The organism is Suipraeoptans intestinalis (genome assembly GCF_009696485.1).
GTDB lineage: Bacteria > Bacillota > Clostridia > Lachnospirales > Lachnospiraceae > Suipraeoptans > Suipraeoptans intestinalis.
In genome coordinates, this window is sequence record NZ_VULY01000018.1 from 1689045 (window position 1) to 1746715 (window position 57671).

The following is a 57671-nucleotide window of genomic DNA, read 5'->3' on the forward strand; positions in this document are numbered from 1 at the left end:
CGATTCAGACCCATCTGGAGGACGGCCTGGCAGAAGCTTTACTGAAGGGAGAGATTCAGAGAGGGGAAGAGGTGACTGTCATGATTTCTAAAAAAGCGATAAAATTTTCAGGAATTGCTACAAAGTAACACATTTTTATTATATAATGGGAAGACAAAAACCTTAGGAGGAAAAGAAGATGGCAGCAGTGAAAGAGCTTTTGAGAGCTGAAAAGGACGGAACACTTAGTTTCGGCGACTATACACTGGACGTAAAGACAAAACTGGAAGAGTTTGAATTTGAAGGAGACATCTACAAGGTAAAGACCTTTTCCGGGATCACCAAACTGGAAAAAAACGGAATGTTTGTGTATGAGTCCGTTCCGGGGACAGCGGTAGAGGGCTTCCGCTCCACAGAGGCAGGCGCCTGGTTTCAGGTATCGGGACTGCAGGACGCCCAGCTGACGCTGGAGTTGGAGAGCGACAGCGAGTATATCGTCTATCTGAATGAGGTCAATGCAGGGGTCATGAAAACGAATGTCAGCGGCAAGCTCAGTGTCAGTGCAGAGCTGGAAGAGAATCAGGCGGTAAACGTCAGGATCGAGAAAAAATAAGAGCCGGGCAGTGAACGTCAGGACCGGGAAGCAGCAACCGGGCAGGAAAAGCCGGGAGCAGGGACCGGGCGGTAAACGTCAGGATCAAGAAAAAATAAGAGCCGGGCAGTGAACGTCAGGACCGGGAAGCAGCAACCGGGCAGGAAAAGCCGGAAGCAGGGACCGGGCGGTAAACGTCAGGATCAAGAAAAAATAAGAGCCGGACAGTGAACGTCAGGACCGGGAAGCAGCAACCGAGCAGGAAAAGCCGGGAGCAGGGACCGGGCGGTGAATGTCAGGATCAAACAGAAAAAGAACAACAGACAGACAGGCGGAGGCAAGTGGCCCCAGAGCCTGTTGTGGAAAGAAAAGGCTGCGGGAAGCGGCCTTTTTTTGGAGGGAGTATGGCAAAGAAAAAGACGGTATATTTCTGTCAGAACTGTGGATATGAATCAACAAAATGGGTGGGGCAGTGTCCTGCCTGCAAGGAATGGAACAGCATGGTGGAAGAAGTGGTTCCGGTATCCGGGCAGGGAAGAAAAAAAGAGAGGCCGTCCACCAGAGTCATGGCGTTGACGGATATCCCAGAGGGAGAAGAAAAGCGCACACAAACGGGCTTAAGCGAGCTGGACCGGGTACTGGGAGGCGGGATCGTGCAGGGGTCCCTGGTACTGGTGGGAGGGGATCCGGGGATCGGAAAATCGACGCTGCTTCTGCAGGTATGTCAGAAGCTTTCGGCGGCAGGGAAAAAGATCCTCTATATTTCGGGAGAAGAGTCCCTGCATCAGATCCGTCTGCGGGCCAATCGGATGGGAACCTTTTCTTCCTCTTTATATCTGGCCTGTGAAACCAACCTGGAAGCTGTCCGGGAGCTGATCGAGGGCGGAAGGCCACACATGGTGGTCATCGACTCTATCCAGACCATGTACAGTGAAGAGGTAAACTCTGCTCCGGGCAGTGTTTCCCAGGTGAGGGAATCCACCAATATTTTGATGCAGCTGGCAAAAGGGCTGGATGTGTCCGTATTTATCGTGGGGCATGTAACGAAGGAAGGAACGGTGGCGGGACCGAGAGTGCTGGAACATATGGTAGATACGGTGTTGTATTTTGAAGGAGACAGACATGCCTCCTATCGGATCCTGCGGGGAGTAAAAAACCGTTTCGGCTCCACCAATGAGATCGGAGTGTTTGAGATGCGCCGGGAGGGCCTGATCCAGGTGGAAAATCCTTCCGAGTTCATGCTGAGCGGAAGGGCAGAAATGGCTTCCGGCTCCGTGGTAGTGTGTGCAATGGAGGGAACAAGACCGGTCCTTCTGGAGATACAGGCGCTGGTATGCCGGACGAATTTCGGGATGCCAAGAAGGACGGCGGCGGGACTGGATTATAACCGCGTCAATCTGCTGATGGCGGTTCTGGAAAAGAGAATGAATCTGCCGCTGTCCGGCTATGACGCCTATGTAAATATTGCGGGAGGGATCCGGCTGAATGAGCCGGCGTCCGACCTGGGGATCGTCCTGTCTGTGTTTTCCAGCTATAAGAACCTTCCGATACCGGAAAAAACGGTAGCGTTCGGAGAGGTGGGACTGGGAGGTGAGGTTCGGTCTGTGACCATGCCGGAGCAGAGAATCCAGGAAGCCAAAAAGCTGGGCTTTCAGACCTGTATCGTACCCTGGGTGGTCAAACAGTCTCTGGGAGAGACGGACGGAATCGAAGTAATCGGAGTGAAGCACATCCGGGAGGCGGTGGACGTGATCTGAGAAAACAGATCCCCTGTACAACAGGATGTGTCGGAAATTGTATGGTTTATCAATTGACAAACCAAGGAAAAATTTCTTATGATAATCATAGAAGATTACTAGAACAGCGAGGAGGATGACAGAATGAAAAAGAAATGGAGTTACAGAAAATGCATGGCTTCTGCAACCGCATTTCTGCTGGTGCTGTGTATGTGCCTGTCACCGGTGGGAGCAATAGGGACCCTTGCGGAAGAAAAGACTCCTGCTGCCGGTCAGGAGGAGACGGCGCAGGATCCGGGACAGCTTCCTGCCGGCAACACATCGACCCAAAGCGGCGCGGAAGGCGCCCAGGTACTTCCGGGAGAGTATATGGGAGCACATTCCCATATTCAGGAAGAAAACCGGGTGGGCCGGGAAGCAGCGGAGGAGACGGCAGGTACGCCTCAGGCGGCGCCGGAGATCAAAGGACAGGAAGTAGGAGAATTAAAGCTGGTATACGGCGACGCTTCCGTTCCGGACGCAGATGCTTTTGTGCTGCTGGTCTTTGGAGACGGATTTACGGCAGAAGAGCAGGACAAATTCTACACAGAAGCCAAAAAGACGGCAGACTACGTGATGGAGACCTCTCCCTTTGACGAGTTCAGGGACACCATAAAGATCTATGCGCTGGGGACGGTATCGAAGGACTCCGGGGCGAAGGGGGATCAGGCAAAGACCAAGGAAGAGGCGGATGCAGATCCAAAGGAAACGTATTTCGGCGCCAGGTACTGGTTGTATGGAATGCAGCGGCTTCTGGGAATGGAAGAAGGCAGTGAGGGCGAGAAGAAGATGAATGCCCTGCAGGCAGAGAAGCTTCCGGCAGCGGATCACAATATGCTGATCGTGAATTCCACCGTATACGGAGGAAGCGGCGGAACAATCTGTGCGGCATCCCTGGCAGACAGCGCATTGGAGATCATGGTACACGAGATGGGGCATATGATCGCCAGCCTAGCAGACGAGTATTGGGCAGGCCCGTCTTATGCCACGGAAGACCGCGTTAACATGACGCAGGAGTCGGATCCTGCAAAGGTGAAATGGTCCAGATTTGTCGGGAAAAATCATGTGGGTGTTTATGAATACACAGACGGAGGAAACGGCTGGTATCATCCGGGCAAGAACTGTAAAATGCAGTTTTTAGGGAAGCAGAATCCCTTCTGTGAGGTGTGTAAGGAGGCTCTTCGGCGCAGCATTGCGGGGAAATCCAATACCACCAACCTGTTTTTCCAGACCTATGCGGACAAGTTTTACGAGTCGGATACCGGAAAGGATATGAAGGAATACTTCATTGTCCGGAAGGGAGATAAGGAAACGACAGGGGATCAGCTGGGGGATGCGCTGACGCTGGAATATACGGACGCGTTTGGAGCGCCGGTACAGGGAATCCCGTCCAAGGCAGGTCTCTACACCGTAACAGCCGTTTTCAGCGGCAACGATACCTACGGCCCGGCTACACAGACGGGAAGCTATACCATTGAACTGGAAGACAGGATTACACTGGAAGCAGAATCCAAAGAGTATGACGGGAAGCCGGCAAAGGTGAACTACAGCGTAGATTACGACAAGGAATATACGACAGAAGTGCATTACACCGGGAAGATCCCGTACACCGACACGATCTCTCAGGATTATGACAGCGAGGAAGCGCCCACCAAGGCAGGCTCCTATACGGTGACGGTGAAGGCTTTTGACAAGGAAACAGGCAAGCCTGTCAGCGAGAAATCCAAAGCCTTTGAGATCCGCTTTAAGAAAACGGATCTGGTAAACAATGATGATGCCAATTACTGGGGGGCGGCAGTCTACTACAACAATAAAGCCATCGTGATCACGGGAGAAGGCTTCACGGCAGAAGAGCAGGGGAAATTTGAAGAACTGGCAAAGAAATATGTAGAACATATCCAAAGCCTGGAACCGTTTAAAGAGACGAAGCACTACTTCAACTTTACCACTGTGGAAGCAGAATCCAAAGAATCCGGCATAGGCGTTGCGCCTCCGCCGAAGGATACCTATTTCAGGCTGACCAGAGATGCGGAAGGCAAGGTGGTTCCCACGGAGGAATCCACGGCGGCAGCCACCTACATTGGCAAAAAAGTGGTAACATCCTACTACAAGAATGTGATCGTGATCGTAAACGATGAGAAGGTAAAACAAGGAACCGTTTCCGGTAACACCATTTACGTAGGACCGAATGAGGAGGGCATGGACTTTGCGGCAAGAGCCATCCTGAACCGTCTGACCGGAAAGCCCGGTGATTATCAGCCGGCGACCGAGGAGGAAAAGGCAGCGCAGAGACTGGCATTGCTGAATTCCATGTACGTAGACTGGTACGGAGGACATTATGCCACCATCGTCAGCCGGGCTTATGATGAGATCTTTCCGGCAAATGGAACCGCATATGATCTGGCGCCATATTTCCATGCGTATGTGGGCGACAAGGAAGTTCCGCAGGATCAGCTGAAATTTGTCATGACCTACTATGAAGATGAGGACGGAAAACCGGGACGCCAGTTAGAGTCTGCTCCTTCGGCATCAGGAACCTATCATGTCAGGGCAGAACTGCTTCCGGCAGAGGGATCGGAGTATACAGTGGTGACGGTGGACGGAACCACCTATAATATCCCGCCCAGCAGAGGCTGGACGACCTACATGATCGGAAAGGGAGATGACCCCTCCGATCCTTCCGTGGACAAGCCGGGGACAGGAAACAGTGCTTCAACCGCCGTGCCTGCCGGTAAGACGACAGGAAAGAAGGTCGGCATGGGAAAGAAGACCGGTGTGGTAAAGACGGGAGACACCAATCACTATGGAGTCTACCTGGCCCTGATGTTGTGTGCCGTGGCAGCAGGGGTTGTAGTCTTTTTTATCAAACGAAGGAAACGCTGATCAAAATCCAACAGAATAAAATCCAACAGAACAGGATATAAGACCGGCGTCTGTTTGGAAGTGTTGAAAAGCAGGGGCAGAGAGTAACATCTCTGTCCTTTTTTTTCGTGGAAAAAGGACAGGCGGAGCTGTCCGGGAGCAAACAGAAAAAAGTTTTTTTGATTTAAAGTTGATTTTAGTTTCGCCTTTTAGAATACAGACTGTAGACAAGAAAGGAAAGGGGAGAGGCAAATGGAATACCAAAAAATGTTTGAACGATATGAAATCAAGTATCTGGTAAATAAAAGGCAAAGAGAAGCCATAGAGGCAAGGATGGCGGCCGGTGGGATGAAGCCGGATCAATATGGAAGGCATACCATACGGAATATTTATTTTGATACGCCAAGCTATATCCTGATCCGGGAATCCATGGAAAAGCCGGTTTACAAGGAAAAGCTGCGAATGCGGAGCTATTGTCTGGCTTCGGAAGAGTCTCCGGTATTTCTGGAACTGAAAAAGAAATTTCAATCCATCGTATATAAAAGACGGATCTGCCTGCAGGAAAAAGAAGCCATGGATTATATGCTCCGCGGAAAGCAATTGCCGGAAGAATCCCAGGTAGGACACGAATTGGACTATTTCAAGGAGTTTTACCGGTCGCTGAGGCCAAGCATGTTCCTGACTTATGACAGAGAGGCCCATGCGTCCTTTGAAGACTCGGATCTTCGTGTGACCTTTGATCAGAATATTTTGTGGAGAACGAGGGACATGGATCTGAAAAAAACGGTGTACGGATACGAGCTTTTGCCAAGAGGATATTCGTTAATGGAGGTAAAGACGTCGGGGGCGATCCCGCTTTGGATGGTGGAGGTACTGACAGAACAACAGGTATATAAAACGTCTTTTTCAAAGTATGGACATGCATTTCAGACGTTGATGCAGATGCAGGGAAGGAGAAACAATCATGTATGAAACAATTTTTCAGGGGGTATTTGATACAGGGACGACACAGGTCATCACGCCGGTAAATTATCTGAGCTGTGTGGCAGCTTCCCTTTTCATTGGAATATTTCTGGCAGGCGTCTACACATACAGAAGCAGGTACACACAAAGCTTTGTACTGACTCTGGCGCTGATCCCGGCGGTGGTCTGCATGGTGATCATGCTGGTCAACGGAAACGTGGGAGCAGGAGTGGCGGTAGCAGGAACCTTCAGTCTGGTCCGGTTCCGTTCTGTGCCGGGGACAGCCAAAGAGATCGGGGCAATCTTCCTGGCCATGAGTACGGGGCTGGCAACCGGAATGGGATATCTGGGATATGGCGTTTTGTTTGCCGGACTGATGGGAGTGGTGTGGATCCTTTATACCAGGCTGGGACTGGGAAAACTGGGGCAGGGCAGTCTGGAAAAAACGCTTCACATTACCATCCCGGAAAATCTGGATTATACGGAAGTGTTTGAAGACACATTAAAGAAATATACAAAGCGCTATAAGCTAAATGGGGTAAGGACTACTAATATGGGCAGTCTGTTCCGGATCAGCTATGACATACGGTTAAAAGATAAAAGCAGCGAAAAAGAGTTGATTGATGCGCTGCGCTGTAGAAACGGAAATCTGGAGATCCGATTAAACCGCCCGGAGATGCTAAGTGAAGGGCTGTAGGAAGGAGGCAGAAAAGAAGTCTAAGAAAAATGAAAGCAAGAAACGTAAAAACAGAAGCCGGCAGGGAATGGAAGGAAGAAAGGAAAAGACAAGGAATTGCCGGAACGATCAGATAAACATGACGGGACCATGGAACAGAAAAAGGAGGAAGACCCATGAAAAGACAGGTATTAGCAGCAATGGCGATCATTGTAGCATTGAGTATAGGAACAGTGGGGTGCAGTAAGCTGTCGTCCGGCTTGGGCCAGGCGGCAGCGACCACACAGGAGCAGAGCAGCACGACAGAGACAGGAACGACAGACGATACCATGTTTACCGAGAGGGACCTGGATTCCACTTATGATGAAGCTTCTGCTACAAAAGTGCAGTTGTCGGATGCAGGCTCTACGGCAGAAGGAGAAGGCGTGACGGTGGAAGGGAACGTCATCCGGATCACGGAGGAAGGAACGTATCTGTTATCCGGAACCCTGTCGGATGGACAGATACAGGTGGAGGTAGAGGACACCGTAAAGGTACAGATCGTTTTGGACGGAGTATCTATTTCCAATGCTTCCAACGCGCCCATCTATATCAAGCAGGCAGATAAGGTGTTTGTCACATTGGCAGAAGGAAGTGAAAATACCTTAAAGGTAACAGGAGAATTTGTTCAGACAGATGACAATAACGTAGATGGCGCGATCTTTTCCAAGGAGGATCTGACCTTAAACGGGCAGGGAAGCCTGACTATCCAGGATGCATATGGACACGGGATCGTATCGAAGGATGATCTGGCAATTACCTCCGGCAGTTACACCATTGACAGCGCCAAGCAGGGACTTTCCGGGAAAAACAGTGTACGGATCGCAGACGGGAAGATCCGTATACAATCGGATACGGATGGGATCCATTCAGAAAATACGGAAAATACCTCGCTAGGATTTGTGTATATAGAAGGCGGAGAGATACAGATATCGGCGGCAGATGATGGAATAAAAGGAACCCAAAAAATCCAGATCGTAGGCGGAACCGTAGAAGTGACATCCAGCACAGAGGGAATGGAATCAGCGCTGATCGATATTTCCGGAGGAAAAGTAGATGTAACATCTACCGATGACGGACTTAACGCAACCGATGGAAGTACGTCTTCCCAGGGAGGATTTGGAGGTGACGCCGCGCAGGATGTGTCCATTCGTATTTCCGGCGGAGTCACAAGTGTGGATGCGTCGGGAGATGGCCTGGACTCCAACGGGGCGATCGAGGTATCCGGCGGAGAAGTCTATGTATCGGGTCCTACAAATGATGGAAATGGAGGACTGGATTATGCGGGAGAGGCTGTCGTCACAGGAGGAACTGTGGTTGTGACAGGATCCTCGGGAATGGTACAAAACTTTGGAAGCAGCTCCACCCAGGGAAGCATTCTTCTGAATGTGGGAAATCAGGAAGCAGGCTCCGCTATCACGGTAAAGGATCAAAACGGAAATGAGATAGCTTCTTTCACTGCCAAGAAGGCTTACAGCAGCGTGGTGATCAGCGCAGAAGGGCTGGAACAGGGGTCCACCTACACCGTTACCGCCGGTTCCGGTTCCACAGAAGTGACTTTGGATACGTTGATCTATGGAGAAGGCAGTCAGCAGCCCGGAGGACGAGGCGGCAATATGGGGCAGCAGCCCGGCGGAAACGGAGGACCGGGAAGTATGGGTGGACAAAGGCCGCAGGACGGACAAAGTACCAACCAGTAAAAGCAGTAGAAAGGGGGGAGAAAACACGGAAGTACAGAGCGGCAGCAATGATAGACGCAGCAAAAACGACAGCTTTTGAAGAGTAAAAAGAAGGCCGGGCACAGGAACAGCAATCCTGTACCCGGTCTCTTTTCTAATGTGGCAGGAAAGTTGACGATAGTCTGTGAAAGGGAAAAATTTTAGAAAAATGCAAGTTCTGAATGATGTTTCAGAAAAAATAAAAAGAAAAATCAAAAAAACAAAGAAAAAACAAAAAACATATCGCGCGAGTAGGAAAAATAATAGACAAATGTAGGCGTATCTGCTATGATTCCAATGGATACGTTTGCACGGAGAAGCAGAGACAGATCGATAGTGACAGAAGAGAACGGTTGAAAGAACGGAAAGTGCGGACGCATCTGAACAAAAAGCAGGTTCATTGAATAAGGAGGAGAAAACATGAGCTCAAAACACAATCGGAAAAAACGATTTCGGACGAGTGTGGCGGCAGTGTTGGCAGCAGTGCTTTGTGTAGTCGGGATGTTCCCCGGAACAATAGCATTTGCAAAAGGAGATGCCAACATAGACCTGACGCTGACAAGTAAGACGCCCGATATCAAATCCGGAGCTACGGGGGTGTATGAACTGGACGTTAAGATCGCCGGTTCACAGGAAAGTATCCAGGAGAAGTTTCAGGGAAACACAACATTAAAGGTACAGCTTCCCACGGGAGAGGCAACAGAGTTTTACGATCTGCAGACCCCGGTGGAGGATCTGGCGATCGCCGGCGTAGTACCTGAATATAGTGAAGGCGCAAGGACACTGACATATACCTTCCCCAAGCTTGAAACCGGGATTTCCGGAAAAGTCAGCATCGGGATCACGACAAAGAACGGGATCACACCCAACGGCACCAAACTGCCGGCAGTTGCAATGCTGACCAGTGAGGCAAACGTAGGACTGGCACAAAGCGAGGAAGCGATAGTCAATGTCAAGGCTGCTTACGCACAGAGCATTGGAAAAGAGTATCTGTACGTGGAGCATGACCATACGCTGAATGCGGCGCGTCCGGGAGATAACGTGGTATGGAAGATCAAGGCAGAGGTGACACTTCCGGCTACCGGCGGAATCTACATGAAGCCGGGTGCAGATATCGTCATCGAAGACAAGCTGGACTCCAGACTGTCCTATGTCAGCGCTACTTCCACCTCCTCAACGGGAGCGGCTGTCAATACGGAAACGAACGGCGACACTATCAAGTGGACCTTTAAGGCGCCGACTTTAGCGGAACAGCAGGGAAAAGAGTCTTTGTTTACGGCAGAAATGGAAGTGGTGACCAAAACGGATGGCACGATCGACAAGTACACAAAGATTCCAAACACGGCAAAATTGTCTTCTACGAGTCTGCACGAGAAGCTGGAAAATACAAACAGTAACGCAGCCAATGCAGTCGTAGCGCCGACAGGAGTACCGCTGACATCAGGAGACGGCGGTTATTTCCCGCCAGTGGTATATGGTCCGGCTGATGGAATGGGGAACGTCGGAAACACTCAAAATATGAATCCAAACCCGGCAGTGACGGATATTGAACGTTTGAGATTTCATGATCAGTATTTCGTGGGGCTGCGGACAGACGAGGTTCTTACGGATGCGAATGGAGCCACGCTGGACAGCAGCAAATGGGATATACAAAAAGTTCTTAGTGATGGATATAAGAAGATCGTGAAAGAATATACCTTTGACAGTGATAAACTGAACTTTGGTGCAGTCACCGTTTTTGTACCGAATTCTTACTATCATTCGTCCATGGGAATAGACAAGCTTCGCGAACTGCCAAAGGCAACAGTCACAGTGACCCTGAAAGACGGAAGCACGAAGAGCGCTGTGGTGGATTGGAACAAGACGGACAATAAAGTACAGGGGAATGTACAGATGAGCCGTCAGGATCTGGGACTGGCTGATACAGATAAGGTGGTCAGCTACACCGTTGCCTACGAAAATGAGGACAAGAGCCCTATTTTTGGAGGAGTGCATCTTCAAACACAGACTATTTTTACTATCGAAAAAGGGGCAGAAGCAGAAGTGTGGTGGAAGCCATCCTTTGTAGCGACCCTGGCAGATGGAACCGTGATTCGCAGGACCGGAGGAGATGAGAAGACCACGACCGGAAAGCGTACAGCAGTTATTGTGCAGAAAGAGGCGGAAGCACCTACCGTCAGAGGTACGGTTTCTTTCGTTGAAAAAGATGGGAATGTTGTAAAAACAGGAGATAACAAGGTACAGGTATGGCTGAATGATTACAGCACATCCCATGCGGCGCTGAGAAAAGATATCAGCACCACGGTATTGCTTCCTTTGGGCGTGACTGTGAAGGGAGACGGATCGGCAGTATATACCCTGATGTCCGGTCGGGCCGGAATAGTAAAGAAAGACCTGACAGGAAAGCTTGAAATCCTGGACGAGGATTACCAGGGAAGCGGACAGCAGCTGGTAAAGGCTGTCTGGGATGTAGACAGTATCCTTCCGGCAGAGCGTCTGGAGCTGTACTTTGATGTGACGATCTCAAAGAATTCACCGGATCAATTGCCTCTGATCGCATACGGAACAAGCTCGACAGATACAGAGTTGAAGACCGACGCAAGCAACGTGACGATTGAGGTAGACGCAAGCGACATCGATAAGAATGGGGACAGCACCCAGAAGCGTGCCAAGATACAGGCGGAGTATGTGAAGTATTCCAGAGACGACCTGAAGATCAAAAAGTACGTAAAAGGAAGCCTGGACAGCGATTATTCCACTTTCGGATATACGACTCCGGGAAAAGACATCAGCTACAAGCTGGAGATGACCAACACGACAGGAAAAGACATCTTTAAGATGGGCTTCATGGACGTGCTTCCGGGAACCGGCGATCTTGGGATTGTGGACGGAACCAACCGGGAAAGCGCCTTTACTCCTACCCTGAAGGGAGCAGTCAAGCTGCCGAAGGAATGGGAAGATAAGATCGACGTATATTACAGCACGGTGCAGAATCCGGAAAGGGCAGACCTGTACGGAACGGTGAGCTATCCGAAGGGGGCTTACACGCATGAGGATCCGGCAGGCGCTCAGGCTCCCGGATGGACCAAGGATACCGCAGGCTGGACGGCTGACGACTGGGCAAAGGTACGCAGCTTCAAGCTGGAGTTCAAAGACGGGATCAAATGGGTTAAGGGTCAGGATATCACGTTGACGTTCGACATGACGGCGCCGAAGGAAACAGAGGTAGACGCATCTTTGCTTCTGGAAGGCAAGCCGAAGAGGACGGACGAGATCGAAAAGAAGGCTGCATGGAACTCTTTTGCAGTGACCACCAACGGCCTGCTTCCGACAGAACCGGAAAGAGTCGGTGTGATCTTGTCAAAGGAAAAAGGAGAGCCGGTAGAGGTTGCCTACTATATCCAGGGAACATCCACCAAGCTGCAGCCAAATAAGGATCTGGTAAAGGATCAGTATGTGGGAACACCTTACAGCGTGCCGGAGTCTGCAAAGACAGATCCGACCCTGCTTCCCAAGGAGCTGACCGATGAGGACGGAAAAGTCTATGAGCTGGTATCTACAGATGTAAAACCAAACGGAGACTATCCGTCAGCCAAGGATCCCAACGGAGAAAAGACGACGGTGAATACTTCTCCGGCAGAAGGGGAAGTAACCGAAGAGCACCAGGTAATCAATTACGACTATGCTCCCAAGAAAGGCGGCGAGGTCGTAGTGAAGTATATCATCGAGGGAACAGAGGAAGTGTTGGAAAATCCGGCGGTACAGGAGAAAGACGCCGACGGCAACTATATCGTAAAGAAGCCCGGGACCCAGGTGGGAACGGCGTATGACACAACAGACGAGACCTTCCAGCCCAAGAAACTGACCAAGAACGGAAAGACCTATGTGCTGACAGAACGGAAGGTAGATCCCAAGACAGATCCGATCACCGGAAAGGTGACAGAGGAAAAGCAGCTGATCATCTACGAGTATAAGCTGGTGGAGGAAGAGACACCGGTGGATCCGCCGAAACCGGATCCGAAGCCCGGCACAGACAAGCCGACAAAGCCCGGTACAGACAAGCCTGCCAAACCGGTAAAAACAACGAAAGCGGGCAGCGTAAAAACGGGAGATACTGCAAATGTAGCTACCTATGCAGGTGCAATGGGACTGGCTGTGGCAGCACTGGCAGTTGCAGCTTCCAAGAAAAGAAAAAAAGCCAGATAAATTCCGCGGCACTTTTCCGAGACGGCAGGGAAGAGGTTGTCGTTGAAGGAAAAGAGGCAGGCGGAAACGGGGCGTGCAGACCGGATGTATGACAGGAAAGCATCCCCGGACGATGGCCATGTACAAACAGGGGCAGGTACCACTTGAACGAGTGGATACCTGCCCCTGCTGTGTCAAAGGGGAGAGTCTGTGTCAAAAAAATCTGACAGGGAAGTATGATTTTTGAAAAGACCTGTGGTATTCTGAAAGAGAAAAACGAAAAACAGGGAAAAGAAGAGAGAGGTGACAAAATGGAACGACGGGAAATCTATCTGGCAGGCGGGTGTTTTTGGGGAGTGGAGGCCTATTATCAAAGAGTCAGGGGAATCCTGGACACAGAGACGGGATATGCCAACGGAAACAAAGAACAGACTTCTTACAGACAACTGTCACAGTCCGGCCACGCAGAGACGGTGAAGCTGGTATATGATGTACACCAGATCAGTCTGGCAGAGATAGTGGACAGATATCTGAGAGTGATCGATCCGTTTTCCCTGAATCGCCAGGGGAACGATGTGGGAACCCAGTACCGCACGGGGATCTATTATGTCAGGGAAGAAGATCGGCGGGTGGCGGAAGCATTTTTGTCCTATGTGGAACGGACAGAGGGAAGAAAGACGGTAGTAGAACTGGAAGAGCTGCGGCACTTCATACCGGCAGAAAAGATCCACCAGGATTATCTGAGGAAGTATCCGGAAGGCTATTGCCATATCGGGCTTTCAGAGGCACAAACGCCTCTGTATCCGGGAGAAGAAGTACCTTCCCGGACAGAATTAAGACAGAAGCTGTCCCGGGAGGCCTATGAAGTGACCCAGGAGGCGGCAACAGAAAAACCGGGAAGCAGTTGTTATCTCCATCACACACAAGAAGGGATTTATGTGGATATTGTAACCGGACAGCCGCTGTTTTCTACGGCGGATCAGTTTGATGCCGGATGTGGATGGCCAAGCTTTACCAGGGGGATCACCACGGATGCCATGGAGTACAGGGGGGATTTCTCCTTCGGAATGCAAAGAACAGAAGTAAAAAGCAGGGAAGGCGGCAGCCATCTGGGCCATGTGTTTGAGGACGGTCCCCAAAAAGAGGGAGGACTACGATATTGCATCAACGGGGCAGCTCTCCGGTTTATTCCCAAGGAGCGTATGAAAGAGGAAGGATATGAAAGACTGCTGCCCTATGTCTAACAGGGAGAAAGCGTGCCCATATCCCGGCGTCGGTCAATCGGCAGCCGGGATATGGCAGGAGATGCCGGCAGGAGGGGATCACTTGGCCAGAGAATGGAAGGCCAGGGAATCTTCGCCTGCTTTTTTTCTTTTCTTCGGGCGAAAGGAAAGGAGAGACAGCAGCAGGCTGGCTGCGATACAGATGGTTCCGCCGATCCAGTACATCCGGTCATAACTGGTGAAACGACCGGAGATTTCTATGATGCTTTTGATCAGACAGCCGTTTAAAAAGAGGGCGATGCCCATGTTCCAGAAATAAGTGGAAGAGACATTCGGGCGGTAGGGGATCCGAAATCTGCTTCGGATCAGCGCGGGAACTGTTCCCAGAAGAAGCGGGATCAGAAACATCAGCCGCATATAGGGGGAGAACTGGCCATAGCTGAACTGTTCATAGATCAGTGTGAGAGCAACACAGAAAACGGACAGTGCCAGAAACAAGACGGCTGTTTTTTGGTGTCGTTGTTTGTTGGGATCTGAGGTATACAAGGTGGTCACCTTCCTTTCTAAGTGATTCTATGGTTCTAAAAAATACCTGTGTCAGGGGAGGCGGGCGGCTGCCTGCAAAGGAGTCTGCCCGCAGAAAGCGTGATCAGTATCCGATATACACGATATCACTCACTTTTCTTTCCTGAATGCTGTTGCCATTGGTGGTGGGCTTGTTTATGACTTCTCCGTTAAAGTAGAGGGTAGAGGAACCTCCTCCGTCCAGGTTATAAGCGGTCTGTACCTGGTAGCTTTCCATGACCTGAGCCAGCTGATAGAGGGAAAGACCGGCGCTTTCAGAGGTTCTGCCATCAGATACTACGATAATATAATGGGTTTCATCAATGATCCCGATAGCGGTTCGGGGATTTTCCGACATGGCTTTTCCTACTTCATCGGAGGGAGATACGGAGATCTCGCCATCCTCGATCAAAGCGGGGCCGAAGGCGAGAAGGTTTACCACGCCGTCGGAGACCAGTTTCTCTGCGCTGACTTCGGCTTCATCAATAATCTGAAAGCTTCCGTCCTCATAGATGGCCAGATCCTCGGTGGTGTCTCCGCTCCGTACCGTATTGCGAAGAAGCTCTCCGTTTCGGATCACGTATCCGGAATCATTGGCCCCGTAGTAGTCTCCGTTAATCGCTAAAATGGCATTGTTTTCAGAAGCGATGGTGGAGGTGGTCGCTGTGACATTTCGCCCGAAGGCATTTTGTGCCAGCGCCGTTTTCAGGTATTCAGGAGAACTGACCTGGATGTCAGCCACATAGACAGTGGTGTCATTTGTGGTCAGGGTTTCCAGACTGATCTGAATGTTTTCGTCGGAATATGCGGTATCTGAGACGACAGCCGAGGAGGTATCCTGCCCGGAAGAACTGGAATTGTCCGTTGTACTACCCTGGGAGGCAGAAGATCCGGATTCCCCCACGTAGGCGGAAACCTGCGCGATCTTAAAGGTTTTCAGGAGCGCATAAGAATTCATGGACAGGATGGTAACGGCTCCGATGACCGCAAACAGGACGGGTTTTTTAAGCAGTTTCTTTAAATGCATAGATAAATTCCTCCTTTTTCTCTCTTTTTTTGAAAAAATGTAATGCTTTTGTACCAGCCAGCTGACCGAAAAACACAGGACTTCAACAAGAAGCTTTAAGAGGTACAGATTCTCAAAACCGAGCTGATGGAAAGCCAGCAGCAGAAAACTGTTGAAAGCCAGGATCCCGACGGCTAACAGAATGTATTTTCCCAGTGTGTTTCTCCCGGAAGTATCTCGGAATACCAGATGCCGGTTCATCTTGTAATTTGCGTAACCGCTGATGCACCGTGCGGTGATATTGGCGCCCATCAGGGCAGCGGCGGTGGAGGCAATGGGAGAAAGCACCAGCAGCAGGAAGGTGTACGCCAGGTAGTCGATCAAAAAAGAGATCAGAGAGGACGCACAGAACTTCAGGATCTCCCGATAGATCCGAAAAGCATCTTTTATGGGATGAAAGTGGGAAGAGCGGTTATCTTCTATGTAGATAGTTTCGATGGGAGCCGTTTCCAGGGGATAGGTGCCGATCACCTCCAAAAGCATATTCATTTCGTATTCGTAACGGTTGCCGGGAATGGCCTTCAAAAACGAAAGCATGGAGACCGGAAATCCTCGCAGGCCGCACTGGGTATCCGAAAGCTTTGTGCCGGTAACCAGATAAAACACATGCCTTGTGAGGGTGTTTCCTACACGGCTTTTTAGAGGAACCTTGCCCTTAAATTCCCGGACGCCGGTAACGAAGGCCTCCGGATGGCTCTGACAGATCCGGGCAACACGCAGGATGTCTTCTCTGGTATGCTGACCGTCTGCGTCTGCCGTCACGACAAAACCGGATCTCTCCAGTGTCTGGATATGAGAAAATGCGGTTTTGAGAGCGGCGCCTTTTCCGCGGTTGACGGGGTGGGTCAATATTTCAGCATAATCTGCCGCCTGGTGAAAAATGGGAAGAGCCTCCCGGGAGCTGCCGTCGTTTACCACGATGGGATACAGATCCTTCTCAGAAGCAAGAGACTGTAGCAGACGGATCAGCTTTTCATCCGGCTCATATGCGGGGATTATCAAATAGATCATAATGTTCACCTCCTTGTGATGGGATCAGTATACAAAGGCTACCTTAAATAAGCTTAAAAGAGAGAAAAAAAGATTTTTTCCCACAGGAAAAGAGAACATGATAGAATGAAAGCCACAGAAAAAACAGAGAAGAAACCGGATAGAAGATAAAAAGATAAAAAAGAAAACGGATCCAGGCAGACGAAAGGGTCTGTCTGTACAGATGGAGGAAATGGCTATGAGACTGTTGCTGGCAGAGGATGAGAAGTCGCTGTCAAAGGCGCTGACGGCGATCCTGGAAGGCGGAAACTACAGCGTGGATGCGGTATTTGACGGAGAAGAGGCGGAGGAGTATATTCAGGCCGGAGGATATGACGGAGTGATCCTGGACATTATGATGCCGAAAAAGGACGGGCTGACTGTGCTTCGGGAGATGCGAAAAAAAGGAGATATGACGCCGGTGATCCTGCTGACTGCGAAATCGGAGGTCGATGACAAGGTAACGGGGCTGGACTTGGGGGCCAACGACTATCTGACCAAGCCGTTCGCCCCCAAGGAGCTTCTTGCCAGGCTGCGGGCCATGACAAGGACACAGACAGAGACGGCCAGCTCCCTGCTGGAAGTAGGGAATATCACGCTGGACAGGGCAACATTCGTAATGCGATCAAAGATGGGAGAGTACCGTCTTACAAATAAAGAGTTCCAGATGATGGAAATGCTGATGATCCAGCCCAAAAGCATCATCCCGACGGAACGGTTTATGGAAAAGATCTGGGGATTTGACAGTGAGGCGGAGATCAACGTGGTGTGGGTGTACATTTCCTATTTAAGGAAAAAGCTGAATGCCCTGCAAGGCAACGTGGAGATCAAGGTGGCCAGGAACTTAGGATACTATTTGGAGGTGACAGGATGATTACCAGACTAAGACAACGCTTTATCTTTCTCGCCATTGCAGCGACCCTGCTGGTGCTGACAGTGCTGATCGGCTCCATCAATGTGATCAACTATGTGAACGTGATCCGTCAGGCGGATACGACCCTGGCGTATCTGGCAGAAAACAATGGAAATTTTTCCGAGGAATTTTCCGGGAAGAAAGATGGTTTTCCGGGAGGCGGATCTCCGGAGCTGCCTTTTGAATCCAGGTATTTCACCGTACAATTGGATACGGAGGGAAACGTACAGGCGGTAGATGTACGAAGGATCCACGCGGTAGATGAAGAAAGTGCAAAAGTCTATGGAAGGACGGCAGGGAAAAAGACGGGAGAAAAAGGATTTCAGGATCACTATCGTTTTTTGAAGGTGGACAAGGAAGAGGGAACCTTTCTTATTTTTCTGGACTGTTGGAGGGATTTGGAACGGACACGTTCGTTCCTGTTTGCCAGCGTGGGAGTTTCCCTTCTGGGATGGCTTGCAGTCTGGGGATTGGTGGCAGCTTTCTCCGGACGGATCGTCCGCCCGGTGGCAGAAAGTCATGAGAAGCAGAAACGGTTTATCACAGATGCAGGACATGAGATCAAGACGCCGCTTGCGATCATAGAAGCAGATGCGGCAGTCCTGGAGATGCAGCAGGGAGAAAACGAGTGGCTGTCGGATATTCAGCTACAGACCAGGAGGCTGGCAGGGCTTACAGAGGATCTGATCTATCTGGCACGGATGGAAGAGGAAGGAAGGAAACGGGAGTGGATAGAATTTCCTGTTTCAGAGGTGGCGCAGGAGGTGGGACAATCCTTTTCAGCGCTGGCGAAGGTACAGGGAAAAGAATTACAGTTAGAGATAGAAGAGGGGATCCTCTGGAAGGGGGAGGAGAAAAAGATCAGCCAGCTGTTTACCATATTGCTGGACAATGCGCTGAAATATTCGCCGGAGGGAGGAAAGGTTTCCTTTACCCTGAAAAAAGAACAGAGGGTGCTTTGTCTGGAGGTCTGGAATCAGAGCGACAGCATTTCCCGAGAAGATCTTCCGTACTTATTTGACCGTTTTTACCGGAGTGATCCGTCCCGCAATTCTGCTACGGGGGGACACGGGATCGGACTTTCTATCGCGCTGGCGATCGTAAAGGCTCACAAAGGAAAGATCCACGCCACTTCTGCGGATGGGAAGTCTCTCAGGATGACGGCAAGGCTCCCGGAATAACTGGTAAAAAAGCACAAGAATAGAAGGGAAAACAGGGCATAACAGGTAAAAAGTAAAGAATAGTTTGAAGGACAAAACAAATCGCAGAAATCCGGTTGACGGTGGGAGGGTTTGCCGTTATGATAAAGAGCGGCAAAAACACGAGAAAGGGAACATACGTATGAAGAAGAGAATGGTAGCAAGAATCCTTGCACTTACCGTACTTCTTGGCACAGTGTCCTCCACCGTTTATGCGGCGGGAGAGACGGAGATGGGCAGTCAGGGGACCCAGCCTGTGCGGGCAGAGGAAGTAACGGAAAAAGAAAGCACAGTGGAAATGCCGGGAGATGGCAGCTCTGCACAGAAAGAGGAGTCGGCAACAGGAGAGCGGACCGGAGCACCTGCGGCAGAAGAAACTGCGGAAGCAAGAAGCGCTGTGGCACCGGAGGAAGCGCCGGCAAACGCGGCGGACGCCGGGGCGCAGCCGCAGGCGGAAAGCCCCAGCTACATGGGAGAAGTTACTTTTGTGGGGCAGTGGACCGGGGAGTCTTCAAAGAAAGTGGATACCGTGAAGGCGTTTGCAAAAGCGACGGATCTGCTGGGAGATCCCGTACCGAATCCGGGAACGCTAAAAAGTCTGGCAAAGGTATTTTTAGGATGGTCTGACCAGGCGCCGACAGGCAACGGAAAGCTGGCAGAAGGGGCAAGACTGTTTTCCAAAGCAGATACCATCAAAACGGCATTTCCGGGAGGGATCCCGGCAGGGGCAAAGCTTTACGGGGTCTACTTCAGTCTGAACAGTCCGGATGCCCCGTTTAGCAACTTGGATCTCCTGTCCTTGATGGGCAGTATTCAAAATCTGCCGGTCAATGACAATACGGTGACCATCGACGGCAATAAAACATCAGAAGAAATCCTGCCGGATACGACTTTGTGGAAAGACCAGACAGAAGGAAGCGTCCGGACGGTGATCGACCTGTACGAGAAGAAGGACGATGTAAAGAGCGTACATGAAGTGGTTCTGAATACAGAGTTTAAGATGGATGATACGGTGGCCATGCTGACTTACAAAAATCCGTTGGGAAGCAATGCGTTCCGTCCGATATTAAGCTATGATTACAACACCCGCTACGGAGCTGGCGGAGACTTTGGTACAGGAGACGGAAAAACAGGATATACCTACGTGGATCTGAAGGTGAACCTGGATCAGCGAATGAACATCCCGGAGAAGCTGTACCTGGAATATGAGGGGTATTCCTGGAGACCTCTTTATGTGTTCGGAGATAACAAGGAAGTACTGTCCGTATTTGACCCTGTAACAGGAGCCGATCTTGGAAATACCAAGGCCAGCTTTAAAACGTTGGTCAACAATCAGGATCCCAAGGTAAAATTCGGCGTCCAGACAGGAGGGAACCACAACCTGACCGTCAGAATGGTGCTGAGAGAAGGGGCGGATGAAAAGATCCCCGAAACGGCCATTACGCCGGCAGAGGGAGGCACCATCGCAGAAAAGATCCTGTCCAACATGAAGCTGAATGTGATCTCCAAAGCAGAATTAAAAGCAATGCTTGCCGGAAAGACGGAAGAGGAGCTGAACAAGAGCATCCTGACCATATCAGACGCCACGGCAGAACAGCTGGCGGCGACAGACGGGAAGGATACGCTGCAGGTGACGGGAGCAGTTACAGGAAATATCAAGGCAAGTGCGGGGAGTGTCAATATGTGGGGACTCTCCTATCCACTGAGCTCAGAAAGTGCGCTGGAGGAAACGAAGGCAAATACCATTGCCCTGGGCTATACCAGAAAGTACAATGTGACCTACACCTTTGTCAGCGGAACTGCCGGAAAGGAACTGCCGGAGGCAGTGACAAATCAGAGACCTAAGGATCAGACGGGACTGGACAATCAGACGGCTGTGCAGCTGCCGGGATTTGCAGACGTAAAGACAGATGGCGGAACCTGGAAATTCAGAACCTGGTACCGGGAGACGGCAGATGGCAGTGAAGCGGCAGAAAACAGCGTGACCATTGACGGAGCAGACCTTCGTCTGACCGGAGAGTGGTTCTATGTGGAAGATCCTGAAACCTACAATGTGACGTATACGCTGATCAGTGGAACCCAGGGCAAAGATCTGCCGGAAGAGATCATAGATCGGCAGCCGACGGATCTGTTTGGGGCAGCAGAGGGAGAAGAAATAAAGCTGCCGGCGTTTGAGGATGTCAAAGTAGCAGACGGTACCTGGCGCTTTAAGTCCTGGTACTCCGAAACAGAGGAAGAGACGGCGATGGTGGAAGGAGCTGTAAAAGTTGGCAGAACCGATCTGAATCTGATCGGAGAATGGCTGTTTGTAAAAGCGGAAGATCCTAAAAATCCGGTAGATCCCGACAATCAGCCAGTCCCTGGCGGACAGGATCAGGTGCAGAAAGCCGGCAAACAGGCAGAAAAGACGACGGCAGGAACCACCTCCCCGTCCAAAAAACAGGCAAAGACCGTAAAAACAGGAGACAGAAGCCCTGTATGGGGCTATGCTGCCGTACTGCTGCTGTCAGGAGTCGTTTTAAGCGGCGTCATACTGGTACGGAGAAAAAGAAGATAGAAAAAGGTGGATGACAAAACAACCGTCTGCCACGGAAGGATGAAAGAGAAACGGAGGAAGTACCGACTTTTTCATCCTTTCTCCGTTCAGAGAAAATGCTGTTCGGTGAAATCATACCTGCTCTGTAGGAGGCACGCTGCGGCGTATGTCCGGCCCCGAAACCTTCCTCCTACTTGAGAAACCCACAGAAAAGTGGTAAAGTGGAAGTCGGATGAGGGAAGGAGAGAAAGATGCATATTGTGATTGTGGAAGATGATCCGGTGATCCGGAAAGAACTGAAGACGCTGTTGGAAAACGCCATGTATCAGGTGACCGTTCTGGAAGAATTTGACAGAGTACCGGAACAGGTGGAAAGATGCCAGCCGGATCTGGTGCTGCTGGATGTGACGCTTCCGGGGACGACCGGATTCGATATCTGTATGAAGATCCGGGAGAAGCTTTCGCTCCCTATCGTATTTTTGACCAGTAGGATGGATGCCATGGATGAGCTGACAGGGATCATGAAAGGCGGAGACGACTACATCCGAAAACCTTACCAGACGCCGATCCTTCTGGCGCGTATCGGAGCCGTTCTCAAGCGGTACAAGGGAAGCGCCATGCAGGAGGTTACGCGGCTGGAGCATAAGGGAGTGAGCCTGGATATCTCCAAGTGTGTGCTGGAGTACCGGGGGGAAGAACTGGAACTGACCAAAAACGAGATGAAGATCCTGCATAATCTGTTCCAAAATGCAGGGAATTTTGTGTCGCGGATGGATCTGACGGAATATCTGTGGGAGAGCCAGATTTTCATTGACGATAATACGCTGAGTGTGTATGTGACCCGGATCCGGGAAAAGCTAAGAAGTATAGGGATTGAAGATTTTATCGAGACAAAGAGGGGAATAGGTTACCGGATATGACATGGAAAGATTTTTTGGGAGACCGGATCCTGCTTTTGGTGCTGAATCTGGCAGGAATGGCGATCCTGGCAGGTTTTTTGTATGTAACCGGCTACTATGAAAACAACATCCTGCTGATCCTGGTGACCTGGCTGGGGATCCTGACGGGATACCTGATCGTGGGATTTGTCAGGAGAAGGAATCATTTCAGAAAGCTGGAGAATATTCTGGAGCAGCTGGATCAAAGGTTTTTGCTGGGGGAGCTGATGCCGGACACATTTTCAGCGGAGGACAGGCTCTATAAGGGACTGATCAAAAGATCAAACAAATCTGTGATAGAACAGCTGCGCAGGGCAGAAGAAGAAAGAAGGGACTACAAGGAATACATAGAAAGCTGGGTGCACGAGATCAAGGCGCCTCTCACCAGTATTGCCCTGATCTGTGAAAACCGGAGAAAATCCGGAGAAGACGGAAGAGGGCGGGAAAAGGAAGACTTCCGTGCCATTGACCTGGAAAGCCAGAGGGTGGAAAATTATGTAGAAATGGCCCTGTATTTTGCCAGGTCGAAGCAGGTATACAAGGATTATTTTATTCGGAAGATCCACCTGGAGCCGGTGGTGGTGGATGTGGTAACCAGAAACAGGCTGCTGTGTATTCAGAACCAGGTGCGTGTGGAAGTAGACTGTAAAGAGGAAGTCTATTCGGACGACAAGTGGATCGGTTTTATCATCCATCAGCTACTGCTAAACAGCATCAAATACAAAAAGGAAAACGCACAGGTCAGCATCTATACGAGAAAGATCCCCTCCGGCTGTGTACTGGCTGTAAAGGACAACGGGATCGGTATCTTAAAGGAAGAGCTTCCCAGAATCTTTGAAAAGGGATTTACCGGCAGCAACGGAAGAAACAACCGGTATTCTACAGGGATGGGCCTGTATTTGTGCGGAAAGCTTTGTGAAAAGTTGGGAATCCAAATCCGGGCAGAGTCGGAATACGGGCAGGGAACGACGATTTATCTGGAGTTTCCTATCAGCAGGTACATACAACGATAGATTGGGGTATCTTAAAAAAATGTAAGATAACTTCAATCTATTTTTATACCAGAAAAGGGGGAAAACGGATAGAATCCAACCTAGAGAAAACAAACCGAAGGAGGAAATACGAGATGGGGGAATACATTAGGATCTGTGATGTGGAAAAGTATTACGGAAACGGAGAGCAGGTGACCAAGGCTGTCGACCGCGTCAGCTTCCAGGTGGAGCAGGGAGAATTTGTAGGGATTATGGGAGCTTCCGGTTCCGGAAAAAGCACACTTCTGAATATGATGGCCACCATCGATCAGGTGACATCCGGGCACATCTACTATGAACAGACAGATATTACCGAGCTGTCGGAAGAGGCGCTGGCTGAATTTCGCAAGGACAACCTGGGCTTTGTGTTTCAGGACTACAATCTTTTAGATACGCTGACGATTGAGGAAAACATCCTGCTGGCTCTGACACTCCAGAAGAAGGAAAAAGAGGAAGCAAACCAGATCTGCACCGAAATCTTGAAACGGCTGGAGATCGAAGAGATCCGGAATAAATTTCCGTATCAGGTATCCGGAGGACAGAAACAAAGGTGTGCCTGTGCCAGAGCCATGGTCAACCATCCGAAGCTGCTTTTGGCCGATGAACCTACAGGAGCACTGGATTCCCATTCCGCCCAGATCCTTTTGGAAACATTTTCCAGACTGAACCGGGAGCTTTCGGCTACCATTATGATGGTGACGCACGATGCGTTTTCTGCGAGTTATTGCAGCCGGATCCTGTTTTTGAAGGACGGGCAGATTTTTCACGAACTGGTTCGTGGGGAAAAAGAAAGAAACCGGTTTTTCCAGGAGATCCTGGATGTCCTTTCTCTGGTAGGAGGTGAGCAGACCCATGTTGGATAAGCTGGCTTTTCGGAATATGAAACGCTCTGCCAGGGATTATGGGGTGTACAGCATGACGATCGTGATGATCACGGCGCTGATGTATGCGTTTAACAGTCTTATTTTTCAAAACTCTCTGAGCAGATATGTAGAGGAGGCTTCCATTATCGGAGTGATGATAGGACTTTCCACCGTCTTTATCGTATTGATCGTGGCGTGGCTGATCAACTATATCGTCCGCTTCATGCTGGAAAAGCGCAGCCGGGAATTCGGGATCTACCTGCTTTTGGGCATGAAAAAGAAAACCATCGCCCACCTGTACATGAAGGAAAATCTTCTCCTGGGAGGAGGCGCCTTCCTTGTGGGGATTCTTGTGGGCGTATTTTTACAGCAGATCCTGTGCGCCGTCATGTTTTCTATCATTCATATGCAATACAGGCCGATTCTGGGACTAAACTGGAAAACGATCCTGATGACGGCGCTGTGTTTTGGAGGGTGCTATCTGCTGGCGCTGTTTAGAAGCAACCGGCAATTTAAAAAAATGAACATTTATGCCCTGATCCATGCAGGCAGGAAAAATGAAGAGATCCGGGAAAAAAATGAGGAAAAAAAGAAAGTGCTGTTTCCGTTGGCAATCCTGTTTTTGGGCGGGTTTTGGATCTGGTTTGGAAAGGTGAGCAATGCACTGGAGTCCATCCTGTTTGTGATAGGCCTGGTCCTGACGATCTATCTGTTCTATACAGGGCTTTCTTCCTGGATCGTCTGCTATATCAGAAAAAGAGGAAACGGGATCTATAAAGGACAGAATCTGTTTTTGCTCCGTCAGTTTTCCTCTAAGGTCAGAGTGATGCGGTTTACCATGGGTACGCTGAGTGCATTGTTTACGGTGGCGCTGCTGGGAGCGTCGACGGCGCTGATGTTCAGCGATTATCAAAGCAAGATCCTGAAGGACAAATTTCCCTTTGATGTGCAGGTACACAGCCGAATGATGGACTATGATTTTACACAGGAGCTGACAGCCATAGAAAAAAATCGGATCGATAAGAGCTACAGCTATAACATCTACACAAATGGGAAACAGGAAGTGAATGCCTGGATGCTGACACATATGACAGAAGGAGAAAACGACAGTGCAGGAAAAAAAGGCTCTCTTCTGACGACAGAGGTAAAAAAAGAGCTGGAAGGAGACGGGGCGTATTATTCCCGCGACACCTATATGGAGCTTAGCACCTACAATCGACTGAGAGCCATGCTGGGATACAAAAGAGTAAGACTAAAAAGCGGGGAATACAGGATCCACACCAAGGCGAGGCTTAAAAAAGTCACGAAAGATCTGCCAAAGGAGCTGCAGCTTACCGATCCGCAGACCGGAAAAGCGCTGACCTGCGCCGGTATCAGTACAGAACCCTTTTCACAGGACGGACACAATGGCGCAGACTATGTGATCATTGTGCCGGATGAAGTGGCGGCTCACATGACGCCCTATTACAGGGAGCTTGCGGTGACTACAAAAGAAGAGGGACCTGCCGGACTGACAGATAAGCTGGAAGAGCTGGGAAGCGACAGAGCCGATCCCGGCAACCCCTATGGGAAGGAAAACGAGATCCGTCCGGGCTCAGATCAGATCGTATCTTATACGGCAGAGGTTCTGGTGAAAAAAGAGGTGATCCCTCAGTTGAAATTTGTGATGGCTTCCGTGATCATCCCACTGTTCTACATCGGGCTGGTTTTCGTATGTGTGGCGGTGACGGTGCTGTCTGTTCAGCATTTGAGCGATGCGGACAAATACAGGTTCAGATACGATGTGCTTTTTAAAATAGGGCTGAAAAAAAGCAGGATCCGAAAGCTGATCTTCTGGCAGCTCCTGGTCTATTATCTGGCGCCGGCCGTTCTGGCTGTCATCATCAGCGGGAAAATGGTGCTGTATATGAGTGCCGGCTTCATTCGGATGACAGGGCTGACGACAGATACATTTCGCTTTCTCCTGCAAAGCGTGGCACTATTTATGGGGATCTACACCGTCTATTTTGTTGTGACTTCTGTCAGCTTTCAAAGAAGTGTGTTTGGGGAAACGCAAAAATAAGGCAGAGATGCAAGAAAGATAAGAAATGTTAAGAGATAAGAAATATAACGATACATCCCGTGTCGCTTATATAAAAAGAAAGAGGAGGAAGAAAAATCATATGAGAGGACATAACAAAATGTTAGCAAAGGTATCTTGCACGATAGCGGCAGTGGCTCTGCTGGGCAGTATCGCACCGGGGAAGGAAAGCGTTGCTGCCGATAGGACAGGGGCGCATGCGGCGAACTATCTACTGGCGGACGCATCAGAGAATGCTTTGAAGGCGGAAGCCGCTTTCGGGGAAGAAAAAAAGGCCGTTTTTACCGATGTGAGCTATTCCATAGAAGGGATCGCACGCTCCGGAGGTATGGTAAGAGTTGTGGTAAAGGGAACAGACCTTCCGGAAACATTGTATTATAGACTGAACTATATCCCGGGAACAGGGGAAGGAGAGGTCAGCGTACAGGACGGGCAGAAGGTAACGGCTGTAGGGACACCGCAGGAACGGGCTTTTTTCGTACAAATTCCGGAGGCGGACCCATATGGAGATAAAATTCAGTGGAAGATAGGCGTTGGCACAGCCTTGGATCAGGAGTACTTCTTCTCCGCCTATACTATTCAGACGGAAAGAGATTTCAGTGGGATAACAGAAGCAACAAGAGAGGCGTTAACCAGGGAGATTCAGGATTATCCGGGGATGCAGGAAGGAGACTACACTGCCAAAAGCTGGGAAGTTTACAAAGCAGCTGTCACAAAGGCGATGGGGATCCTGACGGGAGAGCGTCCGAAGGAAGAGGAATGCCAGAATGTATTGCGGGAGATTCTTCATGCCAGAAAGGTGCTGGTAAAACAGAAGAATCCGTCCGCTGCGGAATTTGCAGGAGTTTATCCTTCTGCGGCACAGATAGAGGCCGCAGGAGGGACGATAAGGGTTACGGTAAAAGGAAAAAATCTTCCGGAAACGCTGTACTATGGCATCCATTATACAACGGAAGAAGGGGAAGAAAAAAATGTACGGGATAACCAACAGGTAACGGCTGCAGGAACGGCGGAAGAGAGGAACTTTGAAGTACAGCTTCCGGATGCTTCTCAGCATGTCGATGCAGAGGCATGGATCATCGGAGTCAACTCGATCCCGGAAGATGGCTATTATATTTTTGAAAATGCCATCCAAATCCTGAGAACAGACAGGTCAAAAGGCAGATGGATCAAAGACGGGAAAGGATACTGGTACCAGAATTCGGACGGGAAAACCTATCCAACATCGATTCTGAAAAAAATAGATAAAGAGTGGTACTATTTTAATGCAGAGGGCTACGCTTCTGCGGAGAAATGGGAGCAGGTAAACGGTGCCTGGTATTATTTTGAAGCTTCCTGTAAGGCGGCAAAAGGCTGGAAGGCTGTGGGAAACACCTGGTACTTTTTTGAAACAGGCACAGCAAAAATGCAGACTGGCTGGATCCGGGACGGAGAAACCTGGTACTTTGCGGATGGGAACGGCGCCATGCAGACGGGTTGGCTGCGTCAGGGAAACACCTGGTACTTCCTGGATGGAAGCGGCGCTATGAAAACCGGCTGGGTACAGACCGGCGGCAAGTGGTATTATCTGGCGGAAAGCGGCGCCATGCAGACAGGCTGGGTCAAAGACGGGGACGCCTGGTATTTTCTAGATGGAAGCGGCGCGATGCAGACAGGCTGGCTGCAGCAGGGGAACACCTGGTATTACCTGGAAGGAAGCGGTGCTATGAGGACAGGCTGGCTGCAGCAGGGGAACACCTGGTATTATCTGACAGGAAGCGGAGCTATGGCTGCCGGCGGCGTCCTGAACATAGACGGGACTTCTTACCGCTTTGATAGAAGCGGAGCCTGGATCCGGTAAAGCATTGCTGGGGATCGAACGGATACGGAGAACGGCATTCCGTTGAAAAAAAGCTTCGCTGCGCTGCATCAACTCTTGCAGATAGAAGTGTTTTACCACAGATGTCAGAAGGGATGCTGTGGGGATCAAAATCAAACAGGAACTGGCAAAAGCGGTGATCTTTTGCTTCTTAAAGAGAAGCATAGGAACACCGCTTTCTCCTTTTGGAGTTTTCGCCGGTTTTTCTTAAATCTGTAATCGATCTGTGGAAAACCAGCCTCTTTTCCCTGCACAGAATTGCAGCAGAATTACATATAAACTACAAAGGGTAGATACAGCCCCCATAAAGCAAGGTTAGGAAAATTCGTAGAATTACCCTGTTGGGTTTTGACGAAAAAAATGATACAATGACCCTGGATATTATCGGAAAAAGGAGGAGAACAGGGGAAGATGAAAAGAAAAAAGAACAGAAAAAAGAACAGGACAGCAAAAGTCTTTTGTGCCCTTATGGCGTTTGCCTTATTAAATGTGGGGGCGGGGCAAAGAGAAAGTAAGGCTGCCGAGGTAACAGCGCCTTATGTGCCGCAGCATGAAATAAAGGCATATCTGCAAAAGAATCTTTATGAAACAGAAACCGTAAAAGTAACGGGAATTGAGGTCAGAGAAATCACGGATCCGGACACAAAGCCGGTGACGACACAGGCGCTGACAAAGCCTGTAAAATTCCAGATCTACAATACGACGCTGCAGAAACTGGAACAGGAAGTAACATCCCAAAACGGAAAACTTCCGGAACTGGATCTGATCAGGAATCACAATTACACTATATTTGCGGTAGATTCCGAATACAAGATGCCAAATGCTTATGTCTGGGTAAAAGATAACGGGATGGTAGACATCAAGGATACTACAAAGACCTATACGGGAACTACGCTGACAGGCGTCACCTATAACTATTCGCAGGTAAAAAGCCTGAATCTGACCAGGCGGGATAAGGCAGAACCGAATCCGGAGAAAGACAGAAGAGTCAGCATAAGATCTGATGTAAGGACAGAAGGGGGCGCCTCTATGTCGAACATTCATTTCGTACTGACCAGTGATGTGGAGACGGTCAGGGCTGTCAGCGACGCACGGGGAAGGCTGAACGTGGACCTTTTAGAAGACGTCAACTATACGGTTTCTGTGGAGGAAGCTCTGTGGAGCGTGGCTTCTTTTCCTATTTCTGTAAAGGATAAGTCAGAATATGATGCCAAGAAGTACGGCTACAATCACGCTAACTGCCAGAGAGTGGATGAGATCACTCTGGTTGGCAAAAAGTCCGGACATAAGAAGGATACTATTTTGACCAACAGCAATTACGGCGGAACGATCTACGCAGATATGGCAGGAAGTACGAGCATAGAAGGCATGGATTTTCAGCATTTTCTGTTGAGCGAGAGAGAACTGGCCACAAGTGGGATCAGCGCGCTGGAAGGAAAAGACTGCCAGATGTTTGATCTGAAGCTGGTGAATCCCCACAGATGGGAAGTGGCAAAGATGGCTGCCGGAGAATACACTATTACAAAGCAGGTGAAGGAAGAAAAGGCGGTAAAACAGGTTTTTTATCTGGATGGAGAAGGAACACTTCAAAAAGTTGATTTTAAGCAGAATGGAAGCAAAGTGACATTTCAGATGCAGACCCTGTCCCTGTATCCGGTTGTGATCGAATATGGAGACGGACCGGTACCGAAGGACGATCCGCAGCCGGAGGATCCCCAGGAACATAGCCGTACAACACTGAAGGTCAGGGTAACAGATAAAAGCGGGAAACCGGTGCAGGGTGCTTTGCTGTATTTAAAATCCTCCTATGGAAAACAGGGTGACAAAAAATTCCAAAGTGCAACAGATGCGGAAGGAAGAGCAAGCTATGTGTGTGACAACCAGGAATTGAACGATGATGAATACCATCTGCTTTTGGTGGAGGGCAGTCCATACACGATGGATCGGCAGCCGGTCGTCTTGTTTGAGACAGATGAGAACTGGGAGAACTATGTAAAAAGTGTAGATGATGTAGAATACGAAGGAGAGATCACTCTGACAGTAAAAGGAGGAGAGGAACCGGCAGAACCGGCAGAACCGGAAGATCCGGAAGAGGCAGAATTCACAGATTCGGTTTCTTCACTCAAGGAGATTGGAACATCCGGAGGACCGGTTACAGTGACTGTAACAGGGACGAAGCTTCCGTCAACATTGTACTGTGGCGTGCATTATGTTACAAAAAGCGGAGTAGAAACAGAGGTGATTAAAAGTCAGAAAGTGACAGCTTCCGGGACGCCGGAGAAAAGAACGTTTGAAATCCAGATTCCGGATGCATCCAAGTATGAAGAGGCGGTGGAATGGAAAGTAGGAGTAGATGCCGTACCGGACAATGGATACTACTTCTTTAAAAACAGCATTAAGATCGTCAGGGGAGCGGAGGGCGTCACCAAGGAGACAAAAGAGGCGCTGCAAAAAGCGGTACAGGAACTGGAAAGTCTGAAAAAAACGGAATACACAGCAGGAAGCTGGCAGGTTTATCAGGAAGCGGTAGAAAAGGGGAAGAAACTTCTTGCCGACCCAAATTCCAAAGAATCAGATTGTAAAGCGGCACTTCAGAAAATAGAAAAGGCCAGACAGGAACTGAAAAAACAGCTGCAGGAACCACAGGAACCGGAGCTGACGAACATCGTTCCCTCTGTTACGGAAATAGGAGTTCAGGGAGGGACCGTGGCGGTTATCGTACAAGGAAAAGCTCTTCCGGAACAGCTATATTACGGAATACAGTATGTAACAGAAAAGGGAGAAGAAAAGAGTGTAGTGGATTACCAGGCAGTAATGGCAGAGGGAACCGAAGAGCAGAGGATGTTTGAGGTGAAGATTCCGGATGTCGCACCGTATAAGGAAGCGGTGAAGTGGCGGATCGGAGTTGACGTGGCAGCAAACGACGGCTACTATTTCTTTGACAACGCCATCAAGATCGTAAAAGAGACGGAGCCTGCAAAAGGAGAATGGCGGATCGATGGGAAGGGAACCTGGTACCTGAATCCGGACGGAAAAACATATCCGGTATCTACCTTGAAAGAAATTGACGGAGAGTTCTATTACTTTAATCAGGCAGGCTATGCCTCCGCAGAGAAATGGGAGCAGGTAAACGGTGCCTGGTATTACTTCGGAGCCACGCATAAGGCGGCAAAAGGCTGGAAGGCTGTGGGAAACACCTGGTACTTTTTTGAAACAGGCACAGCAAAAATGCAGACAGGCTGGATCAAGGACGGAGAAACCTGGTATTTTGCAGATGGGAACGGCGCGATGCAGACGGGTTGGCTGCGACAGGGAAACACCTGGTACTTTCTGGAAGGAAGCGGCGCTATGAAAACCGGCTGGGTACAGACCGGCGGCAAGTGGTATTATCTGGCGGAAAGCGGCGCCATGCAGACCGGCTGGGTCAAAGACGGGAACGCTTGGTATTTTCTGGATGGAAGCGGCGCCATGCAGACCGGCTGGCTGCAGCAGGGGAACACCTGGTATTACCTGGCGGGGAATGGAATGATGCAGACGGGTTGGCTGCAGATTGGTGGAAACTGGTACTTCCTGATGGAAAACGGCGCGATGCAGACGGGTTGGCTGCAGCAGGGAAACACCTGGTATTACCTGAAAGCCAACGGAGCCATGGCTGCAGGAGTGTCGCTACGTGTAGGGGGAGTGCAGTATCGCTTTTCAGGAAGCGGAGCGTGGATGGGATAACAGCACTGATTGCTGTCTGATTCGCAAAGAATTCTTTAAAAGCGCGAAAGAAATTTAAAAATATTGCCGGTGGAAGGATACCACGGGCTCGCAGGGCGGTGTAGGCAAGAGACTATGTCGCCCTGCGTTTTCTTAAAAACGATTGCGGCACGGGAGGCTGAAACAACAGATTCCCAACCAGTTGCAAAAATAGTGCAAAAATAGTTTCAAAAAATAGTTGACACTCCAAAACAAATATGATATCTTAATGTAGTTGTCGCTTGAGACAAGCGAGAGCGGCAAAGCACCTTGATAACTAAACAATAGACAACAACCCTGAAAATTTCTTAAGAGAAAAATTCAGAACGGACAGAGCCATGTATGACATGGAGCTGTCAACCTAAAACAACAGTAATAACGGGAAGATAAGCTAACGTTTATCTGAAACGGAATTGAACTTCGCGCATGAGAATGCGTATAGGAAGCTCCTGCGTCACTAGGCTCACAACGGAAGTTGTTCGCCAAGTGGACGGGGAGCGTATTCAAACTAGACCTCGTGAGATACCGAGCTCAAGTTTTCATACGAGAGTTTGATCCTGGCTCAGGATGAACGCTGGCGGCGTGCTTAACACATGCAAGTCGAGCGAAGCACCTTATGGAAGCGCCTTCGGGGGTGGAAGCAAGGTGACTGAGCGGCGGACGGGTGAGTAACGCGTGGGCAACCTGCCTTACACAGGGGGATAACAGTTAGAAATGACTGCTAATACCGCATAAGACCACAGGATCGCATGATGAAGTGGTAAAAACTGAGGTGGTGTAAGATGGGCCCGCGTCTGATTAGCTGGTTGGTGAGGTAACGGCTCACCAAGGCGACGATCAGTAGCCGACCTGAGAGGGTGACCGGCCACATTGGGACTGAGACACGGCCCAGACTCCTACGGGAGGCAGCAGTGGGGAATATTGCACAATGGAGGAAACTCTGATGCAGCGACGCCGCGTGAAGGAGGAAGTATTTCGGTATGTAAACTTCTATCAGCAGGGAAGAAAGTGACGGTACCTGACTAAGAAGCCCCGGCTAACTACGTGCCAGCAGCCGCGGTAATACGTAGGGGGCAAGCGTTATCCGGATTTACTGGGTGTAAAGGGAGCGTAGACGGTTTCGTAAGTCTGATGTGAAAATTTGGGGCTCAACCCCAAAACTGCATTGGAAACTATGGAACTGGAGTGTCGGAGAGGCAGGCGGAATTCCTAGTGTAGCGGTGAAATGCGTAGATATTAGGAGGAACACCAGTGGCGAAGGCGGCCTGCTGGACGATAACTGACGTTGAGGCTCGAAAGCGTGGGGAGCAAACAGGATTAGATACCCTGGTAGTCCACGCCGTAAACGATGACTACTAGGTGTCGGTGGGCAAAGCCCATCGGTGCCGCAGCAAACGCACTAAGTAGTCCACCTGGGGAGTACGTTCGCAAGAATGAAACTCAAAGGAATTGACGGGGACCCGCACAAGCGGTGGAGCATGTGGTTTAATTCGAAGCAACGCGAAGAACCTTACCTGGTCTTGACATCCCGATGACCGCGTATGTAATGTACGTTCTCTACGGAGCATTGGAGACAGGTGGTGCATGGTTGTCGTCAGCTCGTGTCGTGAGATGTTGGGTTAAGTCCCGCAACGAGCGCAACCCCTATCTTTAGTAGCCAGCAGGTGAAGCTGGGCACTCTAGAGAGACTGCCAGGGAGAACCTGGAGGAAGGTGGGGATGACGTCAAATCATCATGCCCCTTATGATCAGGGCTACACACGTGCTACAATGGCGTAAACAAAGGGAAGCAAGCATGTGAGTGTGAGCGAATCTCAAAAATAACGTCTCAGTTCGGATTGTAGTCTGCAACTCGACTACATGAAGCTGGAATCGCTAGTAATCGCAAATCAGAATGTTGCGGTGAATACGTTCCCGGGTCTTGTACACACCGCCCGTCACACCATGGGAGTCAGTAACGCCCGAAGCCGGTGACCTAACCGCAAGGAAGGAGCCGTCGAAGGTGGGACCGATAACTGGGGTGAAGTCGTAACAAGGTAGCCGTATCGGAAGGTGCGGCTGGATCACCTCCTTTCTAAGGAAGAAGAAGTAAGGGCTGTTGTCTATTGTTTGGTTATCAAGGGGGAAGACCTTTGGGAGCTGTAAGAAGCTTTTGGAAGGATTGTCTGGTGGCGATGCGCCCGGGGGAAACACCCGTACCCATCCCGAACACGATGGTGAAGGCCCGGGCGGCCGATGGTACTGCATTGGAGACGATGTGGGAGAGTAGGTGGCTGCCAGACTTTAAAAAAGAAAAAGGCATTGAAGGAACCGGGAAAGAGCCGGGGTTTGTCTGTGATGAAAGGATTGAAGGAAGCGGCGGGAGATGCTGTCGGGAAGGCTTCAGGACTTTGATGACCGACAAACGGTCAGCCATGTACCTTGAAAACCGCATAGAAGTTAAGAAAAAGATAGACTTCTTTTTGGGAGGGAGAAAGCGGAAGCTTTCGGAAGACCTGAAAAGGAGCAAATATCAAGACATCCGAGGGATGTCCGAAAGGACATCAAAGAACCTTCGAAGAAAACGAAGTAAAACAATTGACCGATTGCCAACGCCGGTAACGCTATACCGGTGTAGAGTCAGGAAGTGGGCAGGGAAGAAGCAGCCTCATCTCAAAAATCAAAGATTTTTTCGATGAGATTTGCTCCGCAAATACCCGATCACCTGCAGCCTTCTGCCAAGGAATGCAAGCATTCCCGGCAGGACGCACAGTTGATCTGCTGCTTGCTGAGTCGTTTGGTCATGTAGAAAAGAGCATATGGTGGATGCCTTGGCACTAAGAGCCGATGAAAGACGTGATAAGCTGCGAAAAGCTTCGGGGAGGAGCAAATATCCTGTGATCCGAAGATCTCTGAATGGGGAAACCCGGCTGAGAAACCCTCAGTCATCCTGACGCCAACACATAACGTCAGGAAGGGAACCCGGTGAACTGAAACATCTAAGTAGCCGGAGGAAAAGAAAACAAACGTGATTCCGGAAGTAGCGGCGAGCGAACCCGGAAGAGCCCAAACGTCCGTGCGAGCACGGGCGGGTTCGGACCGCAGAAGCTGAACTTCAACTTGAGCAGAATGGTTTTGGGAAAGCCAGCCAGAGAGGGTGAAAGCCCCGTAAGCGAAGAGGAGGAGACGGCAGCGGGATCCAGAGTACCACGAGACACGAGAAACCTTGTGGGAAGGAGCGGGGACCACCCCGTAAGGCTAAATACTCCTTAGTGACCGATAGCGCATAGTACTGTGAAGGAACGGTGAAAAGAACCCCGGGAGGGGAGTGAAAGAGAACCTGAAACCATATGTTTACAAGCTGTGGAACATCCATAAGAGATGAACCGCGTACTTTTTGTAGAACGGTCCGGCGAGTTACGCTGGCTGGCGAGGTTAAGTCTTAGAAGAGACGGAGCCGAAGGGAAACCAAGTCTGAAGAGGGCGAAAGAGTCAGTCGGAGTAGACCCGAAACCGGGTGATCTATCCATGTCCAGGTTGAAGTTGCCGTAAAAGGCAATGGAGGACCGAACCCACATCCGTTGAAAAGGGTGGGGATGAGGTGTGGATAGGGGAGAAATTCCAATCGAACCCGGAGATAGCTGGTTCTCCTCGAAATAGCTTTAGGGCTAGCCTCGAATCAAGTCTTGCGGAGGTAGAGCACTGAATTTCCTAGGGGGCGTCAAAGCTTACCGAAGAATATCAAACTCCGAATGCCGCGTAGATGATGAACGGGAGTCAGACTGTACGAGATAAGTTGGACAGTCGAAAGGGAAAGAGCCCAGACCTGCAGCTAAGGTCCCAAAATGTGTGTTAAGTGGAAAAGGATGTGGGATTTCAAAGACAACTAGGATGTTGGCTTAGAAGCAGCCATACATTCAAAGAGTGCGTAATAGCTCACTAGTCGAGAGGTCCTGCGCCGAAAATGTCCGGGGCTGAAACACACTACCGAAGCTCAGGAATCAATGAAGAATTGATTGGTAGAGGAGCATTGCTGATGTGAAGAAGCAGTACCGGAAGGAGCTGTGGAGTATCAGGAAGAGAGAATGCCGGAATGAGTAGCGAGAGGAAGGTGAGAATCCTTCCGGCCGAATATCCAAGGTTTCCAGAGTAAAGCTGATCTGCTCTGGGTAAGTCGGGGCCTAAGGCGAGGGCGAGAGCCGTAGTCGATGGAGAACAGGTAGAGATTCCTGTACCGCGATGGGACAGAACTGTGGGGACACACGTGGAAAGCATAAGCCGGGAATGGAAAGACCGGCGCAAGCGAGGTAGGAGCTGTAAAGGAAAAACCGTACAGCAATCTGAAGACGTGACGCGTACCGAAGAAGAGTAGGGAAGTATGTGAGCCATGTGTCAAGAAAAGCCGCTATTGTTTTCATCGCGCCCGTACCGTAAACCGACACAGGTGGATGAGGAGAGAATCCTAAGGCCGACGGGAGAAGCATTGTTAAGGAACTCGGCAAAATGACTCCGTAACTTCGGGAGAAGGAGTGCCAGAGGAATCTGGCCGCAGAGAATTGGCCCAAGCAACTGTTTAGCAAAAACACAGGTCTATGCAAAACCGAAAGGTGAGGTATATGGGCTGACGCCTGCCCGGTGCTGGAAGGTTAAGGGGAGAGGTTAGACGTAGGTCGAAGCTTTGAACTTAAGCCCCAGTAAACGGCGGCCGTAACTATAACGGTCCTAAGGTAGCGAAATTCCTTGTCGGGTAAGTTCCGACCCGCACGAAAGGCGTAATGATTTGGGCACTGTCTCAACAATGCACCCGGTGAAATTGAAATACCAGTGAAGATGCTGGTTACCTGCGCCAGGACGGAAAGACCCCATGGAGCTTTACTCCAGCTTGATACTGGGATTCGGTATTGTATGTACAGGATAGGTGGGAGACGAGGAAGTGATGACGCCAGTTGTCACAGAGTCGCTGTTGGGATACCACCCTTGCAGTATTGGATTTCTAACCAGAGGCCGTGAACCGGTCTGGGGACAATGTCAGGTGGGGAGTTTGACTGGGGCGGTCGCCTCCGAAAGGGTATCGGAGGCGCTCAAAGGTTCCCTCAGAATGGTTGGAAACCATTCGAAGAGTGCAAAGGCAGAAGGGAGCTTGACTGCGACACCGACGGGTGGAGCAGGTAGGAAACTAGGACTTAGTGATCCGGTGGTAGAAAGTGGGATTGCCATCGCTCAACGGATAAAAGCTACCCTGGGGATAACAGGCTTATCACTCCCAAGAGTTCACATCGACGGAGTGGTTTGGCACCTCGATGTCGGCTCATCGCATCCTGGGGCTGAAGTAGGTCCCAAGGGTTGGGCTGTTCGCCCATTAAAGCGGTACGCGAGCTGGGTTCAGAACGTCGTGAGACAGTTCGGTCCCTATCCGGCGTGGGCGTAGGATATTTGAGAGGAGCTGTCCTTAGTACGAGAGGACCGGGATGGACTGGCCGCTGGTGTATCTGTTGCATTACCAAGTGCATGGCAGAGTAGCCAAGCCGGGACGGGATAAACGCTGAAGGCATCTAAGCGTGAAGCCCCCCTCAAGATGAGATATCCCTACGAAAGTAGTAAGACCCCTTGAAGACGACGAGGTAGATAGGGCAGAGGTGGAAGTGCAGTAATGTATGGAGCTGACTGCTACTAATCGGTCGAGGGCATGACCGAAAGGGAATCGGTAGAAGACGGATGCTTAACTTGTATGTGGTTTTGAAGGTACATGGAGAATAGAAGAATGATCCTCGATAGCTTATAGAGAAAGCCAAGAGATAATAGAAAAGATAAAGTCGTTTGTGAAAGCAGACGGCTTTTTGTATATTTAAATAAGAAACAGGGAGACATTTAGAGTTGTAGGGAAAAGTGTGTTGGTCTAACCAGACTCAACATGTAAGAAATTTGCCTTTCAATCGCATTGGATCCTGATACGGGGCAATCGCTTTGCACAAACGGAAATTGGGATAGAGAATGCTTGTCTGTTCTCAAAGCGACAGGTAAGGGACAGATAGCCGTGGAGCGGTATGTCAATGCCGAAAGCTTCCCCTGTTTCCAAAGCGACAGGCAAGGGACAGATAGAGCAAAATAGAGTAAAATATGCACAAAAATATAACGAAAAAACCGTGAAAAATAAACGAAATGTCATTTGAAATACCAAGAAGGGACGCGAGTCCTGTTTTTCAGACATAAAAATATGTTATGATCCTCCCGGTGTATCATGCGATAAGACGATAAAAGGAAAGGGAGGATGAAAAATGCTCAGGATCAGAAGAAGAGCGAAGATCGTGCTTGCGGCGGTGTTTAGCACACTCCTGGTTTTGCAGGGGGCGGTCTCTGTCTGGACGACGACCTCTGTAGACGTGGTGCAGGCGGCCGAACCGCAGGAACTGCAGACAAAGGTAAAGGCAATTGAAAAGTACGGGAATATTGTGCTGGAGATCGAACCGGAAACGATACTTTCAGCAGGCTATGAAGCGGGAGATATGGTGTATCTGGAGGTAAACGGCAAAAAGCTTGAGATGCCGTTTTGCACCAATTTCAGTGATGTGGATACAGGAGATCTGATTTTACTGGACTATACGAAAAACGGGGTTCGTAATATCCTGGCGGCCATTAATATGGGTCACTTTGCCAATACGCATGGGGCAAAGGTGGGGGATGATGTAAAGATCAGTCTGAAAGAAAAGGGAGCCTACCGGGAAGAATATGAGATCCGCCATCTGGAGCGTACCAATAACATCGCAGACTATGGGAATGATCCGGTGGTCTACGCAAACTTCAGACAGAACGATACGACAGGGATCAAGCCGGGCATTCTATATCGCAGCTCCAGTCCCATCAATAATGAGATCAAGCGTGCCAAATATGCCAACGATCTGGCAGAACAGGCAGGGATCAAAACGGTGATGAATCTGGCGGATACGCCGGAGGAGATCAATACTTACGCGGGACAGGCAGATTTTGCATCGCCTTACTATAAAAAACTGTTTGACGAGGGCTCTGTAAAACCACTGAGCATGAGTGTGGATGTGGGGGGAGAAGCCTTTGGGGCGAAGCTGGCAGAAGGCCTTCGTTTCCTGATCGATCATAACGGTCCTTATCTGGTACACTGTACAGAAGGGAAGGATCGTGCAGGATTTGTTTCGGCGGTTCTTTCCGGACTGATGGGAGCAAGCCTGGACGAGATCGTGGAAGATTACATGGTAACTTACGAGAATTATTACCATGTGGAAAAGGGGAGTTCCAAATATAAAAAAATCGCAGAGGCTAATATTGTAGCCTCCATGACAACGGTAGTGGCAGGTCTGCCAAAGGGAACAGACATTTCCAAACGGGACCTTTCCGTGGATGTGGAAAACTACCTGAAAAAGATCGGTCTGAAGGATGAGGAGATTAAAAGGCTGAAGATCTGCCTGTCCTCCGAAAGCGGAACGGTAAAAGAAATTGAAAAGTATGGCCATGCTTCTACGGATATCAAGATCGCGGATATGTTAAAAGCAGGCTATGAATACGGGGATATGGTGAAGGTAACCTTTGACAACGGCTATGAGATCGTGGCGCCATTTGTAGACGGATACTATGTGGATAAAGGGAAATTCCTGGTGAGAGCATATCCGGGACACGAGACGATAGCGGTCTGCATCAACTATGGGAAACTCTATGAAACGGCAAATGTAGTGGTGGGAGACCGGCTGAAGATAGAGATGGAAAAAAAGGGAGGCTACCTGGATGAGTATCTGATCCGCAATCTGAAACGGACCAATGACCGGAAGGATTATGCATCGGATGAAGTGTTTGCAAACTTCAGAAGCATTGCCTACGGAAATACGGCAGAAAACCGTCTGTACAGAAGCTCCAGCCCCATTAATAACGAGCTGGGAAGAGCCGCTTATGCAGACCGGTTGATCAAGGAAGCCGGGATCAATACGGTGGTGAACCTGGCAGACGCCAAGGAACAGATCCCCGGGTACCTGGCAGCCAACGATCAGTCCCCTTATTACAAGAGCCTGTATGAAGGAGAAAAGGTGAAATTTTTGAATCTGGGGCTGGCATATCAGAGTCCGGAGTTTCAGGCAGGAATCATAGAAGGCCTGAAATTTATGGCAGAAAATAAGGGACCGTATCTGTTCCATTGTACAGAAGGAAAAGATCGTACCGGATTTTTGGGAGCTTTACTGAATTCTCTGATGGGTGCGACGCAGGAAGAGATCGTTGCGGATTACATGAAGAGCTACGAGAATTTCTATGGGGTAACACGGGAAGCAAATGCAAGGAAGTATGACCTGATCGCACAGGACGTTGTGGGAATGCTGAAGTATATTGCCGGGACGGAGGATCTGACGGGAGTGGATCTTTCACAGAAGGCAAGAGCCTATATGCTCGCCGGAGGAATGACCGAAACAGAGATCGATCAACTGGTGGAAAACCTGTCCCAAAAGCAGCCTGCTGTGGAAACCGGAAAGCTTCCAACAAAGCCGGCGAAAAACGGGAAAGGCGCTCCTAAGACGGGAGATGAGACAAACCCGGTATTTCCGGCTATTGCAGCACTGGCGGCAGCCTGCGTAGCGGCACAGTGGAAGAAAAAAGCTGCAAGATAAAACGGATTTTTTACAAAGCAGATCACTTTTCGGTGATCACAGAGGAAAAGAAAAAGGGTTCTGGCGTCACTATCGGCGCTTGGAGCCCTTTTTATGTACAGGAGTTTCGGTAAACTTTAGACTACGGGGACTTTGAGAGGAAAGAAAAATGGATATGAGATAGAAAAAGCAAATAAATAGACAAAGTTTATAGAAAAAAATGATTGGAAATCAGCGAGAAGGATTGCTAGGATGAAAATAGCCATGCAGGCGGATCCCGGATTTACAGATACCGGGAGGTGGAGGAAATGAAGGGGAATCCCCATAAATTGCCTGAATGGAAGTTTTTTGCAAAAGAAGACAGAAAAAGAAAAGACAACAGGAGGAAAACAAATGAAACGGAGAGCATGGGGAAGCTTGCTGCTGGCTGTGATGCTACTGGCAATGGCTTGTGGGAAGAAGGAAACAGCAGAAGAAAAAAAGAAGGAAAAAGAAACAGTTTCCAAACAGGTGGAATCTGTCGATAAGAAAACGGTATATGTGACGCCGGAATGGGTGAAGAGTGTCATTGACGGACAGCAGCCGGAATCAGACGACTATGTTATTTTAGAAACATCCACAACCGATGAAGCTTACAAGGAGGGACACATACCGGGAGCTTATCACTGTGATGTCCATCTGTTTGAAACCAGCACATATGCAGCCTATGCGGATAACACGATTGATTATTCCAATGCAGAGCTGGGGAATATCGTTTCTCCGGAGGAATTAAAGAAAGTTGTAAATGATTACGGGATCACCAAGGACACAACGGTCATTACCTATGGTTCCCATCCGGCTACCGAAAGGGAAGCTTTTATCCTTTTGTATTGTGGTGTGGAAAATGTAAAAGTGCTGGACGGAACGATGGAACATTGGAAACAGGCAGGCTTTGAGGTGGAAAAGCAGGTGAATACCCCGACGCCGTCGGAGGAATTTGGAGCAGAGATACCGGTGCATCCGGAATATGTACTATCTCTGCAGGAAGTGAAGGAACAGCTACAGAAAAATTCCAATTTTAAGCTGGTCAGCGTAAGAAGTCTTGGAGAATTTGAAGGAATCTCAGACGGAAATTATCCGATGCTTCAGGAAAAGGGTGAGATCGCCGGCGCTGTTTTTGGAAAAGCGGGAGAAGACGCCAATACAATGGATGAATATATGAAAAAAGACGGAACTGTCATTGATTACAAGACGTTTCAGTCCTACATGGCAGAGAGCAATGTGACAAAAGATAATGAAGTCAGCTTTTTCTGCGGAACCGGGTGGAGAGCGACTATGCCGCTTCTTTTGGCATATGAACAAGGGTGGAAGGTAACCCTGTATGATGGTGGATGGTGGGCATGGACCAGAAATCCGGCAGAAAATGAAACACAGATGCTTACTCCGGATCAGGCAAAGACCTGCTGTAGATTCGCCTATACGGAATCAGAAATTTTCTTGAAAATGGGGGAAAAAGACAAGGAAGTGAATCAGATCTCCATATTTCCGGCAAGCGGAACCCTGCCTCCGGTACGATTTAAATCGGACAATACGGACGTTGTGACGGTGGGAGAAGACGGAAAGGTGACGGCAGTGGGAGAAGGAACAGCAACCATAAAAATGATAGCGACTGATTTTTCGGGAAGAAATACTTCCTATAAGGTAACGGTAACTCCTTGAGAAAATCTTATCAGCTCATAAATTTTTGCGGATTTTTTCATATTTTTCTACCCAGAAAACAAAATTGGTGTTATAATGAAACGGAACGGTTCGGAGCATCCGGATCGTCCTGTGCAGGGTTAGTACATCGGTAGTATGCGAGCTTCCCAAGCTCGAGAGGCGGGTTCGATTCCCGTACCCTGCTTTTTATTTTGCCCAAATATTGAGAGAATCCGGGATGGATCCGGCAACGTCCAGGAAGCAGAAAGCACGGAGCGCAGGCTGAGAGGAGAACTGTTTATTCCTTTTGAAAGGGAAAGCAGGGCTCTTTTTTGCTTTCACAGGAAGCTTGAGTCCCGTGAAAGTAAAAAGGCTTCGTCGAGATCACACTGCGGCAGGCTGAAACGGTGTCCCCAAGTAGGGAAAGAGTGCGGGAAGAGAAGACCTCGTGTTTCTAAGAAAGCGGAAAATGCCGGCGCAGAATTGCCCGGATATTATAAAATGCAGGTGTTCATCTAATAGAATGTATGGTAGAATAAAAGGCAAAAGCAAAGTCCGGATGGAGAGGAGTAAGGAGTCGGATATGGAAAAAAAGTATGATGTAGTGGCTTTAGGAGAAATGCTGATAGATTTTGCAGTAAGCGGAGAAAGCAGCCAGGGGAACAAGCTGCATGAGGCGTGCCCGGGAGGGGCGCCCACCAACGTATTGGCCATGCTGAACAGGTGGGGAAGAAAGACAGCCATGATCGGGAAAGTGGGGGATGATCAGTTTGGAAAACTTCTGAAAGGAACGCTGGATGATCTGGGAATCGAATCCAAGGGTCTGATCCTGGACCGGGAATACCCGACTACTTTGGCATTTGTGCACACTTTTCCCGATGGCGACCGGGATTTTTCCTTCTATCGGAATCCGTCGGCAGATATGATGCTATCCTGGGAGGAAGTGGATGTGGATCTGATCCGACAGGCCAGGATCCTGCATTTTGGTACCCTGTCTCTCACCAGTGAGCCGGTAAAAAGTGCTACAAAACGAGCGATAGAGGAAGCTAAGAAGGCAGGCTGTCTTATCAGCTTCGACCCGAATCTGCGTCCGCCCCTCTGGAAGACGCTGGAGGATGCCAAAGAGCAGATGGAGTACGGGCTTGGACAGTGTGATATCCTGAAGATCTCTGACAATGAGATCCAGTTTGTCAGTGGTAAAGAGGACTATGATGAAGGAATCCGTTATCTGCAGGAAACCTATGGGATCCCGCTGATCTTTCTGACCATGGGAAAAGAGGGAAGCCGTGCCTACTACAAGGACATTCGGGTAGAGAGAAAGGGATTTTCTGTGAATACCATAGAAACCACGGGAGCAGGAGACGCCTTTTGCGGTTCTGCCTTACACGGTGTGCTGGAAGTGGGAATGGAGCATTTCAACGAAGAAAATCTGGGAGATATACTGACAAGAGCCAACGCAGGAGCGGCGCTGATCACCACCAGGAAGGGAGCGATCCGTTCCATGCCGTCCAGGGAGGAAATAGCGGCGCTGTTGGCAGAAGGAAAGAAACAGGGAGAAGAGTAACATATGGGATTACGCAGAGTACTGGCGGTCTGGGCAGCAAAGGCAGCAGAAAAAATAAGTGTGAAAGTGTTTCACCGGCAGGGAGTGACATGGGCAGGGAAGATTGCGCTGGCTATTTGTCCCAATATCCTTGCAGAGCTGTCGAAGCAGGTCCGAAAAGACATTTTTGTGGTGTGCGGAACCAACGGAAAAACGACTACCAACAATCTTCTGGCGGCGGCTCTGAAAGCGGAAGGATATCGTGTGATCTGCAATCGTACCGGTTCTAATATGCTGAACGGGGTGGCCGCTGCTTTCGCACTGGGGGCAGGACTCAATGGGAAGATAGAGGCGGACTATGCCTGTATTGAGATCGACGAGGCTTCCACCAGACGTGTCTTCCCCTTTTTTAAGCCGGATTACATGGTGCTGACCAACCTGTTTCGGGATCAGCTGGACCGCTACGGAGAAATTGACCTGATCATGGAAATTTTAAAGGAAAGCATACAGTCGGCGCCCGAAATGAAAGTGATCGTCAACGGAGACGACGCACTGTCGGCCTATCTGGCAAAAGACAGCGGCAACGCATATGTCGCATACGGGATCAGCAAACCGGTTCAGAGGGAAACGGTACAGGAGATCCGGGAAGGAAGATTCTGTAAATGCTGCGGAGCCGTGTTGGACTACGAGTTTTATCATTACAGCCAACTGGGAAGCTACCATTGCAGCAAATGTGGATTCCAGAGGCCGAAGCTGTCTTTTGATGCAGAGGATATCCATCTGGAGAACGGTCTGGCATTTGCAACGGAAGGAAGAAAATTTACCACGTCCTATCGAGGCTTTTACAATATCTACAACCTTTTGGCTGCCTACAGTGCGGCCAGAACGGCGGGACTTTCCCTGGAGCATTTTCAGACCATGCTGGATGCATTCCGGCCGGAAAATGGCAGGATGGAAAAATTTCACATTGCAGGGACAGATGTGCTCTTGAATCTGGCAAAAAATCCGGCTGGGTTTAATCAGAATATTACAGCGGTACTGGAGGATCCGTCTCCGAAGGATCTGATCATTGCCATCAATGACAATATGCAGGATGGGATTGATGTTTCCTGGCTGTGGGACGTAGATTTTGATCGGCTCCGGCTGGCGTCCGTAGAATCCATCCTGGCAAGCGGGATCCGGTGTCACGACATGGGACTCCGACTGAAATACGCAGGAATACAGGCGCAGATAGAGGCAGATATCGAAAAGGCGATCGACAGAAAGCTGAAGGATGGCTGCGGCAATCTATATGTTCTGGTCAACTATACGGCATTATTTGGAACCAGAAATGTGCTGAAAAACATGGAGGAAAGCAGATAGTGGGAGAAAAACAGCAAACGATCACAGTGGGACACCTCTACCCGGATCTTTTGAATCTGTACGGAGACAGAGGCAATATCGCCTGCCTGCAGCAGAGATGCAGATGGCGAGGGATCGAGGCAAAGGTCAAAGAGTTCCACCTGGGAGAGCAGATAGATTTTACAGAACTGGATATCGTGCTTCTTGGCGGAGGATCCGACCGGGAGCAGGCGATCGTGTGCCGGGAATTATCCTCCATCAAGGAGCAGTTCCGGCAGTATGTGGAGGATGATGGCGTGGTGATCGCTGTCTGCGGCGGATACCAGCTTCTGGGAAGTTACTATCAGACCAAAACAGAAAAAATAGAAGGCTTGGGACTGGTGGATCTTTATACCGTGCAGGAGGAAGGTCGGCTGATCGGAAATATCGTTTTGAAAAGTGAACTGTGCGATATGCCGGTAGTAGGATTTGAAAACCACGGAGGAAGAACGTATATTGGCAGCGGCCGCCCCTTTGGAGAAGTGGTGGCAGGCTATGGAAATGATGGAAAAAGCGGTTATGAAGGAGTGCTCTATAAAAATGTGATCGGAACCTATCTTCATGGACCATTGTTGCCTAAAAATCCACAGATTTCGGATCATCTGATCCGCCAGGCGCTGCTTAGGAAATACAAAGAGGCAGATCTAAAGCCCCTGGAGGATGAACTGGAAAGCCAGGCAAACGCCTGCATGTACCGGAGGATTCTGGGGGAACAGAAGGGATAGCAGGAAGGACGGGGAAAATGGAGCTACAATACAACGAGACGGCAAGAAGCAAGGTATGGAGGATGGTCATGGTCAGCTCCTCCATTGTGATCGTGTTGGTGGGAGTTTATCTGATGATCCGGTTATTTACCAACAATCCTTTGGAAGGTGCCTGGCAGTATGAGGATGGAGATATTCTTTTGATCTTGAAAAACGAGCATCAGGGGATTGTCCGTCTGCAGGGAATGGAAGAGGGAACCACGATAGATGTGAAGGTGGATTATACGCTCAACAAAGAGGAGAAAACTTTAAGCATACACGAAAGCAAGGAAGAAACGGATCGGCTGGTCAAGAAGGGATATTCCAGGGAACTGCTGGAAAATCAGATGGGCGTCATCACAAATACCTTCGATTACAATGTGGAGAAAGACCGGCTGACCCTCTCGGAAAGAGAGTATGGAGATCAGATGGTGTTTCTGAAGCAGTAAGTGGAAAGAAGAAGGAAAAGCAAAAAGACTTGTTCCCGTGAATAAGTCTTTTTGTAATGGCAGCTGACCGGAGCAGGGGCGGCTTAAGCACCGGGGCCTTCAAGGCCTGGTGCGTGTTTAGGATACCTTTGGATCGCAGGAAGGAGGAAAGAAGATGTACAGAACGGAAACAAAGCAGATCCGGATTGGGAATCGGATGATCGGAGGGGGAATCCCGTGGCGATCCAGTCCATGACCAATACCAGGACAGAAGATATTGCAGGGACGATCCAACAGATCCACCGACTGGAAAAGGCGGGCTGTGAGATCATCCGCTGTGCAGTGCCTACCATGGAGGCTGCCAGGGCGTTGTCCTCCATCAAACAGGAAATTTCAATCCCCCTGGTGGCGGACATTCATTTTGACTATCGCCTGGCACTGGCCGCCATGGAAAACGGGGCAGACAAGATCCGGATCAATCCGGGAAATATCGGAGACGCTGACAGGGTCCGACAGGTGGTGGAGGCTGCAAAAGAAAAAAAGATTCCCATTCGCATAGGGGTCAACAGCGGTTCTCTGGAAAAGAAATATCTGGAGGCCTACCGCCAGGTGACGGCAAAGGGTCTGGCGGAGAGTGCCATGGAAAAGGTGCGTCTCATTGAAGAAATGGGATATGATCAACTGGTGGTCAGCATTAAGTCTTCGAATGTGAAGATGTGTGTGGAGGCGCACCGTCAGATCGCACAGGTGTGCCCTTATCCTTTGCATGTAGGGATCACAGAGGCGGGAACACTGCAGGCGGGAAGCATTAAGTCTGCCATTGGTCTGGGACTGATCCTGGATCAGGGGATCGGAGATACCATCCGGGTATCTCTGACAGGAGATCCGGTGGAGGAGATCCGGGCGGCTAAGCTGATCCTGAAAACGTTGGGACTGCGAAAAGGCGGAGTGGAAGTGGTTGCCTGCCCGACCTGCGGAAGAACCCAGATCGATCTGATCCGCCTGGCAAATCAGGTGGAAGAGATGGTGGACGGAATGGAACTGGATATCAAGGTAGCAGTAATGGGGTGCGTGGTAAATGGACCGGGGGAAGCAAGAGAAGCGGATATCGGAATCGCCGGAGGCAGAGGGGAAGGCCTGCTGATCCGGAAAGGGCAGGTGGTAAGGAAGGTAAGAGAAGAGGAACTGCTTGCTGTTTTAAAGGAAGAATTGGAGCATTGGAATGAATAAAAGTTTTTTGGAAGTATTTCCTACCCTGCAGATAGATAGAGAACAGAAAGAGCTTCTGCAGGGGGTTCTGGTAGAGAAGGTGGTGACCAATCAGCAGAAGGAATTCTTGAAGATCTGTCTGATCAGCACGCATATTATTCCCAGGAGAGAAATCTATCGTCTGGAAGAAGAAATCAAAAAGCAGTTGTTCCATCGCCGCAGGATTGAGATCAGAATGGAAGAAACCTATGAATTGTCACCGCAGTATACGCCGGATATCATCATGGAATCCTATCTGGACAGTTTTCTGGAGGAGCTGGGAAGACGAAGCGCTATTGAGAGAAATATGCTGCAGCATGCTTCTGTAGAGTTTGAGGGCAACGTTCTGTGTCTGAATCTGCCGGAAAGCATTGTGGCAGAGGGAAAAAAGACGCAGCTGGTGGAATATCTGGAAACGGTTTTCCAAAAAAGATTCCAGATGCCTATTGAAGTGCGGGTTCTTTATGAAAAGAGAAAAACCAGGCTGCGGGAAGAAGCGGAGCATCGGGTCCAGAGAGAAATCAAGGCGATCGTGGAGCAGTCCGACGCGGTCCGCAGAAGAAAGGAAGAGGAAGAGGCTCCGGCTTCCCGGCAGACGGAAAAAAAGAAACAGAAAAAAGAAAGACGGGCCGTTTACCAGAAGGAAGGTGCCTCATCCAAGGACGTGGTGTATGGCAGAGACTTTGAGGGAGAGGTATGGCAGTTGTCCCAGATCAATCAGGAACTGGGAGAGGTGATCGTAAGAGGACAGGTGATCAAATTTGATACCAGGGAGATTCGAAATGAAAAATCCATTGTGATGATCACCATTACGGACTTTACGGACAGCATCGTGGTCAAGATGTTTGTGAAAAATGAGCAGCTGCCCGACGTGATGGAGGGAATGAAAGCAGGCAGCTTCCTGAAAGTCAAGGGGATCGCTATCCTGGACAAGTATGACAGGGAGATCGGCATCACTTCCGTAACAGGCGTAAAGATCATTCCGGACTTCCGGGAAAGCCGGAAGGATCTGGCGCTGGAAAAGCGGGTAGAGCTGCACTGCCATACCAAGATGAGCGATATGGACGGCGTCACAGACGTCAAAGATCTGCTGAAGCGGGCGCATGACTGGGGACACAAGGCGCTTGCCATTACCGATCACGGAGTGGTGCAGGCGTTTCCGGAGGCTAATCACTTTATCGAGCGGCTGGGGAAAGAAGATCCTTTTAAGGTGATCTATGGAGTCGAAGGCTATCTGGTGGACGATCTGAAGGATGTTGCCGTAGGAAGCAAGGGGCAATCCCTGAAGGGGACGTTCGTGGTATTTGACCTGGAGACGACAGGCTTTAGCCCCATCCGGGACAAGATCATTGAGATCGGGGCGGTGAAGGTGGAAAACGGAACGATCGTAGACACCTTCAGCACCTTTGTGAACCCCAAGATCCCCATTCCCTTCCAGATCACCAACCTGACCGGGATCACGGATCACATGGTGATCGAAGCGCCGGATATTTTTGCAGTGCTTCCCGATTTTTTGGACTTTGTGCAGGATGCGGTGCTGGTGGCGCACAACGCTGCCTTTGACGTCAGCTTTATTGAACAGAACTGTCGCTACCAGGAGATCGAGTTTGACTTTACTTCGGTGGACACGGTGGGAATGGCCAGGATCCTGCTTCCGTCTCTGGCAAAATACAAGTTGAATATCGTGGCGAAAGCGCTGAATATCTCTTTGGAAAATCATCACAGGGCGGTAGACGACGCTATGGCGACCGCCGAGATTTTCCTGCGGTTTTTAGAGATGCTGGAAGAGAAGGAGGTCTATGATCTAAACAAGCTGAATCAGTTTGGAGCAAGCAATGCCAATGCGATCAAAAAGCTTCCTTCCCACCATGTGATCCTTCTGGCGCAAAATGAAGAAGGGCGGGTCAATTTATACCGGCTGATTTCCAAATCCCATCTGGAATACTTTCACCGGTGGCCCAGGATCCCCAAGAGTGAGCTGTCCAGACACCGGAAAGGACTTCTGGTGGGAAGCGCCTGCGAGGCGGGAGAAGTGTTTCAGGCGCTGCTGAACGAGCGGTCCGAAGAAAAACTGTCGCGGATCGTCAGCTTTTATGATTATCTGGAGATCCAGCCGATTGGAAACAATCGGTTTATGATCGACAGTGAAAGAATCTCCTCTGTGAAGTGCGAGGAGGATCTCAGACAGCTGAACCGCAGGATCGTCCAGCTGGGAGAACAGTTTCAGAAACCGGTGGTGGCCACCTGCGACGTTCATTTTATGGATCCTTCGGACGACGTGTACCGCAAGATCATCATGACAGGAAAAGGATTTCAGGACGCGGAGGACCAGGCCCCCCTGTATTTTCGGACGACGGAAGAGATGCTGGAAGAGTTTCAATATCTGGGAACGGAAAAAGCCAGGGAAGTGGTGATTGAAAATCCCAACCGGATCGCAGACACGGTGGAAAAGATCTCTCCGGTACGGCCGGACAAATGCCCGCCTGTCATCCCGGATTCCGACAAGGATCTTCGGAAGATCTGTTACGAAAAAGCACACCAGATGTATGGAGAAAACCTGCCGGAAATCGTGGTGGAAAGGCTGGAAAGAGAATTAAATTCCATTATTTCCAACGGATTTGCCGTGATGTACATCATTGCCCAGAAGCTGGTATGGAAGTCCAACGAGGACGGCTATCTGGTGGGATCCAGAGGATCGGTGGGCTCTTCCTTTGTGGCTACTATGGCGGGGATCACGGAGGTGAATCCCCTAAGCCCCCACTATTACTGCGCAGAGTGCCACTATAGTGACTTTGAATCCTCGGAGGTCCGTGCTTATGCAGGCGGCTGCGGCTGGGATATGCCGGATAAGAAGTGCCCCAAATGCGGGGCGCCTTTGAAAAAAGACGGATTTGACATTCCCTTTGAAACCTTTTTGGGATTTAAGGGAAATAAAGAACCGGATATCGACCTGAACTTTTCGGGAGACTATCAAAGCAATGCCCATAAATATACAGAAGTGATCTTCGGGACGGGACAGACTTACCGGGCGGGAACCATAGGAACACTGGCGGAAAAAACGGCGTTTGGCTATGTTAAAAACTATTATGAGGAAAGAGGCGAAGCCAAGCGAAACTGCGAAATCGACCGGATCGTAAAGGGATGTACGGGAATCCGCAGGAGTACCGGCCAGCACCCGGGAGGGATCATTGTCCTTCCCCTGGGGGAGGAGATCCACAGCTTTACGCCGGTACAGCATCCTGCCAACGATATGAACACAGATATCATTACCACTCATTTCGACTATCACTCCATTGACCATAACCTTCTGAAGCTGGATATTCTGGGACACGACGATCCTACCATGATCAAGACCCTGGAGGAATATATCAGCTCGGATGCGTTGGACAATGAGTTTAACGAGACGGACCATCCCTTTGATGCCACGAAGATCCCTCTGGATGATAAAAGTGTGATGTCCCTGTTCCACGACACCTCGGCTCTTGGCATTACGCCGGAGGACATCGGCGGCTGTCCGGTAGGCTGTCTGGGGATCCCGGAGTTTGGGACGGACTTTGTTATCCAGATGGTGGTGGATACCAAGCCTCAGACCTTGTCGGATCTGATCCGGATCTCAGGCTTGTCCCACGGGACAGACGTGTGGCTGAACAATGCCCAGGAGCTGATCCGCAGCAAAAAGGCTACCATCTCCACCGCAATCTGTACCAGGGATGATATTATGACCTATCTGATCAATCAGGGGATGGACAGCGAGCTGTCCTTTACGATCATGGAAGCGGTACGAAAGGGAAAAGGCCTGCCTCCCGGGACCGAAGAGCAGATGCGGGAAGCAGGCGTGCCGGACTGGTATATCTGGTCCTGTAATCAGATCAAATATATGTTTCCCAAGGCCCATGCGGCGGCCTATGTGATGATGGCCTATCGGATCGCCTACTGCAAGATCCATTACCCGCTGGCCTATTATGGGGCTTATTTCGGGATCCGTGCCAGTGCATTTTCCTATGAACTGATGTGTCAGGGGAAGGAAGCCCTGTTGCATCACATGGAGGAGTACCGGAAGCGGGGAAAGGATCTTAGCAATAAAGAACAGGATACCATGAAGGATATGAAGGTGGTTCAGGAAATGTACGCCAGAGGCTTTTCCTTTGAGCCCATTGACGTCTATCAGGCGAAAGCGCGGCGTTTCCTGATCCGGGATGGCAAGCTGATGCCGCCTCTTAACAGTATCGATGGAATGGGAGAAAAGGCGGCGGATGCCGTAGAGGAAGCGTCCAAAGGCGGAAAATACCTGTCGCGGGACGATTTCCGGCAGAGAACGAAGGTCAGCAAAACGGTGGTGGATACCATGGTGGAGCTGGGGATCCTGGCAGGGCTGCCCGAGTCCAACCAGTTGTCATTGTTTGACTGATGGGAGAAGAACGGAAACAAAGGAAGGAAAGAGGAGACGAGAAAGATGAAGAAAGCATCCATCAAAGTAAACTTTATCATGAACAGCCTGTTGTCTATTTCCTCCTTTCTGTTTCCCATGATCACCTTTCCCTATATTTCCAGGGTACTTCTGGCATCGGGAACCGGCAGGATCAACTTTGCCACCTCGATCGTAAATTATGTCCTGACCCTTTCCATGCTGGGAATCCCTCTGTATGGGGTGAAGGCCTGCGCCGTGGATCGGAAGGACAGAAAAAAGCTGTCTCAAACGGTGCTGGAGCTTTTGGTGCTCAATGGGATCGCCGGAGGAGCGGGCCTTCTGGTGCTGTTGGGCGCCACCCTTCTGGTAAAGGAATTTCGGGCCCAGTGGGAGCTGATCGCTGTCATGTCTCTTTTAGTTCCCCTGAACATCATCGGAGCGGAGTGGTTTTACAGAGGAATGGAGGAATATACCTATATCTCCCTCCGGAATATGGGATTTAAGCTAATCGGAGTTCTCCTGATGTTTCTGCTGGTGCATGACAAACAGGACGTTTTGGCTTATGGAGGGATCCTGGTGTTGGCAGGGGCGGGCTCCTATCTGTTGAATTTTATACGGCTGAGAAGGTATGTGAGATTCGGCGGGCTGCAAAGACTGGATTTGAAACGGCATATCCGCCCGGTCCTGTCCTTTTTTGTCCTCTCGGTCTCCTGGACGATTTACACCAATACAGATGTGATCATGCTGGGGATGCTCCAGGGAGAAACGGCAGTGGGGTATTATTCGGCATCTCTTCGGATCAAGGCCATCATCCTGGGGATCGTCTCCGCCCTAAGCGGAGTCCTGCTGCCCAGAGTGGTTCACTTTTTTGCGGAAAAACGTTATGAAGAGGCAGTGGGGATGATTCGGAAAAATGCTTCTTTTGTGTTGCTGTCCTCCCTTTATTTTATCGGATTTATCATCATCAATGCCAGGGAGGTCATCCTGCTTCTGGCAGGAAAAGGGTATCTTCCGGCCATTCCGGTGATACAGGTTACGATCCTGATGGTGCTCCTGGTGGGATATTCCTCCCTTTTAGGAACGAATGTGCTGATTTCCCTGGGGCGGGAGCGGATCACGATCCTGGCCTCTTTTGTCGGGATCGGAGTTAACGTGATACTCAACGCGTATTTGATTCCAAGGTATTCTGCGCTGGGAGCCGGAGCCGCCACGGTGGTGGGAGAATGCTGTATGATCCTGTGTGAGATGGTATGCATCGGAAAGGAGATTCGTACTTACTTTGACAGGGGAAACTGCAAAAAAACGCTGCTGGCTTTTTTTGTGTCGGCAGCAGCTGCCCTGTTGCTGAAAGGCGGGCTGTCCGGCTTCCTTTCCGAAAGACAAGAGATATGGCGGCTGCTGGTGTATCTGTTGCTGGCAGGAAGCTGCTACACCTTCCTGTATCTGGCTCTGCTATACAGGCTTAGAGAAGAGATGGTGTGGAACCAGGGAAGAAGGCTTCTGAAGAAGCTGCGAAAAAAGGAAAGAAAACACAGATAAATTTCGGGAGATTCTTGGAAAAGTACAACAGACAGATCCCAAAAAAGGCTATAAAAAAAGGAAGAAGCACACGCCAGAAAGGAGCCTCCATGTTGCCGAAAAAAATCCATTATATCTGGATCGGAGGAAACGAGAAGCCGGAACTCGTGAAAAACTGTATAGAATCCTGGAAGACCTATCTGCCGGATTATGAGATCAAGGAATGGAACGAACAGAACTTTGAGATAGACTGCTGCAAATACGCAAAGCATGCCTATGCGGAAAAGAAATGGGCATTTGTATCAGACTATATGCGATTTTGGATCCTGGCGCGGGAGGGCGGCATCTATTTCGACACGGACGTGGAGCTGATCAGGCCGATTCCTGCAGAGATCCTGGCACAGGAGGCTTTTACCGGAATGGAATTTGGCGGAAAAGTCAGTCCCGGTCTGGTATTTGGCTGTATGCCCGGAGACAAAACGGCGGTGTATATGACAGAGCGGTACGAATCGTTGGAGTTTGACGCAGTCCATCCGGTTACGGTAAACGCCATTCTTACAAGCCGTCTGGAGAAAAAGGGGTTCCGCCCGGAAAAAGGGTTTCAGGTCGTGGACAAAGTAGCCATCTATCCGGAAGAGTATTTTTGTGGGTATGATCTGGACGTTCATGAGATCCTGACGACAGAAAAGACCATCAGCATCCACCATTACAGCGGAAGCTGGACAAAGAAGACATTGAAAAAGAGAGTGCAGGCTCTGTTAAAAAGGATCCTGGGCGTGGAGGGATACAGGAAGGTACTATTTCTGAAAAGAGGAGTGAAACATGTTATTTTCAACAGGAAAGGATAGCTGGAGAATGTTGCTGGACAGAAGGGTGGCGCCGTTGGATGTGGCGGTATTTCTGATCACGGTAAAGGTGGTTACGTCTGTGACCATATACTTCAGACTGCCAAAAACTCTCCAGGAGCTTCTGATGGCGGCGGCCTACGGACTGGTTCTGGTGCATGTTTTGCAGAAGCCCTATCGGAAGAAGGAGCTGATCTGGATGGGGCTTGTGACGGTGCTGATCCTCTATACCAGCTTCCGCATGAAAAATATGTATTATCTGTCTGCCTGGGCTATGATCGCAGGAGGGATAAGGTGGGATATCCGGCGGATGATCAAAGTCATGTTTGCTACTACGCTGGTGATATTTCTGTCCGTCTGCACGGTTTCTTCCGGTCTGTATCTGCTGGGCTACGATCAGGGGATTCTGATCAATGTGAGGCGGGGAGACGTACAGTCCTTTATGTTTGGATTTGTTCATACCAACATGTTTTCCATCCTGCTGTCCAATCTGTGCCTGATGTATGTCTGGCTGAAGAAAGAAGGGATCCGTCCGTTTCAGATCCTTTTGCTGACAGTCTTTCAGGCAGTAGGGTTTTGTTTTACGAAAACCAGAACCTCCCTCATTATTTTTCTTCTCACGGCAGTCCTGATACTTCTGAGACAGGGAGGGAGCCGGAAGCCATATGAGAAACTGCGCTATTTATTTCTGGGAATCGGTGGGATTTATTGGGCGCTGTCCCACCTGCTTTTGCAGAACAATCTGGCAGCCATGGCGGCGGATCGGATCCTGACGGGACGGATCCGATATTCGGCCTATGCCATGCAGCATTTTGGTTGGACATTTCTGGGGCAGAACCTGAATACGGAGATCCAATGGGACCAGATCTGGAAGCTTAGCAGTTTTACCTTTGACTCGGTGTATTCTTTCCTGTTTTTTCAGGGAGGGATCCTCTGGTTTTTTCTGCTGGGAGCTGCTTTTGTCAAGCTGAAGGGACGAGTGGATCAGATGGAGCTGATCCTGCTGGGAGCCTGGATGCTGTATGCTGTGACGGAGACCAATACGCTGTTGCCACAGTTCGGGTTCCAGATCCTTTTGCTGAGCAGGGTGTTTGAGAAAGAAGACAAAAAGCTGCCGGTTTTGCCAAAGGAACAGCTGTGTGGAAGCAGGGGAGAGAACTGTCTTTGAAAGAATCGTAAGATAGGAAAGGGAATTATGGAAAAAAAGCAATATTATAAGGGAATCCTTTATATTATCCTGTCGGCATTTTGTTTTGCCATTATGAGTCTTTGTATCCGGCTGTCGGGAGATCTGCCGTCGATACAAAAAAGTTTTTTTCGGAATTTTGTAGCGGCGATCTTTGCAGCGATCTTGCTGGCAAAATCCCGTACTACCTGGTTGTGTCGAAGGGAAAACCTGGGATATATGCTACTGCGGGCAGGATTCGGGACGGCAGGGATCCTTTGCAATTACTATGCGGTGGATCATCTTCTTTTGGCAGATGCTTCTATGCTGAATAAGCTATCGCCCTTTTTTGCCGTGATCTTCAGTGTATTCTGGCTGAGAGAATCCATTGACATCAAAAGGATCCTGCTGATCGCCGGAGCCTTTTTGGGAAGTCTTTTGGTGATCAAGCCGACAGGCTCCAATCTCAATCTGTTTCCTGCCATGATCGGAATGCTGGGAGGAATGGCGGCAGGAGCAGCCTATACGATGGTAAGAAAGCTTGGACTGAGGGGAGAAAAAGGAGAGAGGATCGTGTTCTTTTTCTCCGCCTTTTCCTGTGTGGTGACCCTTCCCTTTTTACTGCTTCAGTTTCATCCCATGTCTGCAAGACAGGTGGGAATCCTTTTGCTGGCAGGAATGGCGGCGGCAGGCGGACAGTTTTCCATTACGGCGGCTTACTGTCATGCTCCGGCCAGAGAGATTTCCATTTACGACTACTCTCAGATTATTTTTGCGGCTCTTTTGGGATTTTTTGTGTTTGGCCAGATGCCCGACCTGCTAAGTTTTGCAGGGTATGGAGTGATCTGCGCGGCGGCAGCAGGAATGTTTTTTCTGGGCAGGGAGAAGAGATAGAAAGAAGAAAGCAGCAAAAAAGAAAGGCAAAAAGAAGAGAAGCGTTACAGAAGAGAAGAGCACTTCTCATAAAAAAAGACAGGATCCGGAAATAGAAAGCTCCGGATCCTGTTTTTACAGAAACATCCTGTGTTGTTAGTCGCCCTTTGCCATGCGGTAGATGGCTGCCATATCGTCCCTGTTCAGCGGACGGAAGGTTCCGATGGTGCGGGAGCCCTGGAAGCTGCACTTGTCCGCAAGGATTTGGATCTGCTCCTCCGAAACCTCCACACCCAGTTCCTTGATAGAGGTTGGCATATCTACACTACGATAAAAGGCCTCCATTGCCTCGATTCCGGCCAGTGCCGTTTCCGTAGGAGTACCAGAGGGTGCGATGCCAAAAACCTGCGTGGCGAAAGCTGCAAAACGCTGAGGATCGGAAGGAAGGACGTATCTTGCCCAGCTTCCCCAGACTGCGGCCAGACCGGCTCCGTGAGCGACGTCAAACATACCGCCCAGTTCATGCTCCAGCTGATGGGAGGACCAGTCGCCGCCGTCACTTCCGCAGCCGGTCAGTCCGTTGTGGGAAAGGCTGCCGGCCCACATCACCTCTGCTCGCGCTTCATAATTGTCCGGCTCCTGCTTCAGGATCTTTGCACATTTCATGACGGTCTGCAGCAAAGCAACCGCGATCCCGTCTGTCAGCGCCATGGTGGGAACGCCTCCGAAGAACCGCTCCATGGTGTGCATCAGGATATCCACACAACCGCTCTGGGTCTGATAGTCCGGCAGGGTGCAGGTAAGCTGCGGATTCATGACAGCAAACCGACAGCGGCAAAGCTCGGTGCGGTAGCCTCTTTTCAGATCGCCCTCCTCCTTGGTGATAACGGAAGAGTTGCTCATCTCACTGCCGGCAGCAGCGATGGTCAATACAGCGCCCACAGGGAGGCAGGCCTTTGCAGTCTCCTGACCGGAATAAAAATCCCACACGTTTCCTGCATAAGGAACGCCAAGCGCAATGGCTTTGGCAGAATCGATCACACTTCCGCCGCCCACGGCAAGAATAAAATCAACCCCCTCTTTTCGGCAAAGATCAATCCCTTCCTGTACCTTGGAAAGGCGAGGATTGGGAACGACACCTCCAAGAGACAGATGCTCGATCCCTTTTTCCGTCAGGGAAGCCTCTACCTTTGCCAAAAGACCGGAACGAACTGCACTGTTCCCGCCGTAATGGATCAGCACTTTTTTACAGTGTTGCTGAAGGACAAGATCGCCTGTTTCAGATTCGGCATCTCTTCCAAAGCGGACCAGGGTAGGTGTGTTATAAGTAAAATTTTCCATAGGATCCTCCTTTTTGTACATCTGAATGGTTATGCTACTTATTGTAATCCAGAAAAAGGGCTTTTTCAATAGAAGCCCGCAACTTCCGGGGGAGGAG

General features: G+C 49.9%; 33 protein-coding genes, 1 tRNA gene, 3 rRNA genes and 1 pseudogene (1 of these 38 only partly in view). 35 read left to right on the top strand and 3 right to left on the bottom strand.

The window, feature by feature from the left end; translation table 11 throughout:
• From FYJ34_RS08715 to msrB, 10 genes are all read left to right on the top strand, one after another.
• Positions 1 to 128 carry the 3' portion of an ATP-dependent Clp protease ATP-binding subunit gene (locus tag FYJ34_RS08715; RefSeq protein WP_154477911.1) on the top strand. It extends 2308 nt beyond the left edge of the window, so only the last 128 of its 2436 coding nucleotides appear in the window; its start codon lies beyond the left edge, outside the window; it ends in the stop codon at positions 126 to 128.
• A gap of 50 nt (positions 129 to 178) precedes the next feature.
• A complete protein-coding gene (locus FYJ34_RS08720) occupies positions 179 to 592 on the top strand; it encodes an endosialidase (protein WP_154477913.1) in 414 nt (137 codons plus the stop codon).
• Between the two features lie 383 nt (positions 593 to 975).
• A complete protein-coding gene (gene radA, locus FYJ34_RS08725; RefSeq protein WP_154477915.1) occupies positions 976 to 2328 on the top strand; it encodes a DNA repair protein RadA in 1353 nt (450 codons plus the stop codon).
• A gap of 123 nt (positions 2329 to 2451) precedes the next feature.
• Positions 2452 to 5229, top strand: coding sequence for a M64 family metallopeptidase (locus FYJ34_RS08730; RefSeq protein ID WP_154477917.1), 2778 nt, complete (start codon positions 2452 to 2454; stop codon positions 5227 to 5229).
• A gap of 231 nt (positions 5230 to 5460) precedes the next feature.
• Positions 5461 to 6180: a polyphosphate polymerase domain-containing protein gene (locus FYJ34_RS08735; protein WP_154477919.1), complete on the top strand. Its 720-nt coding sequence runs from the start codon at positions 5461 to 5463 to the stop codon at positions 6178 to 6180.
• Complete coding sequence (locus FYJ34_RS08740) at positions 6173 to 6868, top strand: DUF4956 domain-containing protein (RefSeq protein ID WP_154477921.1); 696 nt, start codon at positions 6173 to 6175, stop codon at positions 6866 to 6868. The genes FYJ34_RS08735 and FYJ34_RS08740 overlap by 8 nt, the downstream gene beginning before the upstream one ends.
• A 155-nt stretch (positions 6869 to 7023) precedes the next feature.
• On the top strand, positions 7024 to 8586 hold the full coding sequence (locus tag FYJ34_RS08745; RefSeq protein WP_154477923.1) for a carbohydrate-binding domain-containing protein: 1563 nt from the start codon (positions 7024 to 7026) through the stop codon (positions 8584 to 8586).
• Positions 8587 to 9024: 438 nt separating this feature from the next.
• Complete coding sequence (locus FYJ34_RS08750; protein WP_154477925.1) at positions 9025 to 12810, top strand: isopeptide-forming domain-containing fimbrial protein; 3786 nt, start codon at positions 9025 to 9027, stop codon at positions 12808 to 12810.
• A gap of 73 nt (positions 12811 to 12883) precedes the next feature.
• Entirely contained in the window at positions 12884 to 13036 is a 153-nt protein-coding gene (locus tag FYJ34_RS08755; protein ID WP_154477927.1) for a hypothetical protein, read from the top strand.
• A 64-nt stretch (positions 13037 to 13100) separates the two neighbouring features.
• Entirely contained in the window at positions 13101 to 14033 is a 933-nt protein-coding gene (gene msrB / locus FYJ34_RS08760; RefSeq protein ID WP_154477929.1) for a peptide-methionine (R)-S-oxide reductase MsrB, read from the top strand.
• 78 nt (positions 14034 to 14111) lie between these two features.
• Here the strand turns inward: msrB and FYJ34_RS08765 are convergent, their stop codons facing one another.
• Complete coding sequence (locus tag FYJ34_RS08765) at positions 14112 to 14558, bottom strand: hypothetical protein (protein ID WP_154477931.1); 447 nt, start codon at positions 14556 to 14558, stop codon at positions 14112 to 14114.
• Between the two features lie 103 nt (positions 14559 to 14661).
• Positions 14662 to 16653 carry a phosphodiester glycosidase family protein gene (locus FYJ34_RS14210; RefSeq protein ID WP_154477933.1) on the bottom strand — a complete coding sequence of 664 codons (1992 nt, stop codon included), beginning with the start codon at positions 16651 to 16653 and terminating at the stop codon, positions 14662 to 14664.
• Positions 16654 to 16870: 217 nt separating this feature from the next.
• Between FYJ34_RS14210 and FYJ34_RS08775 the strand changes: the two genes are divergently transcribed.
• The 25 genes and pseudogenes from FYJ34_RS08775 (at position 16871) to FYJ34_RS08895 (ending at position 56254) form a co-directional block, all read left to right on the top strand.
• Complete coding sequence (locus FYJ34_RS08775; RefSeq protein ID WP_154477935.1) at positions 16871 to 17545, top strand: response regulator transcription factor; 675 nt, start codon at positions 16871 to 16873, stop codon at positions 17543 to 17545.
• Positions 17542 to 18765: a sensor histidine kinase gene (locus FYJ34_RS08780; protein ID WP_154477937.1), complete on the top strand. Its 1224-nt coding sequence runs from the start codon at positions 17542 to 17544 to the stop codon at positions 18763 to 18765. The genes FYJ34_RS08775 and FYJ34_RS08780 overlap by 4 nt, the downstream gene beginning before the upstream one ends.
• A gap of 160 nt (positions 18766 to 18925) precedes the next feature.
• Positions 18926 to 21340 (top strand): SHIRT domain-containing protein, encoded by a 2415-nt coding sequence (locus tag FYJ34_RS08785; RefSeq protein ID WP_154477939.1) that lies wholly within the window; start codon positions 18926 to 18928, stop codon positions 21338 to 21340.
• A gap of 230 nt (positions 21341 to 21570) precedes the next feature.
• Complete coding sequence (locus tag FYJ34_RS08790) at positions 21571 to 22239, top strand: response regulator transcription factor (RefSeq protein WP_154477941.1); 669 nt, start codon at positions 21571 to 21573, stop codon at positions 22237 to 22239.
• Entirely contained in the window at positions 22236 to 23270 is a 1035-nt protein-coding gene (locus FYJ34_RS08795; RefSeq protein WP_154477943.1) for a sensor histidine kinase, read from the top strand. Before FYJ34_RS08790 ends, FYJ34_RS08795 begins: the two co-directional genes overlap by 4 nt.
• A gap of 113 nt (positions 23271 to 23383) precedes the next feature.
• A complete protein-coding gene (locus FYJ34_RS08800; protein WP_154477944.1) occupies positions 23384 to 24151 on the top strand; it encodes an ABC transporter ATP-binding protein in 768 nt (255 codons plus the stop codon).
• Positions 24141 to 26213: an ABC transporter permease gene (locus FYJ34_RS08805; RefSeq protein ID WP_154477945.1), complete on the top strand. Its 2073-nt coding sequence runs from the start codon at positions 24141 to 24143 to the stop codon at positions 26211 to 26213. The genes FYJ34_RS08800 and FYJ34_RS08805 overlap by 11 nt, the downstream gene beginning before the upstream one ends.
• Before the next feature lie 100 nt (positions 26214 to 26313).
• Complete coding sequence (locus FYJ34_RS08810) at positions 26314 to 28071, top strand: N-acetylmuramoyl-L-alanine amidase family protein (RefSeq protein WP_173017087.1); 1758 nt, start codon at positions 26314 to 26316, stop codon at positions 28069 to 28071.
• 429 nt (positions 28072 to 28500) lie between these two features.
• Positions 28501 to 31812 (top strand): N-acetylmuramoyl-L-alanine amidase family protein, encoded by a 3312-nt coding sequence (locus FYJ34_RS08815; protein WP_154477949.1) that lies wholly within the window; start codon positions 28501 to 28503, stop codon positions 31810 to 31812.
• 557 nt (positions 31813 to 32369) lie between these two features.
• Positions 32370 to 33903, top strand: a 16S ribosomal RNA gene (locus FYJ34_RS08820).
• 90 nt (positions 33904 to 33993) lie between these two features.
• A 5S ribosomal RNA gene (gene rrf / locus FYJ34_RS08825) occupies positions 33994 to 34111 on the top strand.
• Between the two features lie 496 nt (positions 34112 to 34607).
• A 23S ribosomal RNA gene (locus tag FYJ34_RS08830) occupies positions 34608 to 37502 on the top strand.
• The 16S, 23S and 5S rRNA genes sit together here, the layout of an rRNA operon.
• Positions 37503 to 38083: 581 nt before the next feature.
• Complete coding sequence (locus FYJ34_RS08835) at positions 38084 to 40426, top strand: tyrosine-protein phosphatase (protein WP_154477951.1); 2343 nt, start codon at positions 38084 to 38086, stop codon at positions 40424 to 40426.
• A gap of 372 nt (positions 40427 to 40798) precedes the next feature.
• On the top strand, positions 40799 to 42103 hold the full coding sequence (locus FYJ34_RS08840; protein WP_154477953.1) for a rhodanese-like domain-containing protein: 1305 nt from the start codon (positions 40799 to 40801) through the stop codon (positions 42101 to 42103).
• Positions 42104 to 42216: 113 nt separating this feature from the next.
• Positions 42217 to 42287: transfer RNA gene (locus FYJ34_RS08845), tRNA-Gly, on the top strand.
• Between the two features lie 378 nt (positions 42288 to 42665).
• On the top strand, positions 42666 to 43646 hold the full coding sequence (locus FYJ34_RS08850) for a carbohydrate kinase family protein (protein WP_154477955.1): 981 nt from the start codon (positions 42666 to 42668) through the stop codon (positions 43644 to 43646).
• 3 nt (positions 43647 to 43649) lie between these two features.
• The gene (locus FYJ34_RS08855; protein WP_154477957.1) at positions 43650 to 44987 is read left to right on the top strand and encodes a MurT ligase domain-containing protein; all 1338 of its coding nucleotides are present in this window, start codon (positions 43650 to 43652) and stop codon (positions 44985 to 44987) included.
• Positions 44987 to 45730, top strand: coding sequence for a type 1 glutamine amidotransferase (locus FYJ34_RS08860; RefSeq protein WP_276960274.1), 744 nt, complete (start codon positions 44987 to 44989; stop codon positions 45728 to 45730). The genes FYJ34_RS08855 and FYJ34_RS08860 overlap by 1 nt, the downstream gene beginning before the upstream one ends.
• A gap of 17 nt (positions 45731 to 45747) precedes the next feature.
• On the top strand, positions 45748 to 46197 hold the full coding sequence (locus FYJ34_RS08865; RefSeq protein ID WP_154477959.1) for a hypothetical protein: 450 nt from the start codon (positions 45748 to 45750) through the stop codon (positions 46195 to 46197).
• A gap of 154 nt (positions 46198 to 46351) precedes the next feature.
• A pseudogene (gene ispG / locus FYJ34_RS08870) lies at positions 46352 to 47406 on the top strand (flavodoxin-dependent (E)-4-hydroxy-3-methylbut-2-enyl-diphosphate synthase).
• The gene (locus FYJ34_RS08875; RefSeq protein WP_154477961.1) at positions 47399 to 51832 is read left to right on the top strand and encodes a PolC-type DNA polymerase III; all 4434 of its coding nucleotides are present in this window, start codon (positions 47399 to 47401) and stop codon (positions 51830 to 51832) included. Before ispG ends, FYJ34_RS08875 begins: the two are co-directional and overlap by 8 nt.
• A 45-nt stretch (positions 51833 to 51877) precedes the next feature.
• Positions 51878 to 53371, top strand: a complete 1494-nt coding sequence (locus FYJ34_RS08880; protein WP_154477963.1) for a flippase — start codon at positions 51878 to 51880, stop codon at positions 53369 to 53371.
• Positions 53311 to 54198 (top strand): glycosyltransferase family 32 protein, encoded by an 888-nt coding sequence (locus tag FYJ34_RS08885; protein WP_330582562.1) that lies wholly within the window; start codon positions 53311 to 53313, stop codon positions 54196 to 54198. Before FYJ34_RS08880 ends, FYJ34_RS08885 begins: the two co-directional genes overlap by 61 nt.
• Entirely contained in the window at positions 54173 to 55363 is a 1191-nt protein-coding gene (locus FYJ34_RS08890) for a hypothetical protein (protein ID WP_154477967.1), read from the top strand. The genes FYJ34_RS08885 and FYJ34_RS08890 overlap by 26 nt, the downstream gene beginning before the upstream one ends.
• 27 nt (positions 55364 to 55390) lie before the next feature.
• Positions 55391 to 56254 (top strand): DMT family transporter, encoded by an 864-nt coding sequence (locus FYJ34_RS08895; RefSeq protein ID WP_154477969.1) that lies wholly within the window; start codon positions 55391 to 55393, stop codon positions 56252 to 56254.
• 135 nt (positions 56255 to 56389) lie between these two features.
• On the opposite strand, the gene FYJ34_RS08900 is transcribed toward FYJ34_RS08895, so the two are convergent.
• A complete protein-coding gene (locus tag FYJ34_RS08900) occupies positions 56390 to 57574 on the bottom strand; it encodes an iron-containing alcohol dehydrogenase (RefSeq protein ID WP_154477971.1) in 1185 nt (394 codons plus the stop codon).
• Positions 57575 to 57671: the final 97 nt, after the last annotated feature.

Excerpts from the sequence above, each read along its gene's own strand:
- FYJ34_RS08815 (WP_154477949.1), top strand. The coding sequence starts at position 28,501 with ATGAAAAGAAAAAAGAACAGAAAAAAGAACAGGACAGCAAAAGTCTTT.
- FYJ34_RS08735 (WP_154477919.1), top strand. The coding sequence starts at position 5,461 with ATGGAATACCAAAAAATGTTTGAACGATATGAAATCAAGTATCTGGTA.
- FYJ34_RS08785 (WP_154477939.1), top strand. The coding sequence starts at position 18,926 with ATGAAGAAGAGAATGGTAGCAAGAATCCTTGCACTTACCGTACTTCTT.
- FYJ34_RS08795 (WP_154477943.1), top strand. The coding sequence starts at position 22,236 with ATGACATGGAAAGATTTTTTGGGAGACCGGATCCTGCTTTTGGTGCTG.
- FYJ34_RS08865 (WP_154477959.1), top strand. The coding sequence starts at position 45,748 with ATGGAGCTACAATACAACGAGACGGCAAGAAGCAAGGTATGGAGGATG.
- FYJ34_RS08750 (WP_154477925.1), top strand. The coding sequence starts at position 9,025 with ATGAGCTCAAAACACAATCGGAAAAAACGATTTCGGACGAGTGTGGCG.
- FYJ34_RS08855 (WP_154477957.1), top strand. The coding sequence starts at position 43,650 with ATGGGATTACGCAGAGTACTGGCGGTCTGGGCAGCAAAGGCAGCAGAA.
- FYJ34_RS08890 (WP_154477967.1), top strand. The coding sequence starts at position 54,173 with ATGTTATTTTCAACAGGAAAGGATAGCTGGAGAATGTTGCTGGACAGA.
- FYJ34_RS14210 (WP_154477933.1), bottom strand. The coding sequence starts at position 16,653 with ATGATCTATTTGATAATCCCCGCATATGAGCCGGATGAAAAGCTGATC.
- FYJ34_RS08805 (WP_154477945.1), top strand. The coding sequence starts at position 24,141 with ATGTTGGATAAGCTGGCTTTTCGGAATATGAAACGCTCTGCCAGGGAT.
- FYJ34_RS08850 (WP_154477955.1), top strand. The coding sequence starts at position 42,666 with ATGGAAAAAAAGTATGATGTAGTGGCTTTAGGAGAAATGCTGATAGAT.
- FYJ34_RS08745 (WP_154477923.1), top strand. The coding sequence starts at position 7,024 with ATGAAAAGACAGGTATTAGCAGCAATGGCGATCATTGTAGCATTGAGT.
- FYJ34_RS08835 (WP_154477951.1), top strand. The coding sequence starts at position 38,084 with ATGCTCAGGATCAGAAGAAGAGCGAAGATCGTGCTTGCGGCGGTGTTT.
- FYJ34_RS08780 (WP_154477937.1), top strand. The coding sequence starts at position 17,542 with ATGATTACCAGACTAAGACAACGCTTTATCTTTCTCGCCATTGCAGCG.
- FYJ34_RS08790 (WP_154477941.1), top strand. The coding sequence starts at position 21,571 with ATGCATATTGTGATTGTGGAAGATGATCCGGTGATCCGGAAAGAACTG.
- FYJ34_RS08875 (WP_154477961.1), top strand. The coding sequence starts at position 47,399 with ATGAATAAAAGTTTTTTGGAAGTATTTCCTACCCTGCAGATAGATAGA.
- FYJ34_RS08800 (WP_154477944.1), top strand. The coding sequence starts at position 23,384 with ATGGGGGAATACATTAGGATCTGTGATGTGGAAAAGTATTACGGAAAC.
- FYJ34_RS08900 (WP_154477971.1), bottom strand. The coding sequence starts at position 57,574 with ATGGAAAATTTTACTTATAACACACCTACCCTGGTCCGCTTTGGAAGA.
- FYJ34_RS08840 (WP_154477953.1), top strand. The coding sequence starts at position 40,799 with ATGAAACGGAGAGCATGGGGAAGCTTGCTGCTGGCTGTGATGCTACTG.
- FYJ34_RS08810 (WP_173017087.1), top strand. The coding sequence starts at position 26,314 with ATGAGAGGACATAACAAAATGTTAGCAAAGGTATCTTGCACGATAGCG.
- FYJ34_RS08775 (WP_154477935.1), top strand. The coding sequence starts at position 16,871 with ATGAGACTGTTGCTGGCAGAGGATGAGAAGTCGCTGTCAAAGGCGCTG.
- FYJ34_RS08880 (WP_154477963.1), top strand. The coding sequence starts at position 51,878 with ATGAAGAAAGCATCCATCAAAGTAAACTTTATCATGAACAGCCTGTTG.
- radA (WP_154477915.1), top strand. The coding sequence starts at position 976 with ATGGCAAAGAAAAAGACGGTATATTTCTGTCAGAACTGTGGATATGAA.
- FYJ34_RS08740 (WP_154477921.1), top strand. The coding sequence starts at position 6,173 with ATGTATGAAACAATTTTTCAGGGGGTATTTGATACAGGGACGACACAG.
- FYJ34_RS08895 (WP_154477969.1), top strand. The coding sequence starts at position 55,391 with ATGGAAAAAAAGCAATATTATAAGGGAATCCTTTATATTATCCTGTCG.
- msrB (WP_154477929.1), top strand. The coding sequence starts at position 13,101 with ATGGAACGACGGGAAATCTATCTGGCAGGCGGGTGTTTTTGGGGAGTG.
- FYJ34_RS08730 (WP_154477917.1), top strand. The coding sequence starts at position 2,452 with ATGAAAAAGAAATGGAGTTACAGAAAATGCATGGCTTCTGCAACCGCA.
- FYJ34_RS08720 (WP_154477913.1), top strand. The coding sequence starts at position 179 with ATGGCAGCAGTGAAAGAGCTTTTGAGAGCTGAAAAGGACGGAACACTT.